56 protein-coding genes (2 of these 56 cut by a window edge) are annotated in these 57,671 nt (G+C 44.2%); 17 read left to right on the plus strand and 39 right to left on the minus strand.

Annotated elements, in window-relative coordinates:
- Positions 1–1,022 carry the final stretch of an error-prone DNA polymerase gene (locus MMA19_RS19780; RefSeq protein WP_240207031.1) on the plus strand. Its footprint begins 2,050 nt before the window's first position, so 1,022 of the gene's 3,072 nt are visible here — the last part of the coding sequence; its start codon lies beyond the left edge, outside the window; the stop codon is at positions 1,020–1,022.
- 286 nt (positions 1,023–1,308) lie between these two features.
- On the opposite strand, the gene MMA19_RS19785 is transcribed toward MMA19_RS19780, so the two are convergent.
- The 4 genes from MMA19_RS19785 to MMA19_RS19800 form a co-directional block, all read right to left on the minus strand.
- Positions 1,309–2,247, minus strand: coding sequence for a chemotaxis protein CheV (locus MMA19_RS19785; protein WP_062460368.1), 939 nt, complete (start codon positions 2,245–2,247; stop codon positions 1,309–1,311).
- A 119-nt stretch (positions 2,248–2,366) separates the two neighbouring features.
- Positions 2,367–3,584: an ROK family protein gene (locus MMA19_RS19790; protein ID WP_006075076.1), complete on the minus strand. Its 1,218-nt coding sequence runs from the start codon at positions 3,582–3,584 to the stop codon at positions 2,367–2,369.
- Between the two features lie 234 nt (positions 3,585–3,818).
- A complete protein-coding gene (locus MMA19_RS19795; RefSeq protein WP_062460370.1) occupies positions 3,819–5,006 on the minus strand; it encodes a patatin-like phospholipase family protein in 1,188 nt (395 codons plus the stop codon).
- 7 nt (positions 5,007–5,013) lie between these two features.
- Positions 5,014–5,106, minus strand: coding sequence for a YnhF family membrane protein (locus MMA19_RS19800; protein ID WP_096441502.1), 93 nt, complete (start codon positions 5,104–5,106; stop codon positions 5,014–5,016).
- Between the two features lie 161 nt (positions 5,107–5,267).
- On the opposite strand from MMA19_RS19800, the gene MMA19_RS19805 reads away from it, so the two are divergent.
- From MMA19_RS19805 to MMA19_RS19815, 3 genes are all read left to right on the plus strand, one after another.
- Positions 5,268–5,855, plus strand: coding sequence for an outer membrane beta-barrel protein (locus MMA19_RS19805; protein ID WP_198557556.1), 588 nt, complete (start codon positions 5,268–5,270; stop codon positions 5,853–5,855).
- A 484-nt stretch (positions 5,856–6,339) separates the two neighbouring features.
- Entirely contained in the window at positions 6,340–7,809 is a 1,470-nt protein-coding gene (locus tag MMA19_RS19810) for a sodium-dependent transporter (RefSeq protein ID WP_240207032.1), read from the plus strand.
- A gap of 1 nt (position 7,810) precedes the next feature.
- Positions 7,811–7,903 carry a MetS family NSS transporter small subunit gene (locus MMA19_RS19815; protein WP_006075081.1) on the plus strand — a complete coding sequence of 31 codons (93 nt, stop codon included), beginning with the start codon at positions 7,811–7,813 and terminating at the stop codon, positions 7,901–7,903.
- A 63-nt stretch (positions 7,904–7,966) separates the two neighbouring features.
- On the opposite strand, the gene MMA19_RS19820 is transcribed toward MMA19_RS19815, so the two are convergent.
- The 15 genes from MMA19_RS19820 to yceD form a co-directional block, all read right to left on the minus strand.
- Positions 7,967–8,509 (minus strand): hypothetical protein, encoded by a 543-nt coding sequence (locus MMA19_RS19820; RefSeq protein WP_124940878.1) that lies wholly within the window; start codon positions 8,507–8,509, stop codon positions 7,967–7,969.
- Between the two features lie 207 nt (positions 8,510–8,716).
- Positions 8,717–10,150 (minus strand): PTS glucose transporter subunit IIBC, encoded by a 1,434-nt coding sequence (ptsG, locus tag MMA19_RS19825; protein WP_006075083.1) that lies wholly within the window; start codon positions 10,148–10,150, stop codon positions 8,717–8,719.
- A gap of 454 nt (positions 10,151–10,604) precedes the next feature.
- Positions 10,605–11,372, minus strand: a complete 768-nt coding sequence (locus MMA19_RS19830) for a YchF/TatD family DNA exonuclease (RefSeq protein ID WP_124940877.1) — start codon at positions 11,370–11,372, stop codon at positions 10,605–10,607.
- Between the two features lie 90 nt (positions 11,373–11,462).
- Complete coding sequence (holB, locus tag MMA19_RS19835) at positions 11,463–12,419, minus strand: DNA polymerase III subunit delta' (RefSeq protein ID WP_240207033.1); 957 nt, start codon at positions 12,417–12,419, stop codon at positions 11,463–11,465.
- Positions 12,420–12,422: 3 nt separating this feature from the next.
- The gene (tmk, locus tag MMA19_RS19840) at positions 12,423–13,061 is read right to left on the minus strand and encodes a dTMP kinase (protein WP_006075087.1); all 639 of its coding nucleotides are present in this window, start codon (positions 13,059–13,061) and stop codon (positions 12,423–12,425) included.
- Complete coding sequence (mltG, locus tag MMA19_RS19845; protein WP_240207034.1) at positions 13,058–14,074, minus strand: endolytic transglycosylase MltG; 1,017 nt, start codon at positions 14,072–14,074, stop codon at positions 13,058–13,060. Before mltG ends, tmk begins: the two co-directional genes overlap by 4 nt.
- On the minus strand, positions 14,071–14,874 hold the full coding sequence (gene pabC, locus MMA19_RS19850) for an aminodeoxychorismate lyase (RefSeq protein ID WP_240207035.1): 804 nt from the start codon (positions 14,872–14,874) through the stop codon (positions 14,071–14,073). The genes mltG and pabC overlap by 4 nt, the downstream gene beginning before the upstream one ends.
- 81 nt (positions 14,875–14,955) lie before the next feature.
- Positions 14,956–16,197, minus strand: coding sequence for a beta-ketoacyl-ACP synthase II (gene fabF, locus MMA19_RS19855; protein ID WP_006075090.1), 1,242 nt, complete (start codon positions 16,195–16,197; stop codon positions 14,956–14,958).
- A gap of 94 nt (positions 16,198–16,291) precedes the next feature.
- Positions 16,292–16,525 (minus strand): acyl carrier protein, encoded by a 234-nt coding sequence (gene acpP, locus MMA19_RS19860; RefSeq protein WP_004406112.1) that lies wholly within the window; start codon positions 16,523–16,525, stop codon positions 16,292–16,294.
- 162 nt (positions 16,526–16,687) lie between these two features.
- Positions 16,688–17,422 carry a 3-oxoacyl-ACP reductase FabG gene (gene fabG / locus MMA19_RS19865; RefSeq protein ID WP_240207091.1) on the minus strand — a complete coding sequence of 245 codons (735 nt, stop codon included), beginning with the start codon at positions 17,420–17,422 and terminating at the stop codon, positions 16,688–16,690.
- Positions 17,423–17,438: 16 nt separating this feature from the next.
- The gene (gene fabD / locus MMA19_RS19870; RefSeq protein ID WP_038229975.1) at positions 17,439–18,362 is read right to left on the minus strand and encodes an ACP S-malonyltransferase; all 924 of its coding nucleotides are present in this window, start codon (positions 18,360–18,362) and stop codon (positions 17,439–17,441) included.
- Between the two features lie 56 nt (positions 18,363–18,418).
- Entirely contained in the window at positions 18,419–19,369 is a 951-nt protein-coding gene (locus MMA19_RS19875) for a beta-ketoacyl-ACP synthase III (protein WP_038229973.1), read from the minus strand.
- Between the two features lie 5 nt (positions 19,370–19,374).
- Positions 19,375–20,400 carry a phosphate acyltransferase PlsX gene (gene plsX / locus MMA19_RS19880; RefSeq protein ID WP_031493498.1) on the minus strand — a complete coding sequence of 342 codons (1,026 nt, stop codon included), beginning with the start codon at positions 20,398–20,400 and terminating at the stop codon, positions 19,375–19,377.
- 9 nt (positions 20,401–20,409) lie between these two features.
- Complete coding sequence (gene rpmF, locus MMA19_RS19885; RefSeq protein WP_031493499.1) at positions 20,410–20,580, minus strand: 50S ribosomal protein L32; 171 nt, start codon at positions 20,578–20,580, stop codon at positions 20,410–20,412.
- Between the two features lie 43 nt (positions 20,581–20,623).
- Complete coding sequence (gene yceD, locus MMA19_RS19890) at positions 20,624–21,151, minus strand: 23S rRNA accumulation protein YceD (RefSeq protein ID WP_031493500.1); 528 nt, start codon at positions 21,149–21,151, stop codon at positions 20,624–20,626.
- 135 nt (positions 21,152–21,286) lie between these two features.
- Between yceD and MMA19_RS19895 the strand changes: the two genes are divergently transcribed.
- A complete protein-coding gene (locus MMA19_RS19895; protein WP_240207036.1) occupies positions 21,287–21,871 on the plus strand; it encodes a nucleoside triphosphate pyrophosphatase in 585 nt (194 codons plus the stop codon).
- A 57-nt stretch (positions 21,872–21,928) separates the two neighbouring features.
- Here the strand turns inward: MMA19_RS19895 and rluC are convergent, their stop codons facing one another.
- Complete coding sequence (rluC, locus tag MMA19_RS19900) at positions 21,929–22,876, minus strand: 23S rRNA pseudouridine(955/2504/2580) synthase RluC (protein ID WP_240207037.1); 948 nt, start codon at positions 22,874–22,876, stop codon at positions 21,929–21,931.
- Between the two features lie 617 nt (positions 22,877–23,493).
- On the opposite strand from rluC, the gene rne reads away from it, so the two are divergent.
- Together rne and MMA19_RS19910 are read left to right on the plus strand one after the other, a co-directional pair.
- The gene (gene rne, locus MMA19_RS19905; protein ID WP_240207038.1) at positions 23,494–26,478 is read left to right on the plus strand and encodes a ribonuclease E; all 2,985 of its coding nucleotides are present in this window, start codon (positions 23,494–23,496) and stop codon (positions 26,476–26,478) included.
- Positions 26,479–26,805: 327 nt separating this feature from the next.
- Positions 26,806–28,365 carry a SulP family inorganic anion transporter gene (locus tag MMA19_RS19910; protein ID WP_006075502.1) on the plus strand — a complete coding sequence of 520 codons (1,560 nt, stop codon included), beginning with the start codon at positions 26,806–26,808 and terminating at the stop codon, positions 28,363–28,365.
- Positions 28,366–28,403: 38 nt separating this feature from the next.
- On the opposite strand, the gene MMA19_RS19915 is transcribed toward MMA19_RS19910, so the two are convergent.
- Entirely contained in the window at positions 28,404–28,688 is a 285-nt protein-coding gene (locus MMA19_RS19915) for a DUF1315 family protein (RefSeq protein ID WP_031494478.1), read from the minus strand.
- Between the two features lie 142 nt (positions 28,689–28,830).
- Between MMA19_RS19915 and MMA19_RS19920 the strand changes: the two genes are divergently transcribed.
- Positions 28,831–29,646, plus strand: a complete 816-nt coding sequence (locus MMA19_RS19920) for a DUF2989 domain-containing protein (RefSeq protein WP_240207039.1) — start codon at positions 28,831–28,833, stop codon at positions 29,644–29,646.
- An 83-nt stretch (positions 29,647–29,729) separates the two neighbouring features.
- Here MMA19_RS19920 and msrB read toward each other — a convergent pair whose 3' ends face one another.
- Complete coding sequence (msrB, locus tag MMA19_RS19925; RefSeq protein WP_096441520.1) at positions 29,730–30,155, minus strand: peptide-methionine (R)-S-oxide reductase MsrB; 426 nt, start codon at positions 30,153–30,155, stop codon at positions 29,730–29,732.
- 338 nt (positions 30,156–30,493) lie between these two features.
- On the opposite strand from msrB, the gene gap reads away from it, so the two are divergent.
- The 6 genes from gap (at position 30,494) to MMA19_RS19955 (ending at position 36,930) form a co-directional block, all read left to right on the plus strand.
- Entirely contained in the window at positions 30,494–31,489 is a 996-nt protein-coding gene (gap, locus tag MMA19_RS19930; RefSeq protein ID WP_004748683.1) for a type I glyceraldehyde-3-phosphate dehydrogenase, read from the plus strand.
- A gap of 144 nt (positions 31,490–31,633) precedes the next feature.
- On the plus strand, positions 31,634–32,518 hold the full coding sequence (locus MMA19_RS19935; RefSeq protein WP_038229968.1) for a D-hexose-6-phosphate mutarotase: 885 nt from the start codon (positions 31,634–31,636) through the stop codon (positions 32,516–32,518).
- A 70-nt stretch (positions 32,519–32,588) separates the two neighbouring features.
- Positions 32,589–33,401, plus strand: coding sequence for a 23S rRNA (guanine(745)-N(1))-methyltransferase (gene rlmA, locus MMA19_RS19940; protein ID WP_240207040.1), 813 nt, complete (start codon positions 32,589–32,591; stop codon positions 33,399–33,401).
- A 104-nt stretch (positions 33,402–33,505) separates the two neighbouring features.
- Positions 33,506–34,456, plus strand: coding sequence for a ChaN family lipoprotein (locus MMA19_RS19945; RefSeq protein WP_240207041.1), 951 nt, complete (start codon positions 33,506–33,508; stop codon positions 34,454–34,456).
- Positions 34,457–34,598: 142 nt separating this feature from the next.
- On the plus strand, positions 34,599–34,964 hold the full coding sequence (locus MMA19_RS19950; RefSeq protein ID WP_006071310.1) for a hypothetical protein: 366 nt from the start codon (positions 34,599–34,601) through the stop codon (positions 34,962–34,964).
- 91 nt (positions 34,965–35,055) lie between these two features.
- The gene (locus tag MMA19_RS19955; protein ID WP_240207042.1) at positions 35,056–36,930 is read left to right on the plus strand and encodes a BCCT family transporter; all 1,875 of its coding nucleotides are present in this window, start codon (positions 35,056–35,058) and stop codon (positions 36,928–36,930) included.
- A gap of 37 nt (positions 36,931–36,967) precedes the next feature.
- On the opposite strand, the gene MMA19_RS19960 is transcribed toward MMA19_RS19955, so the two are convergent.
- Entirely contained in the window at positions 36,968–37,405 is a 438-nt protein-coding gene (locus MMA19_RS19960; RefSeq protein ID WP_006071312.1) for a YcgN family cysteine cluster protein, read from the minus strand.
- Between the two features lie 159 nt (positions 37,406–37,564).
- Between MMA19_RS19960 and MMA19_RS19965 the strand changes: the two genes are divergently transcribed.
- Together MMA19_RS19965 and aqpZ are read left to right on the plus strand one after the other, a co-directional pair.
- Positions 37,565–37,813, plus strand: a complete 249-nt coding sequence (locus tag MMA19_RS19965) for a YkgJ family cysteine cluster protein (RefSeq protein ID WP_240207043.1) — start codon at positions 37,565–37,567, stop codon at positions 37,811–37,813.
- A 77-nt stretch (positions 37,814–37,890) separates the two neighbouring features.
- Complete coding sequence (gene aqpZ, locus MMA19_RS19970; RefSeq protein WP_240207044.1) at positions 37,891–38,586, plus strand: aquaporin Z; 696 nt, start codon at positions 37,891–37,893, stop codon at positions 38,584–38,586.
- A 69-nt stretch (positions 38,587–38,655) separates the two neighbouring features.
- Here aqpZ and recR read toward each other — a convergent pair whose 3' ends face one another.
- The 7 genes from recR to MMA19_RS20000 form a co-directional block, all read right to left on the minus strand.
- A complete protein-coding gene (gene recR / locus MMA19_RS19975) occupies positions 38,656–39,255 on the minus strand; it encodes a recombination mediator RecR (protein ID WP_006071315.1) in 600 nt (199 codons plus the stop codon).
- Between the two features lie 22 nt (positions 39,256–39,277).
- On the minus strand, positions 39,278–39,607 hold the full coding sequence (locus tag MMA19_RS19980; RefSeq protein WP_006071316.1) for a YbaB/EbfC family nucleoid-associated protein: 330 nt from the start codon (positions 39,605–39,607) through the stop codon (positions 39,278–39,280).
- 110 nt (positions 39,608–39,717) lie between these two features.
- Entirely contained in the window at positions 39,718–41,901 is a 2,184-nt protein-coding gene (gene dnaX / locus MMA19_RS19985) for a DNA polymerase III subunit gamma/tau (RefSeq protein ID WP_240207045.1), read from the minus strand.
- Positions 41,902–41,914: 13 nt separating this feature from the next.
- Positions 41,915–42,460: an adenine phosphoribosyltransferase gene (gene apt, locus MMA19_RS19990; protein WP_006071318.1), complete on the minus strand. Its 546-nt coding sequence runs from the start codon at positions 42,458–42,460 to the stop codon at positions 41,915–41,917.
- 133 nt (positions 42,461–42,593) lie between these two features.
- Entirely contained in the window at positions 42,594–43,001 is a 408-nt protein-coding gene (locus MMA19_RS19995) for a YbaN family protein (protein ID WP_261359917.1), read from the minus strand.
- Positions 42,998–43,129 carry a hypothetical protein gene (locus tag MMA19_RS26575; protein ID WP_038222320.1) on the minus strand — a complete coding sequence of 44 codons (132 nt, stop codon included), beginning with the start codon at positions 43,127–43,129 and terminating at the stop codon, positions 42,998–43,000. Before MMA19_RS26575 ends, MMA19_RS19995 begins: the two co-directional genes overlap by 4 nt.
- Before the next feature lie 152 nt (positions 43,130–43,281).
- Positions 43,282–44,385, minus strand: a complete 1,104-nt coding sequence (locus MMA19_RS20000) for a response regulator (protein ID WP_240207046.1) — start codon at positions 44,383–44,385, stop codon at positions 43,282–43,284.
- A gap of 354 nt (positions 44,386–44,739) precedes the next feature.
- On the opposite strand from MMA19_RS20000, the gene MMA19_RS20005 reads away from it, so the two are divergent.
- Positions 44,740–45,615 (plus strand): LysR family transcriptional regulator, encoded by an 876-nt coding sequence (locus MMA19_RS20005; protein WP_006071322.1) that lies wholly within the window; start codon positions 44,740–44,742, stop codon positions 45,613–45,615.
- A gap of 78 nt (positions 45,616–45,693) precedes the next feature.
- On the opposite strand, the gene purF is transcribed toward MMA19_RS20005, so the two are convergent.
- From purF to MMA19_RS20050, 9 genes are all read right to left on the minus strand, one after another.
- A complete protein-coding gene (gene purF, locus MMA19_RS20010; RefSeq protein WP_006071323.1) occupies positions 45,694–47,202 on the minus strand; it encodes an amidophosphoribosyltransferase in 1,509 nt (502 codons plus the stop codon).
- Between the two features lie 36 nt (positions 47,203–47,238).
- Positions 47,239–47,727 (minus strand): CvpA family protein, encoded by a 489-nt coding sequence (locus tag MMA19_RS20015; protein WP_006071324.1) that lies wholly within the window; start codon positions 47,725–47,727, stop codon positions 47,239–47,241.
- Positions 47,728–47,788: 61 nt separating this feature from the next.
- The gene (locus MMA19_RS20020; protein ID WP_038229946.1) at positions 47,789–48,352 is read right to left on the minus strand and encodes an SPOR domain-containing protein; all 564 of its coding nucleotides are present in this window, start codon (positions 48,350–48,352) and stop codon (positions 47,789–47,791) included.
- An 18-nt stretch (positions 48,353–48,370) separates the two neighbouring features.
- Positions 48,371–49,651: a bifunctional tetrahydrofolate synthase/dihydrofolate synthase gene (folC, locus tag MMA19_RS20025; protein ID WP_240207047.1), complete on the minus strand. Its 1,281-nt coding sequence runs from the start codon at positions 49,649–49,651 to the stop codon at positions 48,371–48,373.
- A gap of 42 nt (positions 49,652–49,693) precedes the next feature.
- Positions 49,694–50,620, minus strand: coding sequence for an acetyl-CoA carboxylase, carboxyltransferase subunit beta (gene accD, locus MMA19_RS20030; protein WP_006071327.1), 927 nt, complete (start codon positions 50,618–50,620; stop codon positions 49,694–49,696).
- A gap of 178 nt (positions 50,621–50,798) precedes the next feature.
- Positions 50,799–51,602 carry a tRNA pseudouridine(38-40) synthase TruA gene (gene truA, locus MMA19_RS20035; RefSeq protein WP_240207048.1) on the minus strand — a complete coding sequence of 268 codons (804 nt, stop codon included), beginning with the start codon at positions 51,600–51,602 and terminating at the stop codon, positions 50,799–50,801.
- 150 nt (positions 51,603–51,752) lie between these two features.
- Positions 51,753–55,907, minus strand: a complete 4,155-nt coding sequence (locus tag MMA19_RS20040; RefSeq protein WP_240207049.1) for a FimV/HubP family polar landmark protein — start codon at positions 55,905–55,907, stop codon at positions 51,753–51,755.
- A gap of 196 nt (positions 55,908–56,103) precedes the next feature.
- Positions 56,104–57,117 carry an aspartate-semialdehyde dehydrogenase gene (locus MMA19_RS20045; RefSeq protein WP_240207050.1) on the minus strand — a complete coding sequence of 338 codons (1,014 nt, stop codon included), beginning with the start codon at positions 57,115–57,117 and terminating at the stop codon, positions 56,104–56,106.
- A protein-coding gene (locus tag MMA19_RS20050) for a 4-phosphoerythronate dehydrogenase (protein ID WP_062460407.1) crosses the window boundary here: on the minus strand, positions 57,101–57,671 show its end. It continues 575 nt past the right edge of the window; the window shows 571 of its 1,146 coding nt (coding positions 576–1,146); its start codon lies beyond the right edge, outside the window; the stop codon is at positions 57,101–57,103. Before MMA19_RS20050 ends, MMA19_RS20045 begins: the two co-directional genes overlap by 17 nt.

Here is a 57,671-nt window from a genome sequence, read left to right on the forward strand (position 1 = left end):
GCTCTAAATTGATTCAAGGTATGCAGGCCAAAGGCTATGAGACCGAATTTGCCGAGCGACTATTTGAGCAAATATGTGGATTCGGTGAGTATGGCTTTCCGGAAAGTCACTCAGCCTCTTTTGCTGTGCTTGCTTATTGCAGCGCTTGGCTTAAACACTATTACCCAGATGCTTTTTATACCGCGTTACTCAATAGTCTGCCTATGGGCTTTTACAGCTCATCACAACTGCTCCAAGACGCTAAACGACATCATGTTTCTATTGCCCCGGTGTGCGTCAATTACTCGCAATACCATCACTATTTAAGATCGACACCACAAGGCTTAGTACTACAACTTGGCTTTAGACAAGTTAACGGGCTCAGTGAATCGAGTATGCAACGCCTGCTACAACATAGGCCTCGCGAGGGCTTCACGACAGCCACGCAAATTAAACAGCTTGGCCTGAATCGTCGTGAGTTGGAAATACTCGCTTCAGCTAATGCCCTGAAAGCCATATCAGGGCATCGTTACGCTACACGATGGGCGATGATGGATAATTTACAGGATTTACCCTTGTTTAAAGGGGAGAAGAGTGATGATTCGTCACTCCCCCATCAGCCATCGCCAATTGAAGATATGTTAGAGGATTTCTCTGCAATGAACGTGTCCCTCAATCAACACCCCATCACCCTCTTGGACCAAGCTGGCAAGTTAGGACACTTTACTCGTATGCAGGATCTTACTCTGAAGCCACACAAATCTTTGGTCACCGTAGTGGGTACTGTCACTGGAAAACAGTCACCAGGCACCGCAGCAGGCGTGACCTTTTTTACACTCGAAGATGATACCGGCAATATTAATGTTGTTGTTTGGCAAGCCACCGCAAGAGCTCAGAAAAAACAGTACCTCACCGCTAAAATCCTTAAGGTGAAAGGGATTTTAGAACGTGAGGGGCAAGTCATCCACGTAATAGCTGGACGCTTGATCGATATGACCGAGCAACTTTCTGATCTTAAGGTGCAGTCAAGAGAGTTCCACTGATTGCAAACATAGAACGAAAAAACGGGAGCTATTGCTCCCGTTTTAAATCATATTGAATCATAGATCCGCTTCGACTGCCGCTTCCGTACGTCTTTTTTTCCATTCCTTGAAAATGAGTAAACTTAACGTCATCAAGACCTTAGAAGTTAACCAAATCATTCTGATGGAACAACCTTTAGCTGGTAGTTAAACTGTATTTATGACTCTTATGGTCTTTAACCATAATACAACCAAATTATAGCTCATTTTTAACGTACGGCGTAAATTATTTTGCGATGCAAAACAATTACAATGTCTCTCGCATACGATCTTGCACAACTTCAACTAGTAAATCAGGTTGAAACTTAGAAATAAAACGGTCACAGCCGACTTTCTCTACCATCGCATCATTAAAGCTACCACTAAGCGAGGTATTTAAAGTAATAAACAGATCTCGCATTCTAGGATCACTTCTAACTTCATGCGTCAGCTTGTAGCCGTCCATTTCGGGCATTTCTGCGTCTGTAATCATCATCAATAATTCATTACATACATCAATGCCCTCATCACACCACTGCTTGAGAAGGTTGAAAGCCATCGCACCATCAAAGCACTCTATGATCTCGACGCCAAGCTGATCCAATGTACCTTTCACTTGATTACGAGCCGTGGAAGAATCATCAACGATAAGGATTTTTTTACCTGACAAGTGAGGCAATAAGCTGCGATCAAGGGTATGTTCAGAAATCGACACATCATAGTCGATGATCTCTGCTAGTACTTTTTCAACATCGATGATTTCAACTAGATTGACTTGCTGATTTTCTTCAACCTTGGTGATCGCCGTAAGGTAGTTTGCACGACCTACTGTACGAGGCGGGGGTTGAATCTCTGTCCAAGCAGTATTAACGATATTCTTCACTTCACCAACTAAAAAGCCCTGAACGGAACGATTGTACTCTGTAATAATCAGGTTTTGGTCGCCACCGTCTTTTGCTGGCGGAAAGCCGATAGCACGACGTAAATCAATCACCGGAACGGACTCGCCACGCAGAGAAGCCACTCCGCGAATACTGGAATGAGAGCCAGGAAGCTGAGTTAAGGCAGGAAGCTTTAGCACTTCCTTTACTTTGAATACGTTGATAGCGAACGTTTGACGGCTGTTAAGCGTAAACATTAACAGCTCTAATCTATTTTCTCCCACTAACTGGGTACGCTGATCTACTGAACTTAAAACGCTCGACATGAGGCTTCCTTGGCATAACACGAACTAAAACTCTTATCTCATGTAATCGGCAGGAAGCACAAGAAGTTTACTGACTTTGTATAGAAAAGTATGACCGTCTACAAAAATGGTGAAAAGCCTTATCCTTCAATCACTTTCATCAGAAGCAAGCCATCATATAACGCTTGTTTCACCAAAGCGGCGCCCGGCATTGTTGCTTGTTTATAAAAACGAGACTCGACAAGTTGTAGATCTTGAGTATAAACAGGGAGGCTTTGCTCTGCGATACAACGCTCAATGGCGGGATATAAAATCGATTTCGCTTGGTTGATAACACCACCAATCAATACCTTTTCAGGATTGAAGAGGTTGATGACAATAGCAATAGCAGAACCTAAATGTTCGCCTAATTTCTCTATCACCCCAATCGCTAGAGCGTCACCATTCGCCGCCGCTTCACAAATAGCTTCGACTGTAATGTCTTCGCATTCAGAAAGAACCGACGCTTCGCCTTTCGCTAATCTCTTAGAGACTTCGTCCCTGATAGCTTGTGAACTAGCAACAGTTTCAAGGCAGCCTCTGTTGCCACAGTGACAAGGTGCGCCGTTGCGATCGATCTGGATATGCCCTAACTCACCAATATTACCGTGACGACCTTGTAATACACGACCATCTAATATGATTCCGGCACCTAGCCCGTGGTGAATTGAGATTAACACTGAGTTATCACAATCTTGAGAATGCCCAAAGAGATTTTCCGCTAATGCCCACGCACGGGTATCATTCGCTACGAAAACAGGCAATCCTGTTGCTTTAAAAATTTCCTCGCCAATGTTTAAGTTCTTTACATTGTAATGAGGCATTTGCAACACAATGCCTTGATCGGAATTCACCAAACCGGGCAACGTCAAAGCAATACTGGTGACACGATCAAGTTGCTCATTGTAACTTTCAAAGAAGTCATCAATTTCATAAAGCAGTCTCGCAAGTACATCTTCCTGATCCACTTCATGAATTTCTATTTTGGTATCGATAAGAACGTCGCCGCCAAGCTCGTGCAACGCGATAGATAGGTAGCCTCGCCCCAACCGCATGGAAAGGAACTGCCAACCTTGATTGTTGGTTTGCAATCCAACAGCTGGACGACCTCGACTGGTCGCCTCCTGAACGGTGGTTTCGTGTATTAGGTGTGCATCAATAAGTTCACGAGTGATTTTAGTAATACTAGCCGGAGCCAAACTACTGAGTTTTGATAAATCGATTCGCGAAATAGGCCCAAATTGGTCTATCAGTTTATACACACGACCAGCATTGATCTGCTTGATATGATCAATGTGCCCGGGTTGAGCCATGTACATTTTGCACTCCAAAAAACAACAACCTATTAATTTTTTTACTTTGCGAAGTAATTGTGAAGTAGTTTAATGGATTGCCGTGACAAATATCACGCATATAGATGAATCTTTGGGGCTCAAATCACCATACGACATTGATTGGCAAAGGCATCAATAAAATCTGACGTATAAAAAACAATCAATAGATGATTAAAGAGCTGTTAACAATATCAGCGCTTTTTTCACGACGAACAATAACTAACCTGTTTGAGATGGCAGCCAAAGGTCAGACGTTTCTGAAGCGTTTACTTGAGTGATACTTGCAAGATTATAACGCTCGACAAAACGGAATCCAGCATCGAGCCCAAGTTGATAGTCATGTAGAATATCCTCAGGATCACTCATTAAAGAAGCGGTTTTTAAAGCAACTTCTGGAGCAATTTGTAGTACGAAGCAGTCATCAGGAGGGGTTTTCAAGAACTCTTGAGTTAACGCATATGTTTGGTAATGCACCATGAGCATATCGGCTAACCCAGAATCAAACTTTTCTCCGAATAAATGACTGAGACGGTAAATATCTGCAGCGCCGAACAGCCATCGACCACCGTTAATTAGGTTGAGATGTTGTGCATGCTTACTTTCCTGAGCTTTTAATATTTGGTTATCAAAGAAGCCATTCCAATCATTAGACCAACTTTGTATTTTTTCTTGCCACTGTAGCTGTAAGCCGTTAAGTGACTCCCTGAACCAAGTTGGTGGTTCGGTGGCAACAGGTTGATCATCCACCACTGGAGTATCTTCACCTCCACACTCTTCTGTTCGAATTACGACGATCGTACGGTTCTCTTGTCGCCATGCTTCTTGAACGGGTATTGACGCAGACACCCCTCCATCGATGAATGCTTGTTGATTCAATGTTACCGAACCCTCAAATAAATTGGGAATCGCACTTGTGGCCATCAGCACTTGATACCAATTATCTTGCAACATTGGGAAATAGTGATCTTTGAGAGTCGAAACATCGGTGACCGCTGCGAATGCTCTTCGCTGACCAATGACCCTTCGCCCCATGTCGATATCTAGCTTATACGGATACTCACAAATTCTGTCGAGCGCCCATTCTAAGTTGAGATACTGTTTGCGACGAATAAAACTAAACAGATTAAAAAACTGTGGATCGGTGGTAAGGTCGAGAATAAAAGATTTGCCTAGGCCGGCTTGTCTAGAAAGGTAGGCGCAAATGTTTAAAGCGCCAGCTGAAGTCCCATAAAACTCATCAAATGGGTCAAAATTAGACAGCAAAAAGGCGTCTAGCACACCAGATGTGAAGATACCTCGCTGGCCTCCTCCCTGTGCAACTAACGCCGTTTTACCGCCAATATATTTTTGTAACTGAGCATCATCTATGACGGTTCGGGTATTGGTAATTAACCCAAGATTCGCCATATAAATCTTATGCAGTTAGGATCGCGATAAGTCCAAACGCAACAATGGTGCTGAACGCAACCGTCGTGATCGTCAGAGCTAGTTTAAGATCGTATTCCATAACACCTCCAGTTGTAACATTTTAATTACTATTGTGACATACAATTACAATATACAGGTAACCACTTCAAATTTATGACGTTAATGTCACACTATAATTAAAACTAGTACATCCCAGACATGAATTGTAGCCAATCAGTTCTTATTTATAGGAATGCAAAAATGACATACAGGTTCTTACTGCTCCCCCTTGCCACAACACTCTTAAGCTTTTCCAGTTGTGCCAATGTCATTGTGACACCATTTATTGGCTACTCGATGGGAGGTGCTGCCGAAAACGGTAATGGTGAGAGTTATGATATTTCTCCATCGGCAAATGCAGCATTAGCAATTGAGTTTCCGTTCCGCAATGGACGAATGGGTGTCTTTTACTCTCAGCAAGACTCTTCATTAGATACCTTAAACTTGGACTCTCGAATTCAATACCTCCAGTTTCAAAGTAGCGCCGAGTATCGAGTTAACGACCAAACCTCTACATATATCGGAGCAGGGCTTGGTGCCTCTCATACTTCTGGGGAGTGGGCTAAGTCACACACTGGATTTGCGGCAAGTATATTTGGTGGAATGGAGTACCATCTAACCAAGAACCTCGCTTTAAACGGGCAAATCCGTTGGCAAGGAACTGCGGTGAGCAACGAAACTATATCTATTTGTAACTTGCCGACAGAAGATCAAAGCTGTCTTATCGGTTTTAAAACCAAATGGATGAATCAGTTTCAAACTAACTTTGGCATCAGTTTCAGATTCTAACGTTTCCGTTAACAACTTTAATACATTCCGAGAACTTTTATGCTACACAGCAACGTGTAACAAGATAAAATCACAGGAAATTATTAAGAATATTTCGCTGTATTTTATAAAAGATAAAAGAAGTAGAGAACGCAATATTCCCACCAATTTAGTATATAAAGCTAACATTACACCACTATACAATATTAATCACCAAGAACCAATCCAAGCCAGAACAGTGAAATCTATTGCGATCAAGTAATAACGGCGTTACTCTGATTTTAATTTGTAGCTAAATGTTTCACTAGTAAGCATTAGAAAGCACAAAATCCAGTCGTATCATCTATTTAAATTAGCATGTGCCGAGTAATATTCAAAATAAGAACCATATTAGAAAATATATCATTTGAATATTTATTAATAAGCAGAAATTTCCATTACAGAATAATAATTGGATTTGAGTATAGATGAGGCCATGTAGAAGATTCACTAAAAGGAGTTAATTATGAAACGTGAACAGTGGGGATCTCGAGCGGGATTCATACTTGCAGCGGTAGGTTCAGCCATTGGACTTGGTAATATCTGGCGTTTCCCTTATATGGCTTATGAAAATGGCGGTGGCGCGTTCTTTATTCCCTATTTGTTCGCCATGATTACCGCCGGTATCCCCTTCATGATCTTAGAGTTCAGTATGGGTCAAAAGTATCGCGGCTCTGCGCCAGCAACCTTGGCTAAAATCAACAGCAAATTTGAATGGCTAGGTTGGTTTCAAGTGGGTGTCGCCGCGACCATCGCCGTTTACTATGTGGCGGTTATTGGATGGGCTATTTCATACTTCGGTATGTCTTTCACGCAAAGTTGGGGAACTGATACCAATGCATTTTTCTTCAGTGAATACTTGCAGCTTGGTGACAACTCTCCGAGTAACCTTGGTGATATTCAATGGAAAATAGCAGGGTCGATGCTTATTGCTTGGGCCATTACATATGCGGCAATTGCAGGCGGCGTTAAATCTGGTATTGAGCGTGCAGCGAAAATCATGATGCCAATACTGTTTATCATGGTATTACTGCTGATCGGTCGTATGATTTTCCTTCCAGGCGCACTGGATGGCGTCAACTATATGTTTGAACCTGACTTCAGCAAGATTTGGGATGTAAAAGTTTGGGCAGCCGCCTATGGGCAGATCTTCTTCACGTTGAGCATTGGCTTTGCCATCATGCTCGCCTACTCCAGTTACTTACCCGAGAAGTCAGATATCACCAATAATGCGTTTATGACAGTCCTTATTAACTGCGGCTTCTCAATCCTAGCAGGTATCATGATTTTCTCTGTTTTGGGCTATATGGCACAAGAACAAGGTAAACCTTTGACTGAGGTCGTTACCGCAGGGGTTGGTCTTGCATTTGTAACTTTACCAGCAGCGATTAACTTACTACCAGCTCCATATATCCTAGGGCCACTTTTCTTCTTCGCACTTGTGATTGCAGGTTTAAGCTCACACATTTCTATTATGGAAGCAGTGACATCTGCCGTCATCGACAAGCTAAAGTGGCGTAGAAATAAAGCGGCAAGCGTTATCTGTGGTGCAGGCTTAGTTATCTCTATGGCCTTCGCCACTAATGGAGGTCTACTACTGCTTGACCTTGTCGACCATTTCGCAAATAACGTTGGTATCGTAGCAAGCTGCCTAATCGAAATTATACTTATGGCTTGGTTGCTAAAAATTGCTGATGTACGAAACTATGTCAATCAAATATCTGACTTCACTATTGGTACTTGGTTCGACGTATGCCTTCGATTCATTACTCCTGTCATCCTAGCAATTATCGTCGCCACGAAGTTTAAGACTCTCTTTACCGAAGGCTACGGTGGTTACGACCAATCGGATCTGCTTTTGTTAGGATGGGGGCTCATGGGGCTACTCGTTGTGGTCGGAATTGTGATTAATTTAACCAGTAAGAAAGAGGCTTAATATGACAGTCAGCGCAATCTTTATGATGGTTTTAGGGCTTGGTATCACATGGGGTGGTGCATCCTACTGCATTAAGAAAGCCATGGATAAATAACCCAAAATTTATTTTTAAACAAAAATGCCAGCATCTAAATGCTGGCATTTTTTATGATTCAATTTAGAAGCTGTACCTAACACCGATACCCGCCCCAATACCTAACTTCAAATCACTATTATCAAACATCAGATTTGGGGTTAATTGAGCGTAAGCGTCCCAACTACGTGCAAAAGGGAGTTCTACGCCAAGTGCCACGCGCGGTCCAAATTTATCAGAGCGTTGAATTTGACCACCGACGCCAGCAAACCAGCTAAACGGTACGTCTCCACCAAATTGTCCACGACTAAAGATATAGTCAGCAGCAACGCCATCGTTACCCACGGCAAAGTTAACGGTATTATTGATTTGGCCAACTATACTTAATCCTTGATCCAATCCCATACCGATCTTGAAGCCAGAGTTACCGCTGCTGCGCGATGAGCTTCTAGACTGATTAGATTTTTGATTACTTTGAGCCGGTTTACTTGTCGCAGGAGTTGCAGTTTGATTTTCTTCAACAATTTGCCATTGCTCTTCACCGCCAGCAGTATTGCTTGCAAACGTTGCGAATGACGAAATGGTAGCCATAGTAAATACCACTACCAAAGGGAATTTTATTTTCATAGGTTTGCTCTCTGATTGATCATGCCTGCTCTTCTGTTTAACTGAGAGCTTGTGTCTTCTGGCATGTAAGTTGGAATAACGGCATTCTAGAGAGGCAAGTAGTCCGAATGTCATGACAAGGAAAACAGAGAGCAAGAATTTCCACTCCATACGATCAAAAAAAGGGAAGCAAATGCTTCCCTTTTCAATTTTTATTGGACGTGTTGATTAGCCGTGGTTACGAATCCACTCGTCCATATCTGTTTTCAGGTTATCTGACTTAGTACCGAAGATAGCTTGAACACCACCTGATACTACAACTACACCTGCTGCACCAAGTTGCTTAAGCTTGTCTTGGTCAACGATTTCAGTGTCAGCTACCGCTACACGTAGACGAGTAATACATGCGTCTAAGCCTGTGATGTTAGCTTTACCACCGAATGCCGCAACTAGTTCACCAGCCATTTCGTTACCAGAAACTGCTGCAGCTGCATCTTCAGACTCGTCTTCACGACCTGGAGTCTTAAGGTCCATTGCAGTGATAACGGTACGGAATACAAAGTAGTAGATTGCCGCGTAAACTAGACCAACACCAATCATCAGACCCATCTTCTGAGCGTGGCCAGAAAGAACTAGGAAGTCGATTAGGCCGTGTGAGAATGAAGTACCGTGTACAAAGCCTAGAGTGTTAGCAACAACGTATGCAGAACCAGCTAGTAGAGCGTGGATTGCGTATAGTACTGGAGCAACGAATAGGAATGAGAATTCGATTGGCTCAGTAATACCTGTTAGGAACGATGTTAGTGCTGCAGAAGCCATGATACCCATAACTTTTGCGCGGTTCTCTGGTTTAGCACAGTGTGCAATAGCGATTGCAGCAGCTGGTAGACCGAACATCTTGAACATGTAACCACCCGCTAGCTGACCGAAGCCATTACCAGCAGCACGAGATGCATCGTCTGCAACTAGGTAACAAGTTAGTACGCCGTTTTGAGTTTCGCCCGCTGCGTTTACACAAGTACCTGCTTCGAAGAAGAATGGTACGTTCCAAACGTGGTGTAGACCGAATGGGATTAGAGAACGCTCAACAACACCGTAGATACCGAATGCTAGTTGTGGGTTTTGCTCAGCAGCCCAGTGAGAGAATGCACCGATTGCAGAGCCGATTGGTGGCCATACGATAGACAGTACGATACCTAGTGCGATTGCAGTGAAACCAGTGATGATTGGCACAGCACGCTTACCAGCGAAAAAGCCAAGGTATTCTGGAAGCTGAATTTTGAAGAAACGGTTGAATGCCCAAGCAGCCACACCACCGACAAGGATACCACCTAGTACACCTGTATCGATTTTTTCAACACCCATTACGCCAGCCATAACGCTTAACGTAGCAGTCATGATGCCGTAACCAACGATTGCAGCAAGACCTGCAACACCATCGTTGTTAGTGAAGCCTAGTGCAACACCCACAGCGAATAGAAGAGCCATTTGGCCAAATACCGAACCACCAGCTTGTTCCATAAGATTAGAAACAACATCTGGGATGAAGCCAAGGTTGGCAGCACCTACCCCAAGTAGAATACCTGCAACTGGTAGTACCGATACTGGTAGCATCAGAGACTTACCAACTTTTTGCAGGTTAGCAAAAAGGTTCTTAAACATGTTTATGCTCCTGATAAAGTTATTAGTTTATGGGCTCTAACGGCACACCCCCGTAGCCTTAAATGTTAGCACCCATAGAAAATGTAACCACGAATTGAATTATATTTTCTGCCTCTAAATATATATTGATGCTCCTCATGGTTTCTACACACTTACGAAATTTAGTTTCAAAACTACGCTTAGATCACAGTTCATCGGCCAAAATGTAATGCTTTACAATTTACATAAACTATTGTTTTTATTGATATTAATATTAGCATCAATTAATTTTACGCAGTGAATAAAATACACACTTAAGTTATTTTACGTAACATAATTACAGTTTGTGCAGACTAACTACTTTTTTCTCAACAGATTTGGTGAACATTAACTTTTTTTGACTTTTTCAATTTTTGAAAACAAAAAAGACGCATATTGCGTCTTTTTTAATCACTCCTAGCAAGAAACTTAATTTTTATCGCAAAAATAGATCATGATAGTTTTGGGTTGTTTTTTCACCGACTTCTTTAAGTGAAACCCCTTTTAGCTGTGCTATGTATGCTGCAACTTCAACTACATAAGCTGGTTGATTCTCTTTCCCTCGATGAGGAACTGGAGCTAGGTAAGGCGAATCCGTTTCAATAAGCAGTCGCTCTAAAGGTAGCTGTTTAACCACCTCTTTCAGCTCTTTGGCTTGTCTAAAAGTGACAATTCCAGAGATAGAGATGTAGAAGCCTAACTCCATCGCAGCCTGAGCAAATGGCAAATCTTCTGTAAAACAATGTATGACACCACCACACTTTTCAGCCGAACCATTTTTCAGAATAGCTAGAGTGTCTTCACGTGCGTTTCTAGTATGAATAATCAGAGGTTTATTAACCTCAACCGCTACCTCTACCTGTTGCTCAAACCGGGTTTTCTGAAGGGCGGCTGTTTCAGGTTGATAGTGGTAATCCAGCCCTGTTTCACCAATAGCAACCACTCGGTTATGCGAGGCATATTGCTTAAACAGTTCAAGAGAGAAGTCACTCTCAACGTCTAATGGATGGACACCACAAGAGGCCATAACCTCTGGATACGGTTCGATTAATTCCAACATCTTTGGAAATGAACCTAATGTCACACCCACTGATAACAACTTCTCGACATTCGCTGCTTTAGCTTTCTGAATAACATCTTGAATGCCCAAATGGACATCGTCATAGTCGAGTTTGTCTAAGTGGCAGTGGGAATCTACAAACATAATTTTCTAACTTAAATTTGATAATGATGAACGAGCTTTAGCATTACCAACCCCGTTCAACGTAATATAGCGCGATGACTAATTCTAGACTTAGTTCAACCCATAAAGCCAATCGGCCACGAGTAATTCAGTGTTAAGGCCAGGGAAAGAACGTAATTGCTCGCTTAGGGCCTGTAAAGACTGAGAATGCGTATATAGGCTTTCGTAACCGTATACTTCAGCAATTTGGCTCGCTTCAGGTAAAGACGTTCGAATATCAATACCTAAGGAAGATTTTTGAGCACAGCTAAGAAGTAGCCACAACCAATTGAGCTGGGTAGAGAGCTCGCTACTATTCTTCATTAGCGTTGTAATAAATTCATTAGTATCTAAACCATCACTACGAATAAAACCGATGAAGGCTCCAATTAACGCTTGATACTCTTTATCTTGTCCCGACTCTACAAACTGACGCGTTGAAATAGGTTCAAAATGGCAAAGTAGTGCCGAATGACGAGGAACGGACTTTCCTATCTCTTGGCTAACCCAGTCAATACACATTTGTTCGGAAGGCGATGAAACATGCCAAACTTCACAACGACTTCTGATCGTTGGCAGCAATAACTTGGTGTTCTCAGTCGACAAAATAAATAAACATTGCGCCGGTGGCTCTTCGAGTGTTTTTAACAGCGCATTAGCGGCCGAGGCATTCATACGATCGGCTTGAGGAATAACAATAACTCGATAATGACCAAACTGAGAAGACTCTAATGCCCACTTGTTTGCTTGTCGTATCTGCTCAACGGATAATGATTTCTTGTCTTTCTCGGGAAGCACATAGTGAACATCAGGATGTCCACTAGCCTTAAGTAAATCGCAACAATGGCAGAAACCGCAAGGTTCAGACTTGTCGTTTTGACACATCAGCCCTGCAACGTATCGTTCAATCATTGACTCCGGAGCTAAGCCTACCTTAGCTTGAATCAACATCGCTCCGGGCACGTGCTGTCGTTCAAGGTTATCCTTAAGCTTCGACCAAGTTGGTACTAACCATGGATAGACTTGCATAGATTACCCTTTTTGCTTTGCTAACCAAGTACGCACAGCTTGCTGGATCGAGTGCTGTACGTCTTCAATCTTCTGGCTTGCGTCAATAATGGCAACTGACTCATCATTATTCGCCATTTCAAGATAGCGCTCACGGGTACGCTCAAAGAAACTAATGTCCATTTTTTCGATTCGGTCGAGTTCACCTCGTCCACGTGCACGCTCAAGACCTAGACGTGGGTCGATGTCCAGATACAAAGTAAAATCGGGCTTGAATTCACCAATGGCAATATGCTTTAGGGAAGTCATCACAGCTTGGTCAATTTCACGACCACCGCCTTGGTATGCTTGTGAAGACATGTCATGTCTATCACCAATTACCCAAGCACCTTTTGCTAAGGCCGGCTTGATCACTGTCTCAACCAACTGAATACGTGATGCATACATCAACAGTAACTCAGCGCGGTCTTGCAGCGGCTCGCCTTCGTGTTCTTCTTTGACCAAGGCTCGCATTTTTTCTGCTAGGACAGTCCCTCCAGGTTCGCGTGTATTAACGATGTCCTGAATGCCAGCTGCATCCAACTCAGCTCGCAACGTACTGATCGCAGTGCTTTTCCCTGCACCTTCTAGTCCTTCAATAACGATAAATTTTGCTTGGCTCATTTTTTACTTCTTAATTGTCTTAAGTATTGTTGGACCGCTCTATTGTGGTCTCGTAGATTTTTAGAAAATACATGTCCACCTGTACCGCTCGCAACAAAGTACAAGTAATTACTATCTTCTGGATTTACTGCAGCTAGGATAGACGCTTTGCCTGGCATAGCAATTGGCGTAGGTGGCAAGCCATTGATGACATAAGTGTTATATGGAGTTGCTTCTCGGAGATCTTTCTTTCTAATATTGCCATCATAACGATCGCCCATTCCGTAAATAACGGTAGGATCGGTTTGAAGTCGCATACGCTTATTGAGTCGATTCACGAAGACGGACGCCACTCGCTCTCTTTCTGATGGTACCGACGTTTCTTTTTCAATGATTGAAGCGAGTATTAGCGCCTCATAGCTATTCTTTAAAGGTAATTTGTCTTGTCGAGCGTCCCAACTCTGCTCTAGGATAACATTCAGCTTTCGATGAGCACGCTTCAAGATGTCTAAATCGCTATCACCAACAGAATAATGATAGGTCTCAGCGAGAAAAAGCCCTTCTAGCTTTTCACGTTCAATACCCAATTGCTGCGCAATTTCAGCTTCTGTTAACGCATCAGTCTGATGCTCAAGATATTCTGCTTGTTTGAACTGCTCTCGCCACTCTTTGAAAGTAGACCCTTCGATAAAAGTGATCGCGAGTTGATATTCTTTGCCATCAATGATTGCGTTGAGTGCTTGCTCAAACGTCATCCCGGGTAGGACTTCGAAGGTACCCACTTTTATTTGAGTCAAGTTCGGGTGAAAACGACGAACAAGAGATGCAAACTGAGTAGGCTTAATCCACTGGTCGTCTAAAAATGTTGAGATAACCGTATTGAGATTATTACCACGCTCCACGGTAACAAGATGTGGTTGTTCAATATTCAACGGCTGAGCAATAAATTCGTTTACGCTCTGTTTAACATATAAAAAGCCACCTAAAGCAATTGCTCCTAAAACAACCACTGTAAACAAAAACTTCTTTATCACTGACCTAACTTCTCCTGAATACGTCTTGTCATGTTTCCAATAGGGAATTGAGCATCCTGAATTTTGGTTACGGGCGCAACCCCTAAAATACAATTGCTAACGAATATCTCATCTGCGGACATCAATGTGTTGAGCTTAAACGAGTCGATTAAGATTGGCAGCTCGTCTTGATTTACTACTCGTAAAACTTCTTCACGCATAACGCCTTCTACTCCGGCCATATCAAGACTTGGCGTGTGAAGCACACCATCCTTAAACCAAAAGATATTTGCCATTGTGGTTTCGATTACGTTGCCGTTAATATCCAACACGATGCCGTCCAGACGATCACTACGTTCAACTTGTTCCTTTGCAAGGATTTGCTCCAGACGATTGTTATGCTTTAATCCCGCCAGCAACGGGTTTAACCCCAATGCGACATCACAAAGTGACAGTTCAAGGCCGACCTGACGTAATTCGATATAACCAACAGGGAAATCGAACTGGCTTAGAGTAATCAAGGGGCCTCGATTTACACTAGGGCTATAACCTCGCCCTCCTTCACCACGGCTTACATGTATTTTGATGCCGGCCATTGCTTTGCGTGACACAACTCGCTCAAGTTCAACCTTCATCTGCTGCCAATCTACGGGTGCCATCTTCAGACGCAGTAGAGCCCGTTCCATTCGCTTCACATGCTGATCCCACAACTGCAGTTTGCCTGACTTAGTCAGAATCGTTGTAAAGCAACCGTCACCATATTGAAAACTTCTGTCCGTAACTGAAACATGGTCGACTTGATTTCCATCACGCCAAAACATAGTTCTTCCTTTAAAAACAAAACGGCTTAATGCTAAGCATCAAGCCGTTTGAATACAAGTGTCTTGTACGATTACCGCGGGTTACATCTTTTTGAAAATCAATGAACCGTTAGTACCGCCAAATCCAAATGAGTTACAAAGTGCATATTCCATGTCAACTTTGCGTGCAGTATGTGGAACTAGGTCTACATCGCACTCAGGGTCTGGATTATCTAGGTTAATCGTTGGTGGGACAATTTGATCTACCAAAGACATTATAGTGATGATCGCTTCCGCTGAACCAGCTGCGCCTAGCAAGTGGCCTGTCATCGATTTTGTCGATGATACTAGCACTTTTTTCGCACCTTCTTCGCCAAGAGCACGTTTAATGCCTTTGATCTCAGCAACGTCACCAGCTGGTGTTGAGGTACCGTGAGCGTTCACATAACCGATTTGTTCACCAGTAATGCCTGCATCACGAAGTGCAGCTTCCATAGCCAAAGCGCCACCAGAACCATCTTCACTTGGTGAAGTCATATGGTAAGCGTCGCCACTCATACCAAAACCAACAAGCTCGGCATAAATTTTCGCACCACGTGCTTTAGCATGCTCATACTCTTCAAGAACGATCATGCCTGCACCGTCACCCAATACGAAGCCATCGCGGTCAACATCCCAAGGACGTGACGCTTTTTGTGGTTCATCGTTACGAGTAGATAGCGCTTTAGCTGCACCAAAGCCTGCCATACCAAGTGGAGTTGAAGCTTTTTCTGCACCACCAGCTACCATTGCTTCAGCGTCACCATATGCAATCATACGTGCAGCATGACCGATATTGTGAAGGCCAGTCGTACATGCAGTAGAGATTGCGATGTTAGGACCACGAAGACCAGCAAGAATAGAAAGTTGGCCAGCAACCATGTTTACGATAGTCGAAGGTACAAAGAAAGGGCTTACACGACGAGGGCCTTTAGTTACCAACGCTTGATGTCCCGCTTCGATTAGGTCAAGACCACCAATACCAGAACCAATAGCTACACCGACACGGTGTTGGTTTTCTGGTGTGACTTCTAGACCAGAGTCTTTGAGAGCGTGCATGCCTGCTACGATGCCGTATTGGATAAACAAATCCATTTTCTTAGCATCTTTTTTAGACACGTATTCACTACCATCAAAGTCTTTTACTAAGCCAGCGAAACGAGTTGAAAAATCGGTTGTATCGAAATGTTCAATATTTACGATACCACTCTTACCCTCCAAAAGGGCTTTCCATGAAGATTCTACGGTGTTGCCTACCGGTGACAACATACCCATGCCAGTGACAACAACACGACGCTTGGACACGATTTTATTCTCCGGGATATTTGTGATTCTATTTGAAAGGATAGAAGACGTTTAAAAAAACACAGGCGGCCAGAAGGCCGCCTGGAAAGAGATATTACTGAGCGCTGTTTACGTAGTCGATAGCAGCTTGAACAGTAGTGATCTTCTCAGCTTCTTCATCAGGAATCTCAGTGTCGAATTCCTCTTCTAGAGCCATTACTAGCTCAACTGTATCTAGAGAATCTGCACCTAGATCGTCAACGAAAGAAGCTTCGTTCTTAACTTCTGCTTCGTCTACACCTAGCTGTTCAACAATGATTTTCTTTACGCGTTCTTCGATGTTGCTCATTTTTCTTTTCCTTTACAGATTTCGCTTTATGCGATGTTTCCGTAGTTTATTCGAACTATTGAAAGTTGCAAGGGGGTCCTTGCTGGTCAAACCACAATTTTAGCGAATTTAACCGAAATTCAGCACATTTTTGACTTAAATCATGCACAAATGTTGCACAGATCAAACCATGTACATGCCACCATTTACGTGAAGTGTCTCACCTGTGATGTATGCCGCTTCTGGCGATGCAAGGAATGCAACGGCAGATGCAATTTCACGAGGGTCACCTAAACGACCAGCAGGTACGTTGGCTAGTGTAGCAGCTCGTTGCTCATCATTCAGTGCTTTTGTCATATCTGTTTCGATAAAACCTGGTGCAACTGTGTTCACGGTCACACCGCGAGATGCAACTTCACGTGCCATTGACTTAGTAAAACCAATTACGCCTGCTTTCGCTGCCGCGTAGTTCGTTTGACCTGCGTTACCCATAGTACCAACAACAGAACCTACGTTGATGATGCGACCTTGACGCTTCTTCATCATACCGCGTAGTACTGCTTTAGACAGACGGAAGATAGACGTTAGGTTAGTATCCATGATATCTGTCCACTCGTCGTCCTTCATACGCATAAGAAGGTTGTCGCGCGTGATACCAGCGTTGTTTACAAGAATGTCGATCGCACCAAAATCAGCGTTGATCTGCTTTAGTACTGCTTCGATTGAGTCGGCATCTGTCACGTTTAGTGCCAAACCTTTACCATTCTCACCTAAATACTCGCTGATCGCCGCAGCACCATTTTCAGATGTTGCTGTACCGATTACTGTTGCACCGCGCTCTACCAATAGCTCAGCAATTGAGCGACCGATACCACGGCTAGCACCTGTTACTAAGGCAATTTTGCCTTCAAGGTTCATCATTATCGCGTTCCTTTTATTTTACCGCTTCAAGTGACGCAGCATCGTTTACTGCTGCAGCACTCAATGTCTTAACGATTCGCTTCGTTAGACCCGTTAGTACTTTACCTGGACCAAGTTCCAGCAATTTCTCTACGCCTTGCTCGCTCATTTTCTCAACACCTTCAGTCCAACGAACTGGGCTGTAAAGTTGACGAACTAATGCATCTTTGATTTTCGCTGGGTCAGTTTCAGCGGCAACATCAACATTGTTAATCACTGATATTTCTGGCGTATTAAATTCAAGCGCGTCTAGAGCAACTGCGAGTTTATCGGCAGCAGGCTTCATCAGTGCGCAGTGAGATGGTACTGACACAGGTAAAGGAAGCGCACGTTTTGCACCTGCTTCTTTACAAAGTGCTCCAGCACGTTCTACTGCCGCTTTGTTACCAGCGATAACAACTTGACCTGGAGAGTTAAAGTTAACTGGAGAAACGACTTCCCCTTGAGCAGCTTCTTCGCAAGCTTTAGCAATAGACTCATCATCAAGACCGATGATCGCATACATTGCACCAACACCTGCTGGTACTGCTTCTTGCATTAATTGGCCGCGAAGCTCAACCAGTTTGATCGCTTCTTTAAAATCGATAACACCAGCACAAACTAATGCAGAGTACTCACCAAGACTGTGACCTGCCAAAAGAGCAGGCTGTTCTAGTCCTTGCTCCTGCCATACACGCCAAATAGCAACTGAAGAGGCTAGCAATGCTGGCTGTGTACGGTGAGTTTGGTTTAGATCTTCAGCAGGGCCATTCTGAACAAGTGCCCATAAGTCATAACCTAGCGCCTCAGATGCTTCAGCAAATGTTGCTTTAACTACATCATATTGCTCGCCCAGTTCTGCAAGCATTCCAACTGTTTGTGAACCCTGACCAGGGAACACGATTGCAAAATTACTCATCGTTATTTCCTTAAACAACGCAATCTAAATTAGTATTGGTTTGGATTTTGCTGGGATTAGAAGCGAACAAGCGCCGATCCCCAAGTAAATCCACCACCAAAGGCTTCTAGCAACAGATTTTGTCCACGTTTAATGCGGCCATCACGTACTGCTTCATCTAGTGCAGTAGGAACTGTTGCCGCAGAGGTATTACCGTGACGATCAAGGGTAACCACCACTTGATCCATCGACATACCAAGCTTTTTAGCTGTTGCTGAAATAATTCGATAGTTCGCTTGATGCGGAACAAGCCAGTCTAGTTCGGACTTATCCATATCATTTGCCGCTAATGTGTCTTTGACCAGCTTTGACAATTGTGTCACCGCAACCTTAAAGACTTCATTGCCTGACATATTTAGCCATTTATCCAGCTCACCACCGCGTACTGGCATCTCAAGACTTAACAAGTCTCCAAATCGACCATCAGCGTATAGGTGAGTAGAAATAATGCCAGGTTCTTCGCTAGCACCCAGTACGACTGCGCCTGCAGCGTCGCCGAACAGAATAATAGTAGAACGATCAATATCTTCAACTGTCTTCGATAAGCAATCAGAGCCGATAACTAAAACATTTTTAGCCATACCAGAGCGAATATGCTGATCGGCGACTGACAGTGCATAAACGAAACCAGTACATGCTGCCGCCATATCAAATGCGGGACAACCTTTAATACCAAGTTTTGCTTGAACTTGACATGCAGATGATGGGAAAGCATGGCTACTGCTGGTCGTTGCTACGATAATGAGATCAATGTCATCTTTATCGATACCAGCCATTTCGATAGCTTTTATCGAAGCTTCGTAGCCCATATCTGCAACAGTTTCGTCTTCTGCGGCAATTCGTCGCTCTTTGATACCTGTGCGAGTTACGATCCATTCATCTGTCGTATCTACCATTTTCTCTAGATCCGCGTTAGTACGGACCTGAGATGGCAGGTAGCTGCCTGTACCTAAAATTTTGCTATACATGAAGACTAATACTGCCTCTCGAGTAACACTGCTTCTAGACGATCGCTGATTTGGTTCGGGACTTGGCGTTTAACCTCGTGAACCGCTTCGCCTATTGCATGAACAAGTGCTGAAATATCAGCACTTCCGTGGCTTTTTATGACAATGCCGCGCAATCCTAACAAACTTGCCCCGTTATACTGGTCGGGGTTCAGTGTTTTCACCTCAGTTATGAGATCGGAAAACAATATTCTTGCTATCCATCCTTTCCATGTAGAGGCGGTTAGTTTTGCTTTTAGTTTATCTAAAATGAGTTGAGCCGTTCCTTCGCACGCTTTCAACGCTGTGTTTCCAACAAATCCATCGCAAACAACAACATCAGCAGCGTCGTGTAACAACTCATTACCTTCGACGAAACCAATATAGTTTATAGATTGCGTTTGGGTAAGCATTTCAGCGCAACGTTTCACAAGATCGTTGCCTTTTATTTCTTCAGCGCCAATATTTAGAATGGCAACTTTTGGTTTTCTGCCCAAATGCTGTTCTGCTAGTGCACTGCCCATGACCGCAAACTGAAAGAGAGAATCTGCATCGACCGATGCATTGGCACCTAAGTCGAGCATCCACGTTTTGCTGCCCGATACCGTCGGCAACGCAGTGACTAAAGCAGGCCTATCAATACCTGGTAATAGTTTCAGTCTGAAGCGAGATAACGCCATTAATGCGCCAGTATTACCGCTGCTTACGCAAGCATCAGCGTTTTCTGACTCAACGAGATCAATCGCAATACGCATTGAGGTATCGTGACTGTTTCTAAGCGCAAAGGAAGGCTTTTCTGAATTCGAGATGACTCGGTCACTATGCATTACCTCTAAACGGGTACTGCGTTGGTAACCTAGTTGATTGAGTTGTGTATTTATCGACGGTTCGTCGCCGACAAGAACCACTTTTAGCTCTGGGAAAAGCGACAATGCCTGCACGGCGGCAGGCACTGTTACGGAAGGACCGAAATCCCCGCCCATTGCATCAAGTGCAACGGTTATATTATGCAAAGGTCAACCTTACTTGTTGATAACCTTTTTGCCACGGTAGTAACCGTCAGCAGTCACATTGTGACGTAGGTGAGTTTCACCTGAAGTTGCGTCTACAGATAGTGCAGCTGAAGTTAGCGCATCATGTGAACGACGCATGCCACGCATAGAACGTGACTTCTTGCTTTTTTGTACGGCCATGGACCCTACTCCTATGTTAGTAATTTAAACGTCAGTAACTGTGTTACTCACGCTTTAAGCTCTTTAAAACATCAAATGGATTTGGCTTATCTTCTGGAACCTCTTCCGGAATATCTCCAAAAACCATGTTGTTTGAGTCAACGCTACAATCTGCTATATCGTGCATTGCGACTTGAGGCAGGTTTAAGATGAACTCGTCTTCAACTAATTGTATGAGATCGACCTCACCGTACTCATTAAGATCTACCAAATCGTAATCTTCCGGTGCATCCTCTTCACTTTTCTCACTATAGTAAGGAGTGTAAGTGAATTGGACTTCACACAGGTGTGTGAAAATCTCATTACAACGCTGACATTCCAAATCAACTTCGATGTTAGCTTTACCAGAGATAACAACGAGTCGCTGTTCATCATGCCCAAAGGACAATGTCACTTCAGCATCGCGTTTTACGCTACTAACTGACTCGCTCAGACGCTTAAAAAGACTTACTTGGATGATGCCATCAAAGTCCAATCTTTTCTGTGCTGTCTTACCCGGGTCAACAGTTCGCGGTATTTTTACCTTTTGCATAGGGCGCGAATATTATCTTCCAAAACGGATTTAGTCAAAGAAAAAGGCTAAAAAGTTGTACTTTTTTTGCCTACAGATTAAGAATCTAACATTATGTCTAGAATCTGCAATTATGATAAGAAAAACTGTCCCAAAATGAAAACAATTCAACTCATTTTAGCCTCAACGTCTCCGTACCGTGCGGAGCTTCTATCCAAATTAGGTATCGACTTTGAAGCCATTGCCCCAAACGTTGAAGAAACTGCACAAGAGCATGAAACGGCAACAGAGCTTGTTCAGCGGCTTGCATTGGAAAAAGCGAGTGCGTTAAAGAACGAAAAAGACGCCGTCATTATCGGCAGCGATCAAGTTTGCGTCATCGATGGCAATATCATCGGCAAACCGTTGACTCGCAGCAATGCGATACACCAGCTCCAACAGCAAAGTGGAAAAACTGTTCGATTCTATACTGGACTGGCAGTCTACAACACCAAGACTCAGCACTCGGAGTCCGTTGTTGATACCTTTGATGTGACGTTTCGAAAGTTAACGACCATCCAAATCGAGCGTTATGTCGATATGGAACAACCACTATACTGTGCCGGAAGTTTTAAGAGCGAAGGGCTCGGTATCACGTTATTTAGTCAACTCAATGGTAAAGATCCAAATACTTTAGTCGGACTACCTCTCATTGACCTTGTCACTCTCTTAGCGAAACAAGGCATTTCTCCACTAGCTTAAAAACAAAAACGGAGTGCATCTGGATCGAAGCACTCCGTTTTAGTTACAGCTGTCAAGCTACACGCCTGCTTTTAGTTTTTTAATCGCTTGCTGCAACTTTGGTTCCATCTCAGCATGTATTTCCATTTTTTCATCATTCGCTGGGTGCGTGAAGACAATGTTTGCAGCATGCAGGAACAAACGGTCTAGACCCACTTTCGCTGTATAAGCATCAAATCGGCGATCACCATAGCGATCATCCCATGCTATCGGATGGCCTGTGTACTGTGTATGGACTCGAATTTGATGAGTACGCCCAGTAATTGGGCTTGCTTGAATCAGTGTTGCCTGCTCAAACGACTCTAGTACCTTGAAGCGAGTTTCTGAAGGTTTACCATTAGGGTTAACCCTAACAATACTATTCACTTCATTCTTTAGCAGCGGCGCTTTTACTACTCGACAACTAGGCTTCCATTTGCCCATTACTAGGGCAAAGTAATACTTCTGTACCGTTTTCTCACGAAACTGAGCTTGCAAATGACGCAAAGCAGATCGCTTCTTCGCAACTAAAAGAATACCTGAAGTATCGCGATCTATACGGTGAACTAATTCTAAGAAGCGTGCTTGTGGCCGTAATGCTCTTAGAGCTTCAATCGCACCAAACTTCAAACCACTACCACCATGAACCGCTATTCCAGATGGCTTATTTAAGATCAGCATGTGGTCGTCTTCATAGATAATTTGTGACTCAAGCTCTGCCACTTTATTCAATTTTGTGCTGATTGGTGCTTCTTCTTGCTTCTCTTCCATTGTAACAGGAGGTATACGTACGCTATCCCCTGCTTGAAGCTTGTATTCCGCTTTGACACGCTTTTTGTTTACACGTACCTCACCTTTGCGCACGATTCGATACACAACACTCTTAGGAATGTTTTTCAATTGGTTGCGCAAAAAGTTATCGATGCGCTGACCAGCCATATCGTCGTCAATATCGACAAATTGGACTTTAGTTCTAATTTCACTCATTTCGCTATTATAACATTCAAAGCTGCAAGAAAATAACGCTTTCTATTGGTAATTTTGTCGATGAGATAGTGGAAAAACCATCAACAACACGCTCTTAGCCATTGTCTGAACAAGCTGTGGATAGAAATCAACCAGTTTGAACCAGCTTTTACGCGCCCTGAGATATTATTGCTTAAAATCAGCACATTAAACGTACATTGCCTAGGCATAATCAGAATTTTTTCTGTGGTTTATACTAAAGCTGATTGCTGATAATTCGCTGCGCTGCTATAGTTCACAGCTGCAATAGGTAATTAAAATCGATTTATGATTTGTCGATATTATCTTTGAGCAATTTTAACTATGAGTAGAACGCTTAGTTTTGAGACGCAGCAACTGGCATAAGACGTTGATCGCTAAGACTTCCTTGTCACCTACTCACGTAATCGTGTTGAGTATCACCGCCACATATGCGGAGCACACAGCGAAAGTTCTGTGTGAAGACTGTAGTGCCCAAGAGCATCCCTTCCAGCCGGGAGGCTGCATTTTACAAAGCCATGGGATCCGGCACCACGACTTACGAAAACTGTGACAAGAGCAATGATGAAAACAAAGAAAATACAACGAGAATTTCTGTAATGAAAAGAATGTTAATCAACGCAACTCAAAAAGAAGAGTTGCGTGTCGCTTTGGTCGATGGCCAGCGACTATTCGATCTTGATATCGAAAGTCCAGGTCACGAATCTAAAAAAGCGAATATCTACAAAGGACGTATCACTCGAGTTGAGCCTAGCCTAGAGGCCGCTTTTGTTGACTACGGTGCCGAACGCCACGGTTTCCTCCCTCTCAAAGAAATTGCACGCGAATACTTCCCTGAAGGCTACACCTACCAAGGTCGTCCAAGTATCAAAGATGTCTTGAGCGAAGGCCAAGAAGTGATCGTGCAAGTTGAGAAAGAAGAACGCGGTAGCAAAGGTGCTGCATTGACAACCTTCATATCTCTAGCAGGTAGCTACTTAGTACTAATGCCTAACAACCCTCGCGCTGGCGGTATTTCTCGTCGCATTGAAGGTGAAGAGCGTACAGAACTAAAAGCTGCCCTGAGCACTCTAGAACTACCACAAGGTATGGGCCTAATCGTTCGTACTGCGGGCGTAGGCAAAAGTGCCGAAGAGCTTGAGTGGGATTTGCGTTTCCTCCTAAACAACTGGGAAAACATTAAGGGTGCAGCAGACCAAAACCCTGCTCCGTTCTTAATCCATCAGGAAAGTAACGTTATCGTTCGTGCACTTCGTGACTACCTACGTCGCGATATCGGCGAGATCTTGATTGATAGCAACACCATCTACGAGCGTGCTCGCCAGCACATTCAATTGGTTCGCCCAGACTTTGTGAACCGAGTGAAGAAATACGAAGGTGAAGTACCGCTATTTAGTCACTATCAGATTGAAAGCCAGATCGAGTCAGCGTTCCAGCGAGAAGTGAGGCTTCCATCTGGTGGTTCTATCGTTATTGACCCAACTGAAGCACTTACTTCTATCGATATCAACTCTGCCCGCGCTACCAAAGGCAGCGATATCGAAGAAACTGCACTGAATACTAACCTTGAAGCAGCAGATGAAATTGCTCGTCAGCTACGTCTTCGCGACCTAGGTGGCTTAGTTGTTATCGACTTTATTGATATGACACCTGTACGTCACCAACGTGAGGTTGAGAACCGTCTGCGCGAGGCAGTACGAATTGATCGTGCCCGTGTTCAAATAGGTCGTATTTCTCGTTTTGGTCTACTAGAAATGTCTCGTCAACGCTTGAGCCCATCTTTGGCTGAAGCAAGTCATCACATTTGCCCGCGTTGTACTGGTACTGGTGTGGTGCGTGATAACGAGTCATTAGCGCTATCAGTACTTCGTCTCATCGAAGAAGAAGCCTTAAAAGACAACACGTCTCAAGCTCTTGCCATCGTGCCAGTGCCAATTGCTTCTTACCTACTAAATGAAAAGCGTCGCTCCATTAACCACATTGAGCGCGTACAAGAAGTTAAGATCACTATTGTTCCTGATTCTGATATGGAAACGCCTCATTTTGAGGTAATTCGTGTTCGTGAAGGTGAGGAACAAGACCTGTTGTCATACTTGCTACCTAAAAAGCTAGAAGCACTCAAAGAGGCTGAAGCTAAGGAAGCCGAAGTCGAAGCTAAGCCGCGTAAGATTGAGCAACCTGCACTGCAAGGTTTTGCGACACCTACTCAAAACGCCCCGACTCCAGCGCCTAAGCCTAGTAAGCCTGCTAAGGTAGAAGTGAAAAAAGAAGAGCAGCAGCCTGGTCTGATTTCTCGCATCCTTTCTGCTATAGGTTCACTTTTCTCTTCAAATGAAGAGCCTAAGAAAGAACCAGAGAAGAAAGAAGAAGCACCTAAGAATCGCAACGGCAGACAGCGTCGTAATCGAAACAACGATCAACGTCGCCGTAATAGTAAAGATTCTCGCGATAATGATCGTAACAAGAATCGCCGTAACAAACCTGCTCGTGACGACGAGAAAGAGTCTAACGACAATGCTCAAGAGTCACGCAAACAGCAAAATCGTCGCGGTAAGCAGCAAGATCGTCGTAATAAAAAGCGCGATGAAACAGCCGGCAAATCAAAAGTAGAAGAGCAAGGTCAGCAAATCGCAGCTGATGTTCAAGCTGAGAAAAAAGCACCTCGCTCTGAAGAAAAAGCGGCGAAAGTTAAAGAGCGCCGTCAGCGTCGTAAGCTTTCTAAGCAAGTGCGCGTAAAAGATCAAAAAGCACAACAAGAAGAGCAAGCGACTCAGGTTGCGTCTGTTGAGACAGCTCAAACTGCGGTAGAAAAGCCTCAAGCACCTGAAGCGGCAACAGAAGCTCCAGCGAAAGAGGAAGGCAAACAACGTCGTAACCGTCGCTCTCCTCGTCACTTACGTGCAAGTGGTCAACGTCGTCGTCGTGGTCGCGATCGTCGCCCTAACCCATTCCGCCTACGCAAGGGTGGTGTAGCTTCTCCTGAAATGGCAATGGGTAAAGTAATGCCGAGCTATGGCATTGTGAAACCTAAGGCGAAAGCGAAACCTGAAGCGGAAGTTAAAGAGCTAGTCACAACCACAGGTGTTGCTATGCCGGAGATGGCAATGGGTAAGGTTATCGTAATGCGTAAGCCAGAAGCTATTGAAGCACCTGTTGTAACAGAACCAAAGGTTGAGCAAACGGTCGTTGAAGCTGTAGTTGAGCCAGTTCAAGTTGTTGCAGAACTAGTTGCAGAAGTTGCAGAACCAGTTGCAGAAGTTGCACCAGCAATCGTTGAGCCAGCTACAGAAGCCGTTGTTGAAACCGAGCCTATGGTTGAAATCTCAGTAGCTGAAAATGCAGTGGTTGAAGAGCAACCTACTATCGTGGAACCTACTCCAGTAACCCCTGTTGTAGAGAAAGCGGTCGTTAGCTTCAAAGGCCACGCGAGTGCACCAATGGCTAAAGCTGAGGGCAAGCAAGAACTTGGTGAAATTATCATCAACGCTGCGCCTGTTAAAGCTGAGCGCTACCAACAGAAAGGTGCAGGCAGCCAAGTAGCAACTAACTCTGCGTCAGCAGTAATGACAAAACCTAACTACTAATACGTAGAAAGGAAAACTTTAAAAGGCTGCGAATATCGCAGCCTTTTTTATTATTCGGGAAACGTTGGCGAAAATCGTAGGCATAAAGATGCCACTTAGCATCGAAACACTTTCTTTCAATATTGAAGTTTTGTTCACATTTCGGTAGCATGCCGAGCTTTGATTATTTCATCAACAATGCGCCATATCTATGTCATATAGAAAATGGATAATGACGACGAATCATTTTCACCTATGCTATTCATATAGTAATTCTACACTTTGAACGTCTCAATTTGCGCTGGATGAAATCCATATAAATCCAACAACATAAGTAAGCACAATTACATGTTTGAATTTCCACAGTTTTCCAAGCACTCGGTAAAAAACGATGTTCTATCCGGCCTTACCGTTGCATTGGCATTAGTGCCTGAAGCGGTTGCTTTTGCGTTCGTTGCCGGTGTTGACCCAATGGTTGGCCTATACGCCGCCTTTATCGTCGGTTTAGTCACTTCTATCTTCGGTGGCCGTCCGGGCATGATCTCTGGCGCTACAGGCGCAATGGCTGTAGTAATGGTCAGTCTAGTAGCGACTCACGGAGTACAGTATCTCTTTGCCGCTATTATGCTTGCAGGCCTACTACAAATCAGTGCAGGTTTATTTAAATTGGGGAAATTCATTCGCATGGTACCCCACCCTGTTATGATCGGCTTCGTTAACGGCCTTGCGATCGTTATCTTCTTGGCACAGCTTGGACAATTTAAAGCCCCTGACCTATCAGGCGCCTTAACTTGGCTACCTCAAGATCAAATGATGCTGATGCTTGGATTAGTTGCGTTGACGATGGGTATTATTCACTTTCTGCCTAAACTAACTACCGCTGTTCCATCATCGTTAGTTGCTATCGTGACTGTTACCTTATTGGTTCAGGGTCTTGGTTTGGATACACGCACCGTTGTCGATTTTCTGCGTTCTATGTCAGGTGATATGAACGCAACGTTGGCAGGCTCTCTTCCAGAGTTCTCCATCCCAGCGGTTCCATTGACGCTTGAAACCCTACAGATCATTCTGCCATACGCTATTATTTTGGCGGCAATCGGCTTAATCGAGTCACTATTAACACTGACCGTGCTTGATGAAATGACCAATACACGTGGTCAATCTAACCGTGAATGTGTAGGTCAGGGTCTAGCAAACGTAACTTGTTCGGTGTTTGGCGCGATGGGCGGTTGTGCCATGATCGGCCAGTCAATGATCAACGTAAACTCCGGTGGTCGCGGCCGCTTGTCAGGTATCGTTGCAGCCGTTGCACTACTAATGTTTATTCTTTTTGCAGCTGCACTTATCGAAATGATTCCGTTAGCCGCACTAGTAGGCGTAATGTTTATGGTTGTGATTGGGACGTTCGAATGGGCGACCTTTAAGCTTGCACGCCGTGTACCTAAACAAGATTTCTTTGTTATTGTGTTGGTTACGGTGGTTACCGTTCTTACTGACCTTGCCGTAGCGGTTGCTGTGGGTGTTGTGGTCTCTGCGCTTATGTTCGCTTGGGAACACGCGAAACACATCTACGCAAGTAGCAGCGTCAATGCTGAAGGCTCTAAAGAGTACCAAGTTAACGGACCTATCTTCTTCGGCTCTGCAGCGAACTTCTTAGAGTTGTTTGACGCTAAGAACGACCCAGCAGATGTCATCGTTGATTTTGCTAACTCGCGTGTTACAGACCACTCAGCTATTGAAGCTATCGAGACGTTAGCGGAACGTTATGCAGCGGTGGGTAAAACGCTTCACTTGAGACACTTAAGTCCAGACTGCCGCGCACTGTTACAAAAGGCAGGCAGCTTAGTCGAGATCAATGTGAAAGAAGATCCGAGCTACAAAGTTGCAACTGATGTACTTGCTGGATAACAGAAAGCAAAATAAAAAGGGGCTCATCGCCCCTTTTTTTATTCGTTACTCACTTTAACTCTCATTATGTCTTGTTGTTCTGCACTGAACTGTTTTTTTAGCTCTGCTTTGCTTTTAAAGCTAATTTCGCCCCCTGCGGCGACCGACATATGCTGAGGGTCTACGTTATGCTTCGATTGATAAAGCATTACCGCTTGCATACAAGAGTCCCTTTGGTCTTGAGATAATCTACTACCTTCTGGCCAGCGACCAGTTTCAGTGGCATACAGAAGTCTCTCATAAACATCCGGAGTCATGGCTTCTAAGAGTTGTTCTACGTCCATACTGAACCTTCTTTTTGCTTGAACTTTCAGACCCGCTAAATTTCGGTTCTGAGAGGTTAATTCGTTACTCGAACCATAACGTGATGATACACTGAGTCAAGTTGAGTACGACAAATCAGTGTAATTGATCACAAGTAGTAGAATGAAATTACCTTATCTCCTATCCGCCTTAGTAGCCACTTCACTTTTATCCGGCTGTTTTGAAACTCGCAAGAACACAGATCAGCTCTGCGAAAACGAGCCCAGTTTGAACTGTTCTTCATTAAACATAAACGATGGTCAATGCCGAATCGCGAGAACAGACCTTATTTGGCATCGTTATGAGATGCTTGACAGCCCTAGTGAAAATAATCAAATCAAGGACTATCACCTGCTCAAGGAATATCGAAAGTGTCTAGAGTTAGCGTCACAAATTCAGCCAATTGAACAGGCCGACCTCAAGGCAAAAAGATTTAACGCCCTGATGTATTCGATAGAAGAACAAGAACGAATCACAAGAGATTTAGCGAGTTCAACTTCGCCCGAAACACTCTATTTTCTTTGGAGCGAAACGGGAAGCCAAGCAGCAAAACGTCGCTTTTTAGCCATGGAAAATACCGGTGTACTTGACACCTCTTCCATGCAATATGCTCTCGCCACCTATTATATTTCACGAGATAAGCAAAAAACCTATCAACTATTAAATCGCTCTCTAGAGCTTTCGGCAGGTGGAAAACACGTCAACAAAGAAGTGATTAAGTCTTTAGCAAGCGTGACTCAAAACCTAGACCTCCCAAAGCAATCCTATCTTTGGGCAATGGTTGGCAAAGAGTTTGACATCCCCATCGTTTCAGACAACGAACTCAGATTGCTTTTTGGGTTAACGGAAGAAGACTATCGCTCTCTCAACGAGCAGGCAAAAACTGTCGCGAAAGCCATTGATAACGGAAGCTATACGAGAGACTTGGTGCTTCAGTAGTTTACTAAATTATTGGAAATAAAAACGAGCTCCACAATGGCGCCCGTTTTTATCTCTACAAAATGAAAGAATGGTACATAGAATCAGTCAGATACATCACTACTTTCACTTTTGTTGAAAATTAACGACACTGAATTGACACAGTACCTTTGCCCCGTTGTTTTAGGACCATCTTCAAAAACATGCCCTAAATGGCTATCACATGCCTTACATCTAATCTCGATTCGCTGCATACCATGACTTAGATCTTCTAAAAATCGAATGGCTTCTTGATCGACCGGTGCATCAAAACTAGGCCAGCCACAGCCTGAATCATACTTGCTTTCAGAATGAAAAAGTGGCGCTTCACAGCAAGTACAATGGTATAAGCCAGTAACACGGTTGTGTAGTAGAGTACCACTAAAAGGTGCTTCAGTACCCTGCTGTCGGCACACACGGTACTGTTCATCATTCAGGGTCTCACGCCAGTAATCATCGGGCTTCATCGCGTTTTTATTTTCACCACTCACGACCTTTACACTCCCTTTTTTATTGTCTACATTTTATACACACTATATATCATACGTATAGCAAACTTGGTTGTAGCACATTGTTGTCAATTTCCAACCAAGCTGTATCAGTTATGTTAACTTACCTTGCTTACAAGGTTAAATACATAACTAAAACTATTACAGAGTCTCTGTCAAAGTTCAAAAAAACGTCATTTAATACCGAATGTTAAGAAAAGCGACACTTTTTTTTGACTTTAAACAAATTAATTCCGATTATCTATTGAAGTTAGTGACTGGATTCTGTAATTTTACTACCAGTTATCTTTAAACAGAAATTAAGTTGTGGAGCAACTATAATGACTATCAAAGTAGGTATTAACGGTTTTGGCCGTATCGGTCGTTTCGTATTTCGTGCAGCGCAAGAGCGCAACGACATCGAAGTAGTAGGTATCAACGATCTAATCGACGTTGAGTACATGGCATACATGCTTAAGTACGATTCAACTCACGGCCGTTTCAACGGTACTGTTGAAGTTGAAGGCGGTAACCTAATCGTTAACGGCAAAACTGTACGTGTAACTGCAGAGCGCAACCCAGAAGATCTAAAATGGGATGCTATCGATGTTGACGTAGTAGCAGAAGCAACTGGTCTTTTCCTAACTGACGAGACTGCACGTAAGCACATCACTGCTGGCGCGAAGAAAGTTGTTCTAACTGGTCCTTCTAAAGACGCTACTCCAATGTTCGTAATGGGCGTTAACCAAGACACTTACGCTGGTCAAGATATCGTTTCTAACGCTTCTTGTACTACTAACTGTCTAGCGCCTATCGCTAAAGTTCTTAACGACGAGTTCGGTATCGAATCTGGTCTTATGACTACAGTTCACGCTACTACAGCTACTCAAAAAACTGTAGACGGTCCTTCTGCTAAAGACTGGCGCGGTGGTCGTGGTGCTTCTCAGAACATCATCCCATCTTCAACTGGTGCTGCTAAAGCTGTAGGCGTTGTTCTTCCAGAACTAAACGGCAAACTAACTGGTATGGCTTTCCGCGTACCAACTGCTAACGTTTCTGTAGTTGACCTAACTGTTAACCTTAAGAACGGTGCATCTTACGAAGCTATCTGTGCAGCTATGAAAGCAGCATCTGAAGGCGCTCTTAAAGGTGTTCTAGGTTACACTGAAGACCAAGTTGTTTCTCAAGACTTCATCGGTGAAGTTCAAACTTCAGTATTCGATGCTAAAGCTGGTATCGCTCTAACTGACAACTTCGTTAAAGTTGTATCTTGGTACGACAACGAAATCGGTTACTCAAACAAAGTTCTAGACCTAATCGCTCACATCTCTAAGTAATGTAAGCTTTTAGCTGAATATTTGTATTAAGGCGACTCATTGGGTCGCCTTTTTTGTATCTGTTTCTGGGTTCAATATCACCTGGGAATGTCAAACATTACCCTCCCCTAGGAACCAGAAACTCTCACCTAGGAGTTACAATCTATGGACTTGTCTACGCTACCAGCTTTAACTGTACTTTCTGACTGCGTAACGACTGCTAAGCTAGGCGACAATACGATCGTTCGCATCAACCACCCTAAGGCAACTGCTGCGATTTCCCTTCATGGTGGTCATATCATCTCGTTTAAGCCCTCCAATCAAGAAGAGTTGATTTGGATGAGCAAAGACGCAGTCTACGATAACAAAGCTGCACTACGAGGTGGTATCCCTATTTGCTGGCCCTGGTTTGGTCGCGTTGCCGCCCCTGCTCATGGGTTTGCGCGCAACAGCGCTTGGACGCTAATCGAGCACCGTGAAAGCGACGCTGGTGTTATTGTAAGCTTGGGGTTATCTGACAATGACCAAACTCGCGAAATTTGGCCACACAGCTTCCAACTCGTTTTAAACGTAGAAGTATCTGAAACACTCACTGCTACTCTCAATGTTACCAACACCGACTCGGCTGCATGGAAGTTCTCAGGTGCACTGCATACTTACCTAAACATCGGTGACATTCATAACATGGAAGTAACCGGGATGGGTCCAACTTATATTGACGGCCTACAAGAAGGTAAAGTGTGTCAAGGCGGCGAAATCCTGTCTCTAACCGACACTATCGATCGTGTTTACACCGAGCCAAGCAAAGAAATTGTGCTTCACGATAATGCATTCAATCGACAACTCTCCATCGTTAATGACGGTGACAATTCTGCAGTCCTTTGGAATCCTTGGGAAGCAGGCGCGAAGTCAATGGGCGACATGAACGATGATGGCTACTTAACTATGTTCTGTATAGAGTCGACATTACACGCTAAGACACTAGAAGCGGGGCAAGAACTTAATCCTGGTGACACTTACCAGCTCGCAACCACTCTTTCGGTAAAGTAAATCGCCCGAGCTAATTGCTTCCAACCCATGATATGGTTAGACTTACGAAAATTTTCGTCGAGTCTAACCTATGTCCTATCAATGCCCGCTCTGTCATCAATCGTTGTCCCTCAATGAGCGTAGTTTTCGCTGTGAAAACTACCACCAGTTCGACTTGGCAAAAGAAGGTTATGTCAATCTCATGCCTGTGCAGCACAAACGCTCAAAAGATCCTGGCGACAATAAAGAAATGATGCAGGCACGACGTACTTTTCTTGAGCACGATTTATACGCACCTATGCGTCAACAAGTTGCGGAGACTCTAGCCAATCTCGTAAACCAAGGCACAGTTCTCGATATCGGCTGTGGAGAAGGTTATTACACTAGCTTTTTTCAGCAATACCTAGCAGAAAGGAACAAAAAGTTAGATTTTCATGGACTGGATATTTCCAAAGTAGCGGTTCGATACGGCGCAAAACGCTACCCAAACGTCAACTTTTGTGTTGCCTCAAGTCATAAGCTGCCCTTCTCTGAAAACAGTCTAGCTGCGGTGATTCGAATTTACGCACCTTGTAAACACGATGAGTTACTTCGCTGTATTGAAGATCAAGGGATCATGCTGACCGTAACGCCAGGCAGTCACCATCTATATGAACTTAGAGCGTTGATCTATCAAGATGTTCGTTTACATGATGAAACGGCAGAGCAAATTGAAGGCTTCGAACTTTTGTCTGAATCTAAACTAGACTATGAAATGAACCTTAGTGGCCAACAAGCGTATGACTTGTTGCAAATGACACCATTTGCTTGGAAAGCGACAGACGAAGTAAGGTCGAACCTCAAGTCACAACAAGAGTTTCAATGTAACGCCGACTTCTTGATTCGAGCCTACCGTAAAATGTAATGAGATTTATTTTCAATTAGATTGAGTCCACGTTCAATCTCTATTACCATTACGGTTCCAAGATAGCCTTCCGATGAAGGCTATTTTTATAGAGAGAACAGACTATGAAAGCATTACCCATTCTCATATCACTCGCCCTTCTATCGGGTTGTGCCACGACAAAAAACTCACCTGAATACCAAGCTTCGAAACCGGAAAGTATCGCTTCATTTTACGATTACCAATTGGCCAGCCCTACTGGTGAATCAATCAGCCTAAGCGCTTTACCTAAGGCGATATTGGACGCCGATGTTATCTTAGTTGGGGAATGGCATACCCATGCGGGCATTCATCGATTTCAAACCGATCTTCTGAAAGAACTCATTAACAAAAATCCGGACACTGCGCTTTCTATGGAACAGTTTACCCGTGACAAACAGCCTGTGGTTGATGCCTATCTCGCTTCACAAATTGGTGAGCAGATCTTAATTAAACAAGGAGGAGCTTGGCCAAATTACGAAAGCGACTACCGCCCACTCGTTGAGTTAGCCAAGAATTCAGATATCGACATTATTGCCAGCAACGCACCAAAATCAATAGTCCGCTGTATTGGGCGTCAAGGGGTTGGCTACTTAGATAAACTGGATGAGCAAGAACGTTCTCTAGTCGCAGCAACGATAGACACGTCAGATTCGCCATACAAAGAAAAATTCATGGCCTCCATGCATCACGGTGACATTGAACAAACGAAGAAACAATACGCTGCTCAACTCGCCTGGGATGTGACTATGGCAGAAAGTATTGTTAACTATATGGCAGCACACCCTAACTCTCAGGTCATGCACATCGCAGGTAAATTTCATACCGAGCAAGCATTAGGAACCGCTGCGCAGATCCAGCAATTGAACCCTGACTTGAGTATCGTCGTGATTACGCCAGTGAGTGACATTGTGAGTACAAGCGATGACTACCAATTGGAAGTGCTACCACCACCAAAACGTTACGTTAAAAATGAGAACCGAATGAAGGCGTATAAGAGCTTAAAAATGCGTAACGACTCACTGGTTTGTAAGTAACTCATCAACACAAGTTATGATTGGCGCACAAATTGCTTAGTCCATGTTAATAGCATCGATCAATCTCTCATTTATAGAAGCTTTTATAAAGTTTTTGCCACATTGGACGATGTATTGATTGATAGCGCTAATGGAGATAGTTATGCAAAGCGTCAATTCAAACCTAATGAGCCATACAAACGCACCTGTTGCGACGGCCACTAAGACAGTAGCAGAAGGTGCCACTGCTAACGGCAACACTTTGCCTACAGGCAATGGAGATAGTGTATCCATCTCACCTCAAGCTAAAGCAATGCTAGAAAAGGAAGTGAGCAAAGACGCCAATAAAGAGAATATCTCAAAAGACGATGATGATAGTTTGGGTAAATCTGTCACCTCCTTTGCTCATGGCGCATTAGGTATGGACCATCCAGATGACTTAGAGAAGCAAGAAGATAGTTCTTACTCTGCCGGTCAGTATGTCTCCGCAGCGGTGACCATTGGTGCTTTGATATTAGCCTTGGCATAACGGTATTTATCCTAACGACAAATAATCCTGTTTGAGGTGGAAACCGCATTCACTTGATAATCGATCATCTTTAACTGCATGATCACAATTTATGAATCGACACTTCAAGCTGATTGATAAGCCAACTTTCTTTGGCGCAATCACATTGCTCCTGAGCGTTATCATTCCCTTGATAATGTTCCCTGAACAAGGTGCAAAAATCATCGGGCAAGCCAAGCTCATTATGACCGACAAGTTTGGCTTCCTATACCTCGCCCTTGGCCTCGCTGCCCTCTTTTTTATGATATTCATCATTTTTAGCGATATCGGCCAGATTAAACTAGGCGAACCTGACGAAGCGCCAGAGTTTGCAACGTCTTCTTGGGCCGCTATGCTGTTTTGCGGCGGTATCGGTGCCAGTATTCTCTACTGGGGGTGTATTGAGTGGGCTTATTATTATCAAGCGCCACCATTTCAGCTAGAAGCGGGAAGTGAAGAAGCGGTTCGCTGGGCGGCAACATATGGCATTTTCCACTGGGGACCGATTGCATGGGCCATCTACCTGATCCCCGCATTACCTATCGCTTATTTCTTCTACGTACGTAAGCAACCTGCACTGAAAGTATCCAGCGCATTGATTCCAGTCATCGGCGAGAAACACACCAATGGTGCACTCGGTAAACTGATTGATGTGCTTTTCATCTTTGGCCTATTAGGTGGTGCGGCGACGACATTAGGACTTGCAGCCCCGCTTATCAGCGAGGGCTTGAGTGTCTTATTCGGGCTACCGCAAAACACCTATTCACAAATTGGCGTATTAGCTATCTGTACCGCAATTTTCGCCTACTCTTCGTTTGAGGGGATGGAAAAAGGCATTAAGATCCTCAGTAACATCAACTTCTGGGGGGCAATGCTGCTTCTTGCTCTAGTGTTGGTTTTAGGCCCAACTATTTTTATTCTGGAGACGGGTCTAGATTCCATCGGTCGAATGATGTCTAACTTCTTTGTGATGGCGACATGGGCGGAACCATTTGGTGGCTACGGCACATTTGACAACACTCACTTCCCACAAGATTGGACTATTTTCTACTGGGCATGGTGGTTAGTGTTCGCGCCAAGTATGGGCTTGTTTGTTGCACGCATTTCTCGCGGTCGCACAATTAAACAGATGGTCGCAGGTTCATTGTTCTTTGGTTCATGTGGTTGCTTCCTATTTTTCATCATCTTAGGAAACTACGGCCTATCGCTACAATTATCTGGACAGCTTGATATTGTCGCAATTTTAAACGAGTTTGGTGCAACAAAAGCCATCTTCTCTATGTTGTCAGAGCTACCATTTGCTTGGTTTATCATTCTTTTGTTTACATTGCTGTGTATCATCTTTACAGCAACAACATTCGACTCAATCTCCTACATTTTGGCGTCTGTGGTTCAAAAAGACGTAACGCAGGAGCCAATGCGCTGGAACCGCTTATTTTGGGCCTTCACTTTGAGCTTTATGCCTGCTGTTCTCATGTTCTTAGGTGGTTTGAGCACACTACAAACTGCAGCAATCGTCGGCGGCCTGCCTCTACTCGGTATCGCAGTTATGTTGATGATCTCAGCGGTAAAAGCCACCACGTTGGATATTCGTCACCAAGAAGATTATGTAGAGCCAACCATTAACATTGAAGAACTACCAGAGTTTGATCCTTGGTCAAATGAAGGGGTTGCACTAGCTAATTTTGAAAAGTGTCGTGACGCTGCGCAAATTGCCGCAGATGAAGAGCGTACTGCGCTGCATGCCCTGTTCAAAGTTAAGAAAAAGATTCGCGCTTATGCGTTAGAGCATGCCGATGACACCAGTAAAGCGATCCCACAAGAATTGTTGGATGATTTAGAGGCGAAGCTTCAATTACTCACAGACGCTCAGAACGCGAAAGAGCAGTCCTCACAAGCTGCACAAGATGCGAGAATGAGGTTTACTGAAGTTTGTTCCGCAAGCTAATAACAACAAAAAAGCAGGCTCTAAGCCTGCTTTTTTGTTAACGATTCGGGTGATTGATGATGTGGTCTTCCCAATCCACCACATCAATTTCATACACGACTTTATTGCGAACACTTTCCCCTGCCGCGTGCATAGCGGACTTAGAGCCTGTGATCAATGGGTGCCATTCTGGAAGGGGTTTGCCTTCTGATAGAACACGGTATGAGCACGTTTCTGGGAGCCAATTAAACTCGTGGATTTTTTCACGGGTTAGCTTTAAACATTCTTCACCCGATTGGAATCGATTTGGATAATCCTTACACGAACAAGTTTTGCTGTTCAGCCAACTACAAGCCACATTAGTGTAATAGACCTCATCCGAGTCCTCATCCATAAGTTTGTGTAGGCAACACTTACCACAACCATCACACAATGATTCCCATTGCTGTTCACTCATTTGCTCTAATGGTGTTGTTTCCCAAAATGGACTGGTCATGTGGCATTACCTTCTAAATCTGTGGAGGCGTTTTATACCGCTAGTCGATACAAACTGCAAGTACTCTGTTCGCTCTAGATGCTGTAGCTGTGATTCAATTATGTACAACACCTTTATTTTTGGTAAACTCAGCGCCCTTCAATTTTAAGGCTGCAAAAGATGGATTGTCGATTAGGTTGTGGGGCATGTTGTATCGCCCCAAGTATTTCTTCCCCTATTCCAGGAATGCCAAACGGCAAACCCAGCGGCATTCGCTGCATACAACTTGATGAGCGTAATCTTTGTAAGTTGTTTGGTCAGCCAGAACGACCAAAAGTGTGCCATGCTTTTAAAGCCTGTCCAGACGTGTGTGGAGATACTAATGCTAAAGCATTGGCAAACATCCTAGAGCTTGAACGAATTACCTAATATCTGACCCCAAACTGGCAGTATCAAACCAGTAAGCTATGTTGTTAAGACGCACAACATTAAGAATGGTGTTTGTTATGAACAGATATTTGGCTGAGGTATTTGGTACATTTTGGCTAGTACTCGGAGGTTGCGGTTCCGCAGTATTAGCAGCAGCATTTCCAGATGTAGGTATTGGCTTATTAGGTGTGGCGTTTGCCTTTGGTTTGACTGTCCTCACAATGGCATTTGCTATTGGCCACATTTCTGGGTGCCACTTAAACCCAGCCGTTAGTATTGGCCTTTGGGCGGGTGGTCGCTTCGACACCAAAGAGCTACTTCCCTATATCGTTGCTCAAGTCATCGGTGGCTTACTTGCGGGTGGCGTGCTCTATATCATCGCCTCCGGACAAGCCGGATTTGACGCCGCCGCGTCTGGCTTTGCTTCTAATGGTTATGGAGAACACTCCCCTGGGAAATACTCGTTAACCGCAGCCTTGGTCTGCGAAATCGTCATGACCGCAATGTTTTTACTGGTCATCATGGGAGCCACTGACAAAAGAGCGCCGCAAGGCTTCGCTCCTATAGCGATCGGCTTGTGTTTGACTTTGATTCACCTAATCAGTATTCCTGTAACCAACACGTCAGTAAATCCAGCACGCAGTACAGGGGTCGCGCTCTACGTTGGCGATTGGGCTGTCGCACAATTGTGGTTGTTCTGGTTGGCACCTATTGTTGGTGCAATCATTGGGGCTTGGGTGTATCGCTCATTGCTAAGCAGTGATAGTGACTAAAGCTAATTTTGAACATAAAAAAGGCGCTAAATGCGCCTTTTCACTATCAATCTTATTTAGCAATCTACTTTAGATTTTTTGTCTGCCCAACAGAGAGTGAGACAACGTCGTTCCATCGACCAGTTCTAACTCACCTCCCACCGGAACGCCATGAGCGATACGACTTGCTGATACCTTGTGCTCATGACACAGTTCAGCTATGTAGTGCGCGGTTGCTTCACCTTCCACTGTTGGGTTAGTCGCTAGAATGACTTCACCGATGTCGCCTTGGCGCAGTCTATAATCGAGAACATCCAATCCAATATCGCTAGGACCGATGCCATCTAATGGCGACAAGTGCCCCATTAGAACAAAATAGCGACCCGAGAATTGCCCCGTAGCTTCTACAGCAGCAATATCAGCAGGACTCTCTACCACACAAAGTTGGCCATTCTCTTTGCGCTTAGGATTGCTACAGATATGACAAACTTCTTCTTCGGTAAAGGTACGGCATTCCTGACAGTGACCAATTTCAGTCATTGCACTTGAAAGTGCATCCGCCAGCTGAATACCGCCTTTTCTATCGCGCTGTAACAGATGAAAGGCCATGCGTTGTGCTGACTTGGGACCAACCCCAGGTAGACATCGCAAGGCCTCCATCAAATGCTCCAGCATATGGCTAGTACGCATTAATTGTTCTCTAATCCTTCAATTAGAAAGGCATTTTCATGCCTGGTGGTAGCTGCATTCCACCAGTTACTGACGCCATTTTCTCTTTTTGAGTTTCCTCTACACGACGAGCCGCGTCATTGAACGCCGCTGCAATCAAGTCTTCTAGCATCTCTTTGTCGTCTTCCATAAGGCTTTCATCGATTTCAACACGACGAGTGCTGTGGCTACCTGTGATGGTTACTTTAACAAGGCCAGCACCAGACTCACCTGTTACTTCCATGTTAGCGATTTCTTCTTGAAGCTTTTGCATCTGCTCTTGCATTTGCTGGGCTTGCTTCATCAGGTTGCCCATACCACCTTTACCAAACATAGGGTTCTCTCGGTTTATTCATGTTTCAACTAATAACATGGGGACGCATTCATAGATTGCAACCCCGCTTCCTAGCTGTTTACCTCGAGCAAACAACCGGGAAAGTAACTTTATAAAGGTCGAATACTCTCTTCGTCTAGCTCTGCCGCGAACCTTGTAACAATAAACTGAATGTTAGGATCCGCTTGCAAGCTCTTGGCCGCATCAGAAAGCTTGCCTTGATATAACTGCTCACGAAGTTCGAGTGGTGTCGTCCCCTCCTCGGAGAGCTCTACCGACAAATGACACTCTTCTCCCAATAAGACATTAAGCCCTGCAAGTAGTTCTGACTGATTTTTGTCAGAATTTAGATGCGCATGTGTAGCACGCAGTCCCAGTTGAATGGATGAACCATCTTTTTTGAAGACTGAATTAAGCGCTAATTGTTGCACCAGTTTGCCAATATCAAGACGTTCAATCAGTTCAGCCCATGTGTCTTGCTGAGCAGCTTCTTTCGTCAGTCGCTGCGCCATTTCTGGCGTTTTGATATGTTCAAGAGCCTTTTTAAGCGTAGACGGTTTGACGACTGGCTTCACTTCTTGGGCGACAACATTACCTGTTGGCCGCCATCGATAAGGCTCGTTATCTTTAACCTGCTCGGTATTTAATTTAGCGGCATCTAAACCATTTGACGCACTTGGCGTACGACCTTGGGTTCTCTGAGCAACGCGCTCTAATACAGAGGCAGATTCAGATGACGCTTTAGGCTTTTTTACAGGAGAGTTTCCTGAATTCGCTTGACCTTGAGAAGCCGATTGTCGTTTCGAGCGCAATTGATGACGTAAACCACCCGCAGGTCTTGCTGGCTCGCTGGCTGGAACTGAGCGCTGTGCCTCACCGCGAACGACATCATTAGATCCACTATTTGGAGCGGGCTGAATTTGCGAAGGCGGTGTTTGCGAATACTGCTCTTGATTTGATGGAGGTGCTTGCCATTCACTTTGCGCACTTGGTCGATGTTCGGCCTGTACTGGTTGGTTACCTATCGGTATAGCAGAGGTATCAATATACGGTTCACGCGTACTATCAAATTGTGGCGTCGGCGTGGCATAAGTTTGAGCATTAGTATCACTCGATACCTGCTGTGTTGCCATGCTTTGTGACGATGACAACGCAGGCTTAGCCACTGCACTTTGATTCGCGACAGTGATTTCATTAGCGCTGAGCTGAGTGCTTGGTCTAAATGCCAACATACGCAGTAGCGTCATCTCAACGGCGACACGTTGAGATGGAGCGAAGGGCAGATCTTGTCGGCCTTTCAGAGCAATTTGATAGTACAGCTGTACATCCGTTGCTTGTAGTGTACGCGCAAGGTGCTGGATTTTTTCGCTGTCGGCAATTGCAGCATCGATACTAGATGGTAATGCTTGAGTCATCGCTATTCTATGTAACTGCAATGCGAGCTCAGAAAGCAATGTATCCCAATCCACACCATTTTCCGCCAAGTGCTCAAGCTTGGTCATAACTTGATGTGCATCACCCGTAGTCAATGATTCCAGTATTTGAATAGCTTGAGCCGTATCTAGCGTACCCAACATCTGACTGACGACTGGTGTCGATACATTGCCATTTCCTAGTGCGATCGCTTGATCGGTCAAGCTCAATGCATCACGCATACTGCCGTCAGCAGCATGAGCAAGCAGAGCAAGCGCTCGGCTTTCAGACTGAACTTGTTCCTTCTCAAGAATATGTTCTAGCTGTTGCTGGATATTCTCGACAGTGATCGGCTTGAGGTGGAACTGCAGGCAGCGCGACAGAATGGTCATCGGCAGCTTTTGAGGATCCGTCGTCGCCAGTAAGAACTTCACATACTCTGGTGGCTCTTCAAGCGTTTTAAGCAACGCATTGAAGCTATGACGCGAAAGCATATGCACTTCATCGATCAGGTAAACCTTAAAGCGGTTTCTCGCTGGCTTATATTGAACGTTATCTAGAAGCTCGCGAGTATCTTCAACCTTTGTACGAGACGCCGCATCAATCTCAAGTAAGTCAACACTTCGGCCTTCATCAATCTCTATACAAGTCGAACATGTACCACAAGGTGTCGAGGTGATGCCTGTTTCACAGTTTAAACCTTTTGCGAACAAGCGACCGATGGACGTCTTACCCACACCACGTGTTCCACTGAACAAATAAGCATGATGCAATCTGTTCTGGTCTAGTGCATTCTCAAGTGCAGTTAGGACATGGGTTTGTCCAACTACCTCTGAAAATTTTCTTGGTCGCCATTTCCTAGCTAACGCGAGATAACTCATTAAGGTGTCCTAATTAGTGACCTTCAAATTCACACAAGCTATATACTTCAATACCCAGTGCTTCTAAGCGCTTATCTCCACCAATTTCTGGCAGATTGATTACAAATGCAGCGTGAGATACTTCACCACCTAGTTGGCGAATAAGTTTCGTTGTAGCTTCAATCGTACCACCAGTTGCTAACAGGTCATCAACCATCAGTACTTTATCACCTTCCACAATAGCGTCTGTGTGGATTTCTAGAGTATCAGTGCCATATTCAAGTTCATATGATTGTGCGACAGTTTCACGTGGCAGCTTGCCTGGCTTACGAACTGGAACAAATCCCAGACCTAGCTCAAGTGCTAGAGGTGCACCAAACAAAAAGCCACGAGCTTCAGTACCAACAATTTTAGTGAAGCCCTGATCTTTGTATTTGTCTACAAGCATCTCTATCGTTGCTTTGTAAGCTGCTGCGTCTTCCATAAGACTCGTTACATCACGAAATAGAATGCCTGGCTTTGGGTAATCTGGAATGCTTTTGATGCTTGCTTTGATCTGGGAGATTTTATCGATTGTCATAGTATTGGTCTCTGGAAAGGTCTTTATACGCCTGACGATCAGAGTACGCTGTCGCGAATAGTCACGAGTACGTTCATTCTGTAGGTATAAATTAAAACGCCCACATTAAGCGTGGGCACACAACCTTCACATGTTAGTGATTTTCATCGTGGTCGGCAACGGGCTGTTTCACAGGAATTCGCAAAAAGAAGGTAAAAACACCGATAAACAGAGTAAATAGCACAACTTTTAACCATACTGGTTGGACAATCAATATGGAGATGGCAAAACTCAAAACAATGAAGATTGCGCCTTTGGTTCTGACCGAACGTTTAATGCAGCGATCGTTTTCCCAGTCAGAGATGATGGGACCAAGTTTAGGATGAGAAAGTAACCAATCATGAAATTGAGGGCTACCACGAAAAAAACTTGCACTAGCAAGGAGTAGGAAAGGTGTGGTGGGTAGAAGCGGAAGTACGATGCCTACCACACCCAGTATTACTGAAATAACGCCTAACGTATTCCAAAAGAAACGTTTAACTGGACTTATTGTATTGGTCAAAAACCCGCATATCCGTTCATTACTCTAATCCACGTCAGAGTAGCGGGAAGCGTTGGAATTAGCAATGCGGCAATGAAGCCTAAAAAGTAAAAAATGTTGTATGGTTCTTTGAATTCTGTATCAGACATGACTTTGCTCTTGGGTATAGTTGTTTTAGACATCAAAATGGGAAGCTATCGCCTCCCATTTTTGTTAACACTTTGACTATATCTCAATTACATTCAATCAAAAACAGACTAATTGTGTGGTTATTTTTGAAGAGCGCTTCAGCCACGCAGTTTTAGCCAGGCAGAGCAAGTTTTACCTCCCAACTGAAGCTACTTGAACCGACTCGACTTAAGGACAACTTCCCCCCTTCTAAAACAGCAAGGTCTTTAGTCATAAAATTACTTAAACAGTTCTCACCCAAACGATTTGACCCAGAGATGTTGAAATGAGCTTGAGAATTCTCCCAGCGACAATCCAATCCAGCCGGCAAGACAGATATGGTCCCCTCCGATAAGTCAATCACTCCAAACACAGCTTCGACAGGATATGCAGCGCACGAGCATTGCATGCCTTTTTCTATATTTCTCGCAAGATCTTTAAGGTCGACACTGTTGTGATGCAGACGGCGTACATAATCATCAAACAGTGTCCGTACCAACAACGTACTAGCCACGCCACCATGGTCACTTGATGAAGCATCGACCAGATAAAATGCCATCTGACCGCTCATAAGCCATGTGTAATCGAATACGAGAGGTAATGTGTTGGCCGATTGCAAAAGCCGGTAACTACTTCTCCACGCTCCTAACGCAGAATCTTTTTCAGGTAACAGTGCCGTGAGTAACTCTCTCGCTGCGTTAGGATTTTGCTGAAGATATTGTAGGTGCCAATGCAATTCTTGTTCTTCTTGCGAACCGTCTTCTTCTGACTCTTCAATACGAAACCATCGACTGACAAAGTCAGATTGTTCACAACTGCTTGAACTTTCTTCTAAGACGACATTAATAGATTCCGTAAGATGTTTATAATCACCAATAGGTTTGGTTAAGAAGTCTTTCACTCCCATACGTAACGCTTTAGCAACGTCCGCCATGTCACCAGTCGCCGAAATTACAATAACCGGTAGTGACGGGTACTCTACGCGCACCTCTTCGGTAAACTCCATGCCAGTAAGAAGTGGCATAGCTAAATCACAAAGCACTAAGTCAGGCTCTGTGATACTAAGTAGTTTTAAAGCCTCTAATCCGTCCCCAGCTTCTGTTACTTGGTGGCCCGTTGCCTCAAGAAAGTTTCGGGTAACGGTTCGAAATACGGGATCATCATCAACAACCATAATCCGCGCACTGTGTTGCTGATGAGGTATAGCCACAACAGCCTGACTGTCGGTATTAGACATAAAATTACGCCTCACAAAATTGATTGAGCTTGTTGTTATTATTTTTTGGTTTACATTAAACGTCGTACCGTAGGACACGTTACAATAATGCATTTATATGTATATGCAGGCAGCAGAACAAACTGCTCCTGAGTATTTTAACTGTAGGCAGAAATTCGTTTTTATACAAATGTACCCTTGGGAGAGTTTTTTTAATACAATAGCTAAAGTTGAAAAAATCAAACAACCCTTTGATATCAAGTTAGTTTGCTTGAGAGCACTTGTGTTATTTAGCAACAACGCTTGAAATTAACCACGCCAGCTTGACAAGGTGTAAGCTATACTAAAAGCCAATTAATACAAATAGTTGAATATATGAAACTTGACGATTTAAATCTGTTCCGACTTGTTGTGGAAAATGGGAGTTATACAGCAACTTCTCGTAAGACAATGATCCCTGTTGCAACAATTACTCGACGTATACAGGCTCTAGAGGATTCTTTGAATCTTCGTTTACTGAATCGTCACGCGCGAAAACTGTCTTTAACTGAAGCGGGTGAACGCTTCTATAATGAGTGCTCTCCTCTTCTCCAGCGTCTTACTAGCACTACCGAAGATATCGCAGATGAATGCAAAGGTGCGTCTGGTAAACTAAAAATATCGTCACCTTCTAATTTGACTAAGCGCATGATGATGCCGATGTTCAACGACTTTATGTCTAAATACCCTGACATCAGTCTTGAGCTAACGATGAGCAATCATGCCGATCAACTAGACCCAACGGAATGGGACGTTATTTTCCGCGTCGGTCCTCAACGCGATTCAAGTTTAATCGCTCGTAAGATCAGTACAGTCAAAGATATCCTTGTTGCGCATCCTGACTATCTGTCATTAAACGGCGAGCCTAAGCATGCTGAAGAATTATCAACACACCGCCTATTAAAAGGCGCACCGTTAATTAAATGGCAACTGAAAAATACCAGTGGCGAGTCCATTATTAACAACACGAAAGGCCGTTTCGAAGCCAATAGCTTAAATGTGGTTCGCAGAGCATGTTCTGCGGGTTTGGGTATTACCTTGATGCCCGATGTCATGCTAAAAGAGTACATAAACAACGGCGAACTAGTTCGAGTGCTACCAGAGTGGAGTGCCAACCCTCGCGATATTTATATGCTTTATAACCATAAAGATCATCTTCCTGAAAAAGTCCGTCTGTTCATCGACTTTGTTATCGATTACTCACTTCATTGATATTTCAGTAGCAACGGCTTCAAAATTTAGACACAAAAAAACCAGAGCTTGCTCTGGTTTTTTCTTTTCATCGTTCGCTTATTCGTTATGCAGTTCTAGATTTGCTAGATCCGCTTGAATATCACGTTGCGTCTTTGCATCATCGCTACGTAGCGAGTCAAGGAAGTCAAGATACGTTTGGTCAATATCGCCAGTTACATATTCACCGTTGAATACAGACGCCTCAAACAATTTCACATCGGGGTTTCCAAGACCAACAGCTTCTATTAAGTCAGGAATGGTTTGATAAATCAGTGCGTCCGCACCAATTTGCTTACAGATAGCATCGTTGTCACGGCCGTGAGCAATAAGTTCATTGGCACTCGGCATATCAATACCGTAAACGTTAGGGAAGCGAACTTCCGGCGCAGCAGAGACCATAAATACTTTGTTAGCACCTGAGTCGCGTGCCATCTCAATGATTTGCTCTGACGTTGTACCTCGAACAATAGAATCATCCACCAACAGAACGTTCTTACCTTTAAACTCTGAGCGAATGGCATTAAGTTTACGGCGAACCGACTTCTTACGCTGCTGCTGCCCTGGCATAATGAAGGTACGACCTACATAACGGTTTTTAACAAAACCTTGGCGGTATGGCTTATCGATAGCCTGAGCGATTTGCAAAGCGATATCACATGATGTTTCAGGGATTGGGATAACCACATCAATGTCTAGATCCGAGTATTCTTGCTGAATGCGCTCACCCAACTTCTTACCCATTTCAACACGTGCGCTGTAAACAGAAATCTTGTCAATGAATGAATCAGGACGAGCAAAGTAGACAAACTCAAAAATACATGGGTTTAGGCTTGGATTGTCAGCACATTGACGAGTGAAGAGCTCACCGTCAAACGTTACATAAATCGCTTCACCAGGAGCAACATCGCGAACAAAGTCAAAGCCTACTGCATCAAGAGCTACTGACTCAGAAGCCACCATGTACTCGGTTTTGCCTTCAACATCACGCTTGCCTAAACATAGCGGTCGGATACCGTTTGGGTCACGAAATGCAATCATACCGTGACCGATGATCATAGCAGCTACTGCGTAAGCCCCTTTGATAGTGCGATGCACATTAGTAACAGCTCTGAAGACATCATCAGATGTTACATTGCCTTTTACGGTATCAATTTCATGAGCTAGAACATTCAGCAATACTTCAGAATCGGACGTAGTGTTCACATGACGGCGGTCTTTTTCAAACAGCTTCTCACGAACTTCGTGAGCATTAGTCAAGTTACCATTGTGAGCCAGTGTAATTCCGAACGGTGAGTTTACGTAGAAAGGTTGAGCTTCTGAAGCGCTTGAGCTACCTGCTGTAGGGTAACGAACATGTCCAATACCAACACAACCTTGGAGGCGTTGCATATGCTTCGCTTCAAATACGTCTTTTACTAGACCATTCGCCTTACGCAGACGAAAACGATTGCTTTCTATGGTAACAATACCAGCGGCATCTTGGCCACGGTGCTGTAAAACGGTCAAAGCGTCATAGATAGACTGATTCACAGGCGTTGAGCCAACGATTCCAACAATACCACACATGTCCTAATCCTCGATTTGCGACATTAGCTGGCGCCATTAGGCGCCAGACAGGAAACTAGAAGTTGCTTCGATGTGTTCAAAAAACGGCTGTATCACAAGTTTAAATTGCGGAACAAGTTGGGAAGACTCCCACCATTCACTGCTATTTAGTGTCGTGAAGGTATCAACAAAGAACAATACCGCAGAAACAATTAACACACCTCTAAGCGCGCCAAATACGATACCTAATACTCTGTCAGTACCCGATAGACCCGTTTTTTGCACTAACTGCCCTAAAACATAATTAATTAACGCCCCAACAATCAGTGTGGCAACAAATAGGGCAGCAATTGCGGCGCCATTTCGGAACATCTCATCTTCGATATTAGTAAAGTACACCGCAAGTTTTGCGTAGTACTGGCTGGCAATAAAAAATGCGCCGAACCATATCACTAAAGACATTGCCTCTTTGGCAAATCCGCGAACTAAACTGATTAAAGCTGAAAGCCCAATCACACCCAAAATGACAAAATCTAACCAATTCATGAATTCTTCATCTCAAGTTGGCGCGCATTTTAACAGAAAAATCCGCGACGCAAACGTTTTCTTATGGATTTAGTGGTTTAAATTTGAGCAATTGACCTTTTGAACCGGTAATTTTCTCCAATTCTAGCAATTGCTTCTCAAGTTTACTTTTTGAAACATCTGGACCTATGATGACACGCGTAAAGGTGGCTTCCTGTTTTACATGTGCTTGATAGCCACGTTTTTGTAGGTCGGCAACAAGACCGCGAGCATTATCTGCATTCTTAAGAGCCATAAGCTGAATAATCCATGCACTATCAGCATACTCATTACGCTCAGGCACTTCTTTCACTGCAACATCCACGACATCACGCTTATCTTGTTCGGCCTGCTGCTCAGGTGTTGCAGCCAGCTCTTCCCCTACTGTTGCTTGAACAGGCGAGTCAGGTAACACCGATGTGTCTTCTTCTGGCTCTAGTACCTCAAAGCTTTCTACTTGAGCGCTGATTTCAGGCTTAAGCGGAATACTGGCAAACTCTTCTTTGTAATGAAGCTTTTTACCATCAAGTAGGTCAGGCAAAATGATGACACCAACTGCGACCAATACTATGGTACCCACCAAGCGGCTTTGAAATTTACTCGCCATTGATACTCCTTAATTACTTTATTGCTCTTGAGCGTCTAACTTCTCACAATGCTCAAGAACTTCGCCAACGGTATGGAAGGATCCTACGACCAAAATCATATCGTCTGACTTTGCTTCACTTTTCGCGGCTTGATATGCACTTACTGGGTTGTCATATCGCTTTAGAGCATTGCCAGACATTAAATGCTGGCACAGTTCGTCTGCACTCGCCGCTCTTGGCCCTGATAATGACGCTGGATACCAATCTTCAGTTAATGGGTTTAACACTCGAATGGTCTCTTCGATATCCTTATCATGCAACATGCCAATCACGACTTTAAATCCGCGATTTGGGTAATGCTTAGAAAGCTGTGCAACCAGATACTCTGCTGAATGAGGGTTATGAGCTACATCGAGAATGGTTACTGGCGATCCGGTAAGCATCTGCATACGACCCGGAAGACGCGCTTGCTTAAGTCCATTCACGATATTAACGTCGGAAATGTCCAATTCTGCCGCCCCTAAAGCCATCAACGCAGTGTTGGCGTTCATTAGTGGCAAGACTGGTATGGGCAAGTCCTCAAGCATGAATGTGCCATGTTGCCATGCCCATGTGTGTTCAGACGTCAGTTTGTAGTCAAATTGAATACCCGTTTGGTAGAAATTCGCCTTAATATCATCAGCATGCGCAGGCACAGTTGCAGGTGGTTTTGGTTGGCCACATATTGCTGGCTTCCCAGATCTAAAGATTCCTGCTTTCTCGAACCCAATGACATTGATATCGTCACCCAGCCAATCAACATGATCTACTGCGAGGCTAGTAATGACTGAAACATCGTGATCAACCACGTTAGTTGCGTCAAGACGCCCACCTAGGCCCACTTCCAGTAAAACCACTTCCACTTTGTTTTCCTGAAACTGTCGCAATGCGGCAAGCGTGGCGTACTCGAAAAAGCTAAGGCTGACTTCGCCACGTAGCTTTTCGATATAGTCAAACGCACGAGTGTGTGATTCATCATGAAGATCGCTACCATTAACGCGAACACGCTCGTTGTAACGAATAAGGTGTGGGGAACTATAAACACCGACTGAATAACCTGCATCTAGCAAGATTGCTTCCATAAGCGCGCAGGTAGAGCCTTTACCGTTAGTGCCAGCGACGGTAATGACTGTTGGGGCAGGTTTGGTCAATTGACCTTTTTGGGCGACTACCGAAACTCGATCTAAACCTAGGTCGATAGCACTAGTATGAATACTATTTAAGTAATCAAGCCACACCTGTAAAGAAGATGTGGCTTGTGGAATGGATTGTGAACTCATTTAGCCGTCAATATCTTAACGTTTGATAACTTAGTGAGTACTTTACCCTTTTTCGTCCGCTTCTGGTACTTCATATGTAGGTTCTTCTGGAGAATCTTCAACAGAGACCACTAAAGGAGACGCTTTATTTGTCATTTTAGCAAGTAGGCTACCTACGCGTTGACGCATTTCACGGCGGTCAACAATCATATCAATCGCACCGTGCTCAAGTAAGAACTCACTACGTTGGAAACCTTCTGGTAAGTCTTCACGAACCGTTTGCTCGATAACACGACGACCAGCAAAACCGATCAATGCTTTTGGTTCACCGATATTGATATCACCCAGCATTGCTAAACTCGCCGATACACCACCCATAGTTGGGTCGGTCATAACAGAAACGAACGGTAGACCTTTTTGAGATAGGCGCTCAAGTGCAGCACTGGTTTTCGCCATTTGCATTAGAGACATTAGTGCCTCTTGCATACGAGCACCGCCACTGGCAGAGAAACACACTAAACCACAGTTGTTTTCTATAGCCGCTTCTACTGCACGCACAAAACGAGCACCAACCACAGAGCCCATAGAGCCCCCCATGAAGGAGAACTCAAATGCACATGCGATGACTGGGTTACCCAGCAGTTCACCTTGCATGACAACGAGTGCATCTTTCTCACCACTATTTTTTTGAGCGGCAGAGATACGCTCTTTATAGCGCTTTGAATCTTTAAACTTCAGCTTGTCTTGTGGTTCAAGCTCAGTACCAAGTTCAACGCGATTACCTTCATCTAGGAATGTTTCTAGACGACGACGCGCTTTCATTCGCATATGGTGGTCACACTTAGGACACACCTCTAGATTACGCTCTAATTCAGCATGATAAAGTACTTGCTCACAGGAAGTACATTTAGTCCAGATACCTTCTGGGATAGACGCTTTGCGCGAGCTAACGATGTTGCTTTTTTCTAAAATTTTTTCAAGCCAACTCATGGAAGACCTTTTCTCTTGTGACCCCCGCCTAATGGCGAGAGATTGAAATTCTAATTAATGCCGTTGGATTAAACCATATTACAGGCTAACTGTAGATAAAAAACTGGTTGTACCTATCCTTGTGACATTGCCATAAATATTTGTAACGCCGAAAGTCTCTACTGATTTTCGAGTACAATTACCAACCAGAGTTCAAATCATTCGGCAAAAATAGTGGACCAATTGGTGCTTCTGGGAGCTGGTACTCACTTGGATAATCCACATCGACCAAATACAGGCCTTCAGCTTTTGCCGTTGCGCCAGCTAGCTTGCGATCTTTCTGCTGCAATAGCCATTCAATCCACTCTGGTGGCTGCTCACCTTTACCCACCACAATCAGGCTGCCAGTGATATTACGCACCATATGATGAACAAAGGCATTCGCTTTGATATCAATCACAACATACGGTCCATGGCGAGAAACATTGAGGTGCATGATGTTACGCCATGGGCTTCGAGACTGACAGTGAACCGCTCTAAATGAGGTAAAGTCGTTTTCGCCCAGCAAATATTGACCTGCTTGGTGCATTTTTTCTGCATCAAGTTCGCCATGATAATGACTAATACCAGAAGACAAAATGCCAGGTCGCAATGCGTGGTTAAAGATCACATAACGATAGCGTCGAGCGGTCGCCGAAAAACGAGCATGAAACTCTTCAGGGACTTCTTTTGCCCAACGCACAGCGATATCCTTAGGAAGATTCGCATTCACGCCCATGGTCCAGGCAGCTGGCTTACGAATGACAGAAGACTCCAAATGAACCACTTGCCCAGTGCCATGCACACCAGCATCTGTTCGACCAGCACACTGTACTTCTATCGGTTGATTTGCAACGATCGATAGCGCTTTCTCCAGTTCTTCTTGCACACTGGAGACGTCTCTTTGTCTTTGCCAACCGTAGTAGTTTGCACCGTTATATTCGATACCTAATGCAACTTTCATCGTTTTCTCTGTCTATCTGTCAATTTTCAAAGGGGGCAAAGTATATACCCAACTCATAAAGGTATAAACCCGCAGGTGGTGAATCCTTTGTCATCAAAGCGTAAAAGCAAAAACGGCGGTCATTCAACCGCCGTTTTACATCACTTTTACTTACTGGTATTCGGAAAGCTTAGCCAGCAAGGCCTTTGCTTCTGATTGAATATTGCCACTACCTTCTAGTAGCGCTTTCTCAAGTAATTTCACCGCACCCTCGAAATCATTCATTTCGATGTAGATCTTGGCAAGGTCGAGGTTACCTGCGGCTTCGGAATCCGAATCAACATCGACTTCGGTAATTGGACCAATGACATCAGGGAACTCATCCAATCCCACATCCAACTTCAACTCTTCTTCCTCATCACTGGAAGCATTATCGTCGACCTGTGCCATCAGCTCATCAATCGTCATAAATTGATCTGCGCTGTCCTCAAAGTCGGCAACAGGGTCTTGGGAAGCCCAGTCCTCTTCACTGGCATCAGCTAAAGAACCAGCATGAGTATTGTTCCAAATTTCCTGTTCTTCATCTGGGATTTGGTGATCGATCGATGCTCGCTGCTCGTCAGTCAATGAGAAACCATTCCAGTCTTCACCACCTTCTTGGTCTGGAGAATCTTGCAGCATCACACCCAAATCCATGCCAGCACTATCCGCCGTTGTTTGGTCAACAGGGCTAATATTTGAGAACGCTTGCTCGCCCTCTTGCAGCAACTCCCCAAGCTGACCTTCTTGCTCTATAGCTGACATGTCTACCATAGAAAAAGCATCTGCTAGAGCATCAATTTCTGAGTGATCTAATGTTTCACCTACCATGTCTTGCTCAACTGCAAAACTCGGCTCGCGTTCAGAAGCGGACGACACCATATCCTCCGCAGCTTGTGACTCATCGTATTCCGGTAGATCCTCTAGCGAAATAGCGCCATCGGTGATCTCATCCTGAACCGAAGGCTCATGAACAAGCTCAGGCTCTGCTTGCGCGCTATCCGCATACGCGTCCTCTTCGGTGTAATCAGGAAAATCAAACTCTTCAATCGGTTCTCGTTCCGGCACCGTTTGAGTAGCATCTGATTGAGGGGCAGTTTCAATGTCACTCTCTGTGTTGTGGGCAACTTCTACCTCTTCTGGCAATTCAATGTCATGAAGTACAGCTTCAATCTCCGCTTCGCTAACATCGCTAGGCTCAGACGCCTCTTGCTCTATTGGTTGTCCTGCCAACACATCAGCAAGCGCATCTTCTTCGCTATACTCAGGCAGTTCATCATCGGCCATAGCAAAGTCGGCAGCCAGTTCCGAATCCGGCTGCAAGGTATCCTCAGCGTCACCCTCTGCATCGGCGAAAGCATTTTCTTCGTTATATTCACTTTGCAAAGCTTTGGCTAAAAAGTCATCGTCAGACTCTTGCTCTTGAGAGGATTCCGCCACTTCGGCTTCCAGCGCAGTTGATGGAGTATTTTCATCATCTATCAACCAATCATCATCTTGAGGAATTCCAAACTCATTCGCCATCAAAGCTTCAAGTTCTTTCTGTTCTTGCGAATCATCACGCGGCACTGTGTCCGACTCTCCTACCCCTTCAATTTCAGGAGAGAAGTCGAACTCATCTTCAAATGCAGTACTCGCATTGTCACTGGCTGACGTTTGTTGCTGATGCGCCTCGTGATGTCGCTCGTTCTCTTGCGAAACTTCGCTTTCAAAACTTGACGGTAACGACGGTTCAGCAATGCCTTGTTCATCTGCAATAGAATCAACGTCAGGAACATTATTATCTAAGTCATCTAATGTTGATGGCTCTTCCACTTGAGATTGTGCTTCGCCGGCAGGATCTTGCGAAGATGAAGACAGACCCATCGAATCTAGCTCTTCGATATTTACCTGCTCAGCCTCAGCAATAGCTGGTCGCAACTCAGCATCTAATGCCAAATCGAGGTCATCCTCTAAGCGCTGCTCTTCAGTTACATTTTGCGCTGCGACAGCCGCACTCTCTTCGACCAACCTATCTGCATCAGCACTTTCTTCTACATCAGTACTTTCTGCCACAGCCATTACGTCGTCATCCTCAGGCTGTTGCGTCAGTGAAGATTCGGCTTCTACGGTTGAAGGTTCAAGGTTTGATGACTCAAGGTCAGAGAGTTCAAGTTCGCTGTCTTCGATCTCACTATCTAAATCAATATCTGCGCCGATTAGGTCGTCAGAGGCAAACGGGTCAAGATCAATAGCTTGTTTCTCATCGGAGGTTGAATCGCCTAACGTACTTTCAAACAGTAATTCATCAAGTAAATCGGTATTGTTTTCATCAAGTTCTAAGTCTTCATCTGCCAGTAAAGTGACGTCATCTAGGTCTATATTCTCAGAAGATTCAAACTCCTTGTCAGTGGTTTCTTTCTCATCAGCATCGACTATTTCATCGAGCATTAGATCAGAATCATCCAAATCAGACAGTTCAAAATCCTCGTCCAGCATATCGTCTAGAAGCGTGATTTCTTCGTCTTGTGCCACTTCAGAGGTATTAGACTGTGGCATTTCAGGTGTTGCGTCTATTTGTGAGAACTGGGCAAAAAGGTCATCAATATCGGCATTATCAACAGGTTCATCTGCTTGCTCTGGCGTCACCTCTGATGCGGTTTTGTTATCCGTCTCAATATCTAGATCATCCAGATTGAAGTCACCATCACTTTCTAGATCGAAGCTCTCACCCGCAAGTAACTCATCCATGTCCGCTTGATTTAGTGAGCTTTCAGGTTCCTTCAAATCAAGGTCAGCCGTTTCAGTACTAGACGTGCCGTTAAAATCAGCGAATAGATCGTCGAGCTCTTGTTGAGAAACAGGCTCTGAATCTGTATCAGACAAGTTTAAATCGAGGTCATCTTCTGCATCTGGAACTGCAACATCGTTGAGTGCACGTTCCATTTCTTCAAGACCTAATGCCTTTTCACCATCTTTAACGCTGATGCCGTTATTACTCGCGTCAAGATCAACAAAACCGATATCCAGCTCACCATCTTCGTCGATGCTGGCAAACGGGTCTTCGTCATCATCGTCTAAATTGAAATCAAGCTCGCTATCATTCAAATCGGCGAAAATATCATCTTCTGGCTGTTGCTCTACCTCTAGTTGGCTACTGTCATCATCTTCCTCAATCCCAGCAAGGAGGTCATCCGAGAACGGGCTATCATCATCCAGAGTATCAACCGCAACAGCTGCAGTAGCAACACCAGCAGTCGCTGCCGCAACATCAGAAGACGGGGTTGAGGTATTGGCTTCTTGATTACTAGCAATCTGCGTCTTTTGCTTACGAGATCGTAAAACCATCATTACCAACAAGCCAATCAGCAGTGCAGGAACAAACGCTAATAAGGCAACAAACCAAGGCTTAGCTAACCAAGTATCCAACTTGCTCGGCGCAAGCCTTGCCATCTCTGCTTGCTTGCGCTTCTCTTCACTGAGCTGTCGCTCAACCTCTGTACGAATACGCTCTTCGTTACTGACTTCAGTTTTTAGAACTTCCACTTCATTTTGGACTTCTGACAACATCAACCTCAATTGATGATTACGCTCTTCTAGGGAAAGCAATTCACTTTCTGAACGCGTCAACTCTTCCTGAAGCTTTTGAGTTAGCTCTTGTGCTGGCTGCTTAATCTCACCCGACTCAATTAAGCCTTTCGCTGCTGGAATAACTTGCTCTAAACCTGTCTGAGGTTTGATGTCCGAAACTTTTTCGTTCGTGACTTGCGAAGGAACTGATTTGGTTGTCGCCGAAGTTTCAACCGTTGGTTTCACATCAGCCGGTTTTACCTCAGGTTTTGATTCAGCGACCACCTTGGCCTGTCTCTGTGTCGCTGCTGAATTGAGTTTATTTTGATGGGCAGCAAGTACGGCTAAGGCTTCTTGTAAATCGACACGATTGATTTGAGCGTCAGATGGGATGCGTAGCTCGCTGTTAGGTACCAGCTTATGAATATTGTTTTGCTCAAATACAGCAGGGTTGAGTTGATAAAAGGCGTAAATCGTTTGTTGTACGGTAGCGTCTGCTGGTTTAAATCGACTTGCAATCGACCAAAGAGTTTCGTTGACTTTAGTGGGCCCATAATAGCGAGCAGGCGTGTCAGAATCTGGAGTAACTTGATTACGAATTGGCTGTGAAAACTTTGGCGCAGCCAGAGCTTCACCGTTAGGGCCAGTTAATCGAATAGTATCAGCGCTGATAGAAAAAGAAGTCGTCGCTCCTGCTAGTGCAAGTGTCACCAGCAAAGGCTTTAAAAAATGATGCATGGAAGGCTCAGCTGTCTGCGATAAAAAATACAAATCTAATCTTGGTACTATATCGGATAATCACTGCAAAACTATAGCTCAGCCTTGAAAAAACATGATTCAAGCATGATATTCGTACCAATTTTGTCACACTATACAGAACAAAGGCCTCTAACAAGAGGCCTTTAATTATCAACTTAAATTGAACGTAACGAGTTTAGAAGTAATCACGAATTAACACTTCTGCGATTTGCACCGCATTCGTCGCAGCGCCTTTACGTACGTTGTCTGCCACTACCCATAGGTTGATACCACTGTGGTGACTGATGTCATTGCGAATACGACCAACCATAACGTGATCTTTGCCACCCGCATCACGAACTTGAGTCGGCATATCTTCACCATGGAATACTTCAATACCGTCCGTTTGTTCTAACAGTTGCGTTACTTCTTCCGCTGAAATTGGTGCACGAGTTTCTAAGTGTACCGCCTCAGCATGGCCGTAGAATACTGGAACTCGAACACACGTTGGGTTCACCATGATGCTCGCATCATTGAAAATCTTCTGAGTTTCCCACACCATTTTCATTTCTTCTTTGGTGTAGCCGTTGTCCATAAACTGGTCAATCTGTGGAATACAGTTAAATGCGATTTGCTGGCTAAATGCTTTATTTTCAACCGGTTTGCCATTTAGTAGCATTGCGGTTTGACCCGCTAGCTCATCAATACCTGTTTTACCCGCGCCAGACACTGACTGATACGTCGTGACATTAATACGGTCAATACCTACTGCGTCATGAATAGGCTTCAATGCAACCAACATTTGAATAGTTGAACAGTTTGGGTTAGCGATAATGTTACGGTTACGGAACTCAGCAATCACTTCTGGATTAACTTCCGGAACAACCAAAGGAACATCATACTCATAGCGGAAGTTTGAGGAGTTATCGATAACGACTACACCCTCATCAGCTGCAATTGGTGCCCACTTAGCTGATTGCTCACCACCAGCAGAGAACAGTGCGATGTGAACCTGAGACCAATCAAAGTTTTCTACATTCTCTACTCGAACGGTTTTACCATTAATGCGATAAGTTTTACCTTCACTACGCTCGCTAGCCAGCAAGTAAATGTCACCCATTGGAAATTCGCGTTCTTGAAGCACTTCCACCATAGTTTCACCTACAGCGCCGGTTGCTCCAAATACAGCAATATTAAATTGTTGGCTCATTGGTTACCTCGATTTGAAATCCTAGTTCTGCTAAAGGTGCTAAATTGCATGAATCGCTACCCTTAACAAGGATGGCGCCATATTCACGCCTATCCCAATAATTTTTGCGCATTTTATCAAAGCCGCCTTCATTGTGAATTTCACGGCGGAAAATTGCGTCGTCTTTGCGTACATCATAGATGATTTGAGTCATGCTATGCAGTGTCGCTTCATTCCACTCTCTATCTAATGTAATTTGTGGAATGGGTGCAATAGGTAATAAAGCATCTGGGTTAGCACGTTCAGATAGCTGCAAAAATTCACAATAGCTATTGAAGATCATCGTGGTACCGCGAGCTTTGCCCTCTAAACCATAGCCTGCAATATGAGGGGTCGCGAACGTTAACAGAGGAAGCAGGTCGAAATCAACTACTGGTTCAAACTCAAACACGTCAAGAACAGCAGTAAACCCATCGTTCTTAAGCAGTCGCTGCTTTAGAGCAGCATTATCCACCACAGGACCTCGTGCTGCATTTATTAAGATTTGGTCAGATCTAAAATTGTTTAAACGCGCT

Source organism: Vibrio sp. CyArs1, from assembly GCF_022432925.1.
GTDB classification, from domain to species: domain Bacteria; phylum Pseudomonadota; class Gammaproteobacteria; order Enterobacterales; family Vibrionaceae; genus Vibrio; species Vibrio mediterranei.

What these genes read in the sequence shown, in the direction of transcription:
- MMA19_RS19785 (WP_062460368.1), bottom strand. Translation starts at nt 2,247, where the DNA reads ATGTCGAGCGTTTTAAGTTCAGTAGATCAGCGTACCCAGTTAGTGGGA.
- MMA19_RS19790 (WP_006075076.1), bottom strand. Translation starts at nt 3,584, where the DNA reads ATGTACATGGCTCAACCCGGGCACATTGATCATATCAAGCAGATCAAT.
- MMA19_RS19795 (WP_062460370.1), bottom strand. Translation starts at nt 5,006, where the DNA reads ATGGCGAATCTTGGGTTAATTACCAATACCCGAACCGTCATAGATGAT.
- MMA19_RS19800 (WP_096441502.1), bottom strand. Translation starts at nt 5,106, where the DNA reads ATGGAATACGATCTTAAACTAGCTCTGACGATCACGACGGTTGCGTTC.
- MMA19_RS19805 (WP_198557556.1), top strand. Translation starts at nt 5,268, where the DNA reads ATGACATACAGGTTCTTACTGCTCCCCCTTGCCACAACACTCTTAAGC.
- MMA19_RS19810 (WP_240207032.1), top strand. Translation starts at nt 6,340, where the DNA reads ATGAAACGTGAACAGTGGGGATCTCGAGCGGGATTCATACTTGCAGCG.
- MMA19_RS19815 (WP_006075081.1), top strand. Translation starts at nt 7,811, where the DNA reads ATGACAGTCAGCGCAATCTTTATGATGGTTTTAGGGCTTGGTATCACA.
- MMA19_RS19820 (WP_124940878.1), bottom strand. Translation starts at nt 8,509, where the DNA reads ATGAAAATAAAATTCCCTTTGGTAGTGGTATTTACTATGGCTACCATT.
- ptsG (WP_006075083.1), bottom strand. Translation starts at nt 10,150, where the DNA reads ATGTTTAAGAACCTTTTTGCTAACCTGCAAAAAGTTGGTAAGTCTCTG.
- MMA19_RS19830 (WP_124940877.1), bottom strand. Translation starts at nt 11,372, where the DNA reads ATGTTTGTAGATTCCCACTGCCACTTAGACAAACTCGACTATGACGAT.
- holB (WP_240207033.1), bottom strand. Translation starts at nt 12,419, where the DNA reads ATGCAAGTCTATCCATGGTTAGTACCAACTTGGTCGAAGCTTAAGGAT.
- tmk (WP_006075087.1), bottom strand. Translation starts at nt 13,061, where the DNA reads ATGAGCCAAGCAAAATTTATCGTTATTGAAGGACTAGAAGGTGCAGGG.
- pabC (WP_240207035.1), bottom strand. Translation starts at nt 14,874, where the DNA reads ATGTTTTGGCGTGATGGAAATCAAGTCGACCATGTTTCAGTTACGGAC.
- acpP (WP_004406112.1), bottom strand. Translation starts at nt 16,525, where the DNA reads ATGAGCAACATCGAAGAACGCGTAAAGAAAATCATTGTTGAACAGCTA.
- fabG (WP_240207091.1), bottom strand. Translation starts at nt 17,422, where the DNA reads ATGAACCTTGAAGGCAAAATTGCCTTAGTAACAGGTGCTAGCCGTGGT.
- fabD (WP_038229975.1), bottom strand. Translation starts at nt 18,362, where the DNA reads ATGAGTAATTTTGCAATCGTGTTCCCTGGTCAGGGTTCACAAACAGTT.
- MMA19_RS19875 (WP_038229973.1), bottom strand. Translation starts at nt 19,369, where the DNA reads ATGTATAGCAAAATTTTAGGTACAGGCAGCTACCTGCCATCTCAGGTC.
- rpmF (WP_031493499.1), bottom strand. Translation starts at nt 20,580, where the DNA reads ATGGCCGTACAAAAAAGCAAGAAGTCACGTTCTATGCGTGGCATGCGT.
- yceD (WP_031493500.1), bottom strand. Translation starts at nt 21,151, where the DNA reads ATGCAAAAGGTAAAAATACCGCGAACTGTTGACCCGGGTAAGACAGCA.
- MMA19_RS19895 (WP_240207036.1), top strand. Translation starts at nt 21,287, where the DNA reads ATGAAAACAATTCAACTCATTTTAGCCTCAACGTCTCCGTACCGTGCG.
- rluC (WP_240207037.1), bottom strand. Translation starts at nt 22,876, where the DNA reads ATGAGTGAAATTAGAACTAAAGTCCAATTTGTCGATATTGACGACGAT.
- rne (WP_240207038.1), top strand. Translation starts at nt 23,494, where the DNA reads ATGAAAAGAATGTTAATCAACGCAACTCAAAAAGAAGAGTTGCGTGTC.
- MMA19_RS19910 (WP_006075502.1), top strand. Translation starts at nt 26,806, where the DNA reads ATGTTTGAATTTCCACAGTTTTCCAAGCACTCGGTAAAAAACGATGTT.
- MMA19_RS19915 (WP_031494478.1), bottom strand. Translation starts at nt 28,688, where the DNA reads ATGGACGTAGAACAACTCTTAGAAGCCATGACTCCGGATGTTTATGAG.
- MMA19_RS19920 (WP_240207039.1), top strand. Translation starts at nt 28,831, where the DNA reads ATGAAATTACCTTATCTCCTATCCGCCTTAGTAGCCACTTCACTTTTA.
- gap (WP_004748683.1), top strand. Translation starts at nt 30,494, where the DNA reads ATGACTATCAAAGTAGGTATTAACGGTTTTGGCCGTATCGGTCGTTTC.
- MMA19_RS19935 (WP_038229968.1), top strand. Translation starts at nt 31,634, where the DNA reads ATGGACTTGTCTACGCTACCAGCTTTAACTGTACTTTCTGACTGCGTA.
- rlmA (WP_240207040.1), top strand. Translation starts at nt 32,589, where the DNA reads ATGTCCTATCAATGCCCGCTCTGTCATCAATCGTTGTCCCTCAATGAG.
- MMA19_RS19945 (WP_240207041.1), top strand. Translation starts at nt 33,506, where the DNA reads ATGAAAGCATTACCCATTCTCATATCACTCGCCCTTCTATCGGGTTGT.
- MMA19_RS19950 (WP_006071310.1), top strand. Translation starts at nt 34,599, where the DNA reads ATGCAAAGCGTCAATTCAAACCTAATGAGCCATACAAACGCACCTGTT.
- MMA19_RS19955 (WP_240207042.1), top strand. Translation starts at nt 35,056, where the DNA reads ATGAATCGACACTTCAAGCTGATTGATAAGCCAACTTTCTTTGGCGCA.
- MMA19_RS19960 (WP_006071312.1), bottom strand. Translation starts at nt 37,405, where the DNA reads ATGACCAGTCCATTTTGGGAAACAACACCATTAGAGCAAATGAGTGAA.
- MMA19_RS19965 (WP_240207043.1), top strand. Translation starts at nt 37,565, where the DNA reads ATGGATTGTCGATTAGGTTGTGGGGCATGTTGTATCGCCCCAAGTATT.
- aqpZ (WP_240207044.1), top strand. Translation starts at nt 37,891, where the DNA reads ATGAACAGATATTTGGCTGAGGTATTTGGTACATTTTGGCTAGTACTC.
- recR (WP_006071315.1), bottom strand. Translation starts at nt 39,255, where the DNA reads ATGCGTACTAGCCATATGCTGGAGCATTTGATGGAGGCCTTGCGATGT.
- MMA19_RS19980 (WP_006071316.1), bottom strand. Translation starts at nt 39,607, where the DNA reads ATGTTTGGTAAAGGTGGTATGGGCAACCTGATGAAGCAAGCCCAGCAA.
- dnaX (WP_240207045.1), bottom strand. Translation starts at nt 41,901, where the DNA reads ATGAGTTATCTCGCGTTAGCTAGGAAATGGCGACCAAGAAAATTTTCA.
- apt (WP_006071318.1), bottom strand. Translation starts at nt 42,460, where the DNA reads ATGACAATCGATAAAATCTCCCAGATCAAAGCAAGCATCAAAAGCATT.
- MMA19_RS26575 (WP_038222320.1), bottom strand. Translation starts at nt 43,129, where the DNA reads ATGTCTGATACAGAATTCAAAGAACCATACAACATTTTTTACTTTTTA.
- MMA19_RS20000 (WP_240207046.1), bottom strand. Translation starts at nt 44,385, where the DNA reads ATGTCTAATACCGACAGTCAGGCTGTTGTGGCTATACCTCATCAGCAA.
- MMA19_RS20005 (WP_006071322.1), top strand. Translation starts at nt 44,740, where the DNA reads ATGAAACTTGACGATTTAAATCTGTTCCGACTTGTTGTGGAAAATGGG.
- purF (WP_006071323.1), bottom strand. Translation starts at nt 47,202, where the DNA reads ATGTGTGGTATTGTTGGAATCGTTGGCTCAACGCCTGTGAATCAGTCT.
- MMA19_RS20015 (WP_006071324.1), bottom strand. Translation starts at nt 47,727, where the DNA reads ATGAATTGGTTAGATTTTGTCATTTTGGGTGTGATTGGGCTTTCAGCT.
- MMA19_RS20020 (WP_038229946.1), bottom strand. Translation starts at nt 48,352, where the DNA reads ATGGCGAGTAAATTTCAAAGCCGCTTGGTGGGTACCATAGTATTGGTC.
- folC (WP_240207047.1), bottom strand. Translation starts at nt 49,651, where the DNA reads ATGAGTTCACAATCCATTCCACAAGCCACATCTTCTTTACAGGTGTGG.
- accD (WP_006071327.1), bottom strand. Translation starts at nt 50,620, where the DNA reads ATGAGTTGGCTTGAAAAAATTTTAGAAAAAAGCAACATCGTTAGCTCG.
- truA (WP_240207048.1), bottom strand. Translation starts at nt 51,602, where the DNA reads ATGAAAGTTGCATTAGGTATCGAATATAACGGTGCAAACTACTACGGT.
- MMA19_RS20040 (WP_240207049.1), bottom strand. Translation starts at nt 55,907, where the DNA reads ATGCATCATTTTTTAAAGCCTTTGCTGGTGACACTTGCACTAGCAGGA.
- MMA19_RS20045 (WP_240207050.1), bottom strand. Translation starts at nt 57,117, where the DNA reads ATGAGCCAACAATTTAATATTGCTGTATTTGGAGCAACCGGCGCTGTA.